We start from the raw sequence: 56213 nt of genomic DNA, 5'->3' as shown, positions 1-56213 counted from the left end.
CTGTTTCTGGCGTTGGCGATGGGCCTCGGCTCGTTGGGCACCTTCGGCATGGGTGCCGGCGCTTTGCTGCTGTTCGTCGTGCAATGGTGGTACATGGTGTTGTTCGAAGTACTCAATGAAGGCCGCACGCCAGGCAAGCACTGGCTGGGCCTGAAAGTGATTCACGATGACGGTACACCGATCGGCTGGGCGTCGTCGCTGACACGTAACCTGCTGCGTTTCGTCGACATGCTGCCATTCGGCTATTTTGTAGGGGCGATCTGCTGCCTTTGGCACCCTTCCTTCAAGCGTCTTGGTGATCTGGCCGCCGGTACGCTAGTGGTTTACCACGAGCGCGGTGTAGTCGTGGCGACGCTTCCGATTGTCGACGCCATTGCATCGCCCTTTCCGCTGGAATTGACTGAACAGCGCGCACTGATCGGCTTCGCCGAGCGACAGCCGAGCCTGTCGCCAGAGCGTCGACAGGAGCTGGCGGCAATCCTGGCAACGCCCCTGCAGGTTGCCCCTGAACAGGCCGAGGCACGCCTCAACGGCATCGCTCGCGGTCTGGTGGGGCCGGCATGAAGCAGAGCCAGTTCGAGCGTGTCCATCAAGCCGAATGGCAAGCGTTCAGAGAAACGCTTGATGCGCTGGAACGCCGCAAAAAAACTCCATCCGTTTCGGTCAGCGAATTTCCGGCAGCCTATCGATGCATCTGCCAGCAGCTCGCATTGGCTCAGGCGCGCGGCTACAGCACCCATGCGATCGATAATCTGCAAATATTGGTGCAGCGCGGGCACCAACAGCTCTACCGCCACCGCAGCCCTCTGGCAGGCCGCATGCTCGGCTTTATCCTTGGCGGGTTTGGCCGGCTGGTTCGCGAGCAATGGCGCTACGTGGCCGCCGCCAGCGTGGTGTTCTATGTCAGTCTGCTGGGCATGGCGGCACTGGTCATGGCGTTTCCCGAACTGGTCTACAGCCTGATCAGTCCGGAACAGGTCGAGCAAATGGAGGCGATGTATGACCCCGACGCCAGCCGCCTAGGTCGCTTCGGCGAGCGTGGATCCAGCGAAGATTGGGTGATGTTCGGCTATTACGTCATGCACAACATCGGCATCGCCTTCCAGACCTTTGCAGGAGGCCTTGCATTTGGACTGGGCAGTCTGTTCTACCTCCTGTTCAACGGCCTGACCATCGGCGCGATCGCGGGTCATCTGACTGGAATTGGCTATCACCAGCCGTTCTGGTCATTTGTCATCGGTCACGGTGCGTTCGAGCTGACCGCCATTACCCTGGCCGGAGCCGCCGGACTGAGACTCGGTGACGCGCTCATCGCTCCGGGGCATCTTACCCGCGGCGAAGCCTTGCGGTTGGCCGCCGCCCAGGCGGTGCGGCTGGTTGCCGGCGCCACCTTGCTGTTGCTGATCGCCGCCTTCATCGAAGCCTACTGGTCATCGATGACCTATCCGTCCGCGTCGGTCAAATATGCCGTAGGCGCGCTGCTATGGCTGTTGGTCGGCCTGTATCTCTTGCTGAGCGGCAGGTCCTCCCATGCGCCTGAGTGACGCAACCATGGAAATCCGCCCGCGCAACGCCTGGGAATCGCTGGATCTCGGCACCCTGTTGGCACGCCGACAAGCCCAACTATTGGGGCTCAGCTGGGCGCTGCTGACCCTGCCGGTGTTCGCGCTGCTCAGCCTGGTGTTCTGGCGGCACCCGACGCTGTCGCTGTTATTGTTCTGGTGGCTCAAGCCGCTCTATGAACGCCTACCGCTGTTCATCCTTTCGCGCTCGCTATTCGGCGATACCCCAACCCTGCGCCGCAGTTTCAGGGCGTTACCCGGACTGCTGCGTTCGCAGTGGTTTTCCAGCCTGACCTGGCGCCGGTTCAGCCTGACCCGCAGCTTCGATCTGCCAGTGCTGCAGCTCGAAGAGCTGTCAGGCTCGACCAGACGATACCGCCTGACCATCTTGAAGCGACGCGACACCGGCGCGGCACGCTGGTTGACCATCGTCGGCGTCCATCTGGAAAGCGGCTTGTGGATGGGCGCGCTTGCCTTGCTCTACATGTTGATCCCTACGCAGCTGCTCGCTGAATGGACCTGGCAGGACCTGCTGAAGATGGAGGGCGACTGGCTCTGGCTTGAGCACCTGTCCAACCTGTTGTACGTGCTGATCCTGATCATCTGGGAGCCGATTTACGTCGCCAGTGGCTTCAGCCTCTATCTCAATCGACGGACCATACTCGAGGCCTGGGATATCGAACTGAGCTTTCGCAGATTGCGGGCACGTCTGCAGCCGTTGCTGCCGGTCTTGCTGCTAGGCATCAGTCTGCTGCTGGTCTTGCCAGTCAAGAACGCTCACGCCGACACCCCGACGGTCCCGGCTATCGAACAACCTGCACCCGCCGAGCCGAGTCCAGAAAGCGCACGCCTGCTCAAGCAGCCACTGACCAGCCAGGCCGCCAGCGAACGGGTCACCGAGCTGCTGAACCAGCCGCCGTTCAGAAACCGCGAAACCGTGACTCGCTGGCGCTTTGGCGAACCCCAGGCGCATGCAGAACCGGGCTGGCTGGAGCAGCTGCTCAACCGTCTGCTGCGCGGCGGCGGCCTGCAACGCAGCTTTGAACACGTCGCCACGGGTGTTGAGATCATGCTCTGGGCAACGCTCTTCGGTCTCATCGCGCTTACCCTTTGGCGCTATCGGGAGTGGTTGAGGGTTCATGTCGGGCGGCTTCGCCCTGCCGCTGCAAGGCCGCGCCAGGACGCGCCAGCCGTGCTCTTCGGTCTCGATGTCCTGCCCGAAAACCTTCCGGCGGATGTCGCCGGTGAAGTCAGCCGACTCTGGGATGAGCAACCGCGCGAGGCGCTCGGGTTGCTCTACCGGGCATTTCTCAGCCGACTGCTGCATGAGCGCAAGCTGCCGTTGAAGTCCGCTCACACCGAAGGCGAAATCCTCGACCTGCTGCGCCAGGATGGTCGATCGGAACTGGTCCGCTACGCCGAGACGCTGACCGGCTACTGGCAGAATCTCGCCTACGGTCATCAGATCCCACCGAGCACCGCACGAAACGAGCTGTGCGATCGCTGGCGCGAATTGTTCGGCACCAGGACGTCCGTGTGAGTCGTCGTCGCACAATTGGCCTGACCGTCGCTGGCGCGCTGCTCGGTGCGCTGCTGCTGTTCGCCGCGAGCAAGGCAACACGCTACCAGCAAGTCATTGAGCGAGGTCCTGCGCCACAGGTGCGCGCCAATCCCTACCTGGCAGCTGAACGCTTTCTCATCGACCGAGGCACAGCGGTCACCCACACCGAAGGCCTTAGCGGACTGTTCGAGGTGCCACCGAAGGATCGGATCCTGCTTTTGCTGGGCGAGCGCGCAGAGATGACACCAGGTCAGAACGCGCGCCTACTCGAATGGGTCAATGAAGGCGGTCATCTGGTGTTCGTTGCCGAACGCCTATGGGACGAGCACACGGGTAAAAGTGGCGACTTGCTCCTCGATACCCTGCACCTGCAGCAATACGAAACCACCGACGACGAGACCAACGAGGCCACTAAGCAGATAGCCAGCGATGAAAAGCATTCCATGCTGACCCGGCTGTATCTGGAGAACGAAGACGCACCGGCCTATTTCGCCTTTGACACCGATTATCACCTCTACGATGCCGGCAAACGGGCTCATGCCTGGGCCAACAGCGACGGCGCCACGCATATGCTTCAGCTAAAGCATGGCAAAGGTCTGATCACCGCGCTCACTGATAGCTGGATCTGGCAGAACGACAACATCGGTCGCTATGACCATGCATGGCTGCTCTGGTACCTCACCCAGGATCGTGACGTGACACTCGCCTATCGCACCGAACACGACGGCCTGTCGCAACGGCTGCTGCGTTATTTCCCTGAAGCGCTGACCGCCTTGCTGCTGATGCTGCTGTTCGCCGTCTGGCATCGAGCCCAAAGGCAGGGTCCCATCGTCGAGACGGCCGACCGTGGCCGCCGGCAACTGCAGGAACACCTGCGCGCAAGTGCCGATTTCCTCCACCGCCATGCCGGTCAGCGCCATCTTCTAATCGGCCTGCAGCGCGACATACTTCGGCAGGCACGCCGGCGCCATTCGGGATTCGAAGCGCTGACCTATGCCGAACAATGTCGGGTGCTGGCGAAACTCAGCCGACTGCCCACCGATGCCATCGAGCAGGCCTTGCGCCAACCCGCTGAAAAGCCTGTCAGCACCGCCGAATTCACCAATCAGGTTGCCCGCCTGCAAAGCCTCAGGAATGCCCTATGAGCGAACCCTCAAGCGAACGGAACAATGCTCCCGCTGCTGGCGCAAGCAGTCAGCGCCAGCGCGCAAGCCAGCTGGCACAGGCGCTGCGTCAGGAGTTGCACAAGGCCGTCATCGGCCAGCAGGATGTCGTCGATGGCGTTCTCACCGCGTTGATTGCAGGCGGCCACGTGCTGGTCGAGGGCGTGCCCGGACTCGGCAAGACGTTGCTGGTCCGCGCGCTGGCGCGTTGCTTCGGTGGCGAGTTCTCGCGCATCCAGTTCACGCCCGACCTGATGCCCAGCGATATCACCGGCCACGCCGTCTACGATCTGGCCAGCGAACAATTCAAGCTGCGCAAGGGTCCGGTCTTCACCAACCTGCTGCTCGCCGATGAAATCAATCGCGCCCCGGCGAAAACCCAGGCGGCGCTGCTGGAGGTCATGCAAGAGCGCCAGGTCACACTCGAGGGTCGCGCGCTGGCAGCACCGCAACCCTTTCTGGTGATGGCCACGCAGAACCCCATCGAGCAAGAAGGCACCTATCCCCTGCCTGAAGCCGAGCTGGACCGCTTCATGTTGATGCTGCGCATGGATTACCCGCTGGCCGACGAGGAGCTGGAACTGGTCCGTCAGGTCACCCGCTCGGCGCGCACCGATATCCTCGACGTCAGCGGGCTGCGCGTGCTGTTGCAGGCAAAGGATGTCCAGGCCTTGCAGAAAATTGCCAGCGAAGTGCCACTGGACGAACAGGTACTCGACTACGCGGTGCGCCTGGCCCGCGCCACGCGCAACTGGCCGGGCCTGGCTTTGGGCGCGGGACCACGCGCCTCGATTGCGCTGGTTCGCTGCGCGCGGGCACGCGCGCTGTTACGCGGCGGTGAGTTCGTCACTCCGGACGATATCAAGGGCTGTGCAGTGGCGGTGCTGCGGCATCGTGTCAGGCTCTCGCCCGAACTGGATATCGAGGGGACCTCGGTGGATCAGTTGCTGCGACAATTGCTCGACCAGGTCGCGGCGCCGCGCCTGTGATCCAAGCCAGCTCATGGGTACTGCGATGAGCCCATCACGACGACAGATCTATCTGCTGGCAGTGCTGCTCGGCCTTGCCCTGCCGCTGAACGTACTGACTGCGCTAGACACTCCACTGCCCAGCGCCGTGAATATGGCCTGGTGGGGATTGCTGCTGTGCCTGGGTCTGCTTTCGGCGCTCGACGCGGTTTCCCTGCACCGGCAGCCTTCGCCCACGCTGCAACGCACCCTGCCCGGCCACCTGGCGCTGGGTCGCTGGCATGACGTACAGCTGCAACTTCACGCCTTGCTGACTCGGCCCTTGCGCCTGGACATCTTCGATCATCCGCCAGCCGGGATGACGTTTCAGCACCTGCCACAACATCTAACCCTCGTACCGGGGCAGCATTGCGGGTTCGCCTACCGGATCTGCCCGGAACGCCGTGGTCCCTTCCACTTCGATCAGTGCGAGATCCGCCTACATGGTCCATTGGGATTATGGCGCGAACGCCGCCTGCTGCCGCTGGCGTCACAGACACGCGTCTACCCCGACTTCACCCGACTGCACGGCGCACCGCTGATGGCCGTGGACAGCTGGCTGAGCCGCTTGGGTGTACGTCAGCAGCCGCGCCGCGGACTGGGTCTGGATTTCCATCAGCTACGCGAATTCCGCGAAGGCGATACCCTGCGGCAGATCGATTGGAAGGCGACTGCACGCAAGCGCATGCCCATCGCCCGCGAATACCAGGATGACCGCGATCAGCAGATCCTGCTGATGCTCGATTGCGGCCGGCGGATGCGTAGCCAGGATGACGCGCTCTCGCACTTCGACCATGCGCTCAATGCAAGCCTGCTTCTGGCCTACGTCGCCCTGCGCCAGGGCGACGCGCTGGGCCTCTACAGCTTCGCCACCGAGCAACGCCGCTTCCTCGCGCCGGCCAAGGGCCAGCTGCAGCTGAACGCCTTGCTCAACGGTGTTTACGATTTGATCAATACGAGACAACCAGCCGACTTCATGCGAGCCGCCGACGAAGTCCTGAGGCGGCAGAAACGGCGAGCGCTGGTGGTCATCCTGAGCAATCTGCGCGACGAAGACGACAAGGATCTACTCGGTGCGGTCCGCCAGCTCTCGCGCCGACACCGGGTTCTGGTAGTGAGCTTGCGTGAACCGGTGCTCGACGGGTTACGCCAGCAACCGGTGAGCAGCGTCCAGGATGCGCTGGATTATTGCGGCACGCTGAACTACCTGAACGCCCGAGATCGCCTGCATGAACGGTTGCTGGCTCATGGCGTCCCGGTGCTCGATGCGCGTCCGCATGAGCTGGGGCCGGCGTTGATCAGTCGCTATTTGGCGTGGAAGAAAGGCGGCGTGCTATAGCCGTCATCCGGCTTCGCAGGGAAACGTAAAACGCCAGCCGCCGACGAAATATTCAGACCCCGTGACAACGATCCTGATCGATGGCCCTGCTGGGTGGAGCATCGCTCAGAGGCAAACGAACAAGCGGAATGTTCAACATCGGACGGAAACTGAAATAGTGATGCAACGCGTCGATCATGTGCCGGATTTCGCTGGGTGGCGTGACCAGCACGAAACCAGAATCGAAGCTGCCCGGGGTGACATCCTCGCGGGACCAGCGGCAGATCGCGCTGAAATCGATGTAACGCAGCTGGCCGTGCTGGCCTGGTATCTTCAGGCGCATCTCGAAGCATGCGTCGGTCATCATCGGATACGGGCTGATGAGCATCAGCCCAGTCTCTGACAGATTGCCGATGAAGCCCAATGGCTTGTCGGTGAAACGATTGAACACGTTGAGGTAGTACGGCAACTGATGCCGCTGGATGCTGCGCTGATTAAGCATGTTCATTGGTTCCGGACCTGCCGCCAACTTGATCGCTGCGACCGTTCCGGCCGCTCAGCTGCAATTTCTAGTGATACGACTGGCCAACTGCCGCCGCGCCGCCCCTATTTCTTCATCACTGTAGTAGACCCGCCCGTCCTTTGCATCGGTGCGAAAGTAACGTCCGCCATGGGACAGACGCGACAGGTCCTGACGCAACTGACGGCACGCCTGCTCGCGCCGGGCATGCTCTTCATTGGCTGCCTGATCGGCGGCCTGTTGCTCTTGCCGACGGGCCTCGAAAAAGCGCTCGGTGCGCGCTTCTCGCTCGCGGGTCGCCTCGTCGCGCTGGATGATTTGCGGTCTGACCTCGACCGGCTTGGCACCGGGCCGCGGTTGTGCGTCGAAATGCACATTTCCCTGCGAATCGACCCAGCGGTAGATCTCGGCAGCCGTCAACGGCGAGGACAACAAGGCTACAAACAGTATCGGTGCGACGTGCATGGGATTCCTTCCCAGCCGGTCTTCGACTAACCGGCTTCGCTCAGGGTTTGACGACGTGGGTAACCACCCGCTCCTCCGGTTGATAGTGCCCTAACTGACGCAACGTCTCCAGTCTGGCGCGACCACGGAAGGCATATTCGCTGGCTGGGTAGCGGGTCTCGATGAAGCGGTAGGTTTGCGCCGCATCGACGAACAACCCCTGACGCTCCAGGCACTGCCCGCGCAGCAGCGAGATTTCCGGCTGAACGTTGTCGCGTGGACGGCTGCTGCGCTCGGCCTGCGATAGGGCAAGCATAACCTGCTCACAGTCACCTGCTTGATAGTGCTGATAAGCACTGTCGAGATGGCGATCGAGTGCACTTCGGCTGCTACAGCCTACGCTGAGAGTGATCAGAGAGAGTATGACAAGGGTGCGCATGGATGGATCCTCCGTTGCCGGCTTATCGACCAGGGAGAAAAAAACTACAGCCCGTTCGGCGCGCCAGAACATGTCGCGGCTGCTCGCATGCAGCCGCCAAAGAGTAGTGCAAGCCAACAATGACTACAGCCGCACGGCATAGTAGCCTCCCGGCCATTCTGAAGAAGGAGCATTGAATGATCTCGCGCCGTACCAAAATCGTCGCCACGCTGGGTCCTGCCAGCAGCTCACCGGACGTACTGGAAAAAATGATCCTGGCCGGCCTCGATGTTGCCCGCCTGAACTTTTCTCACGGTGCCCCGGATGAGCACCGAGCCCGGGCGCAGCTGGTACGGGACATCGCCGCCAAGCACGGTCGCTTCGTCGCCCTCCTGGGCGACCTGCAAGGGCCGAAGATCCGCATCGCCAAGTTCACCGACAAGCGCATCGAACTGGCCGAAGGCGACAGCTTCCGCTTCTCCGTCACCCATCCGCGTGATGCCGGTACTCAGGAGGTGGTGGGCATCGACTACCCGGACCTGGTCAAGGATTGTCGTGTGGGTGACGAATTGCTGCTCGACGACGGTCGCGTGGTCATGCGCGTCGACAGCGCCACCGCCGATGAGCTGCATTGCACCGTACTGATTGGTGGTCCGCTGTCGGATAACAAGGGCATCAACCGCCGGGGAGGCGGCCTGACCGCACCGGCGTTAACCGCCAAGGACAAGGCCGACATCAAACTGGCCGCCGACATGAATCTGGACTATCTGGCCGTGTCCTTCCCGCGCGATGCCGCTGACATGGAACTGGCCCGCCGCCTGCGCGACGAGGCCGGATCAAGCGCCTGGCTGATCGCCAAGATCGAGCGCGCCGAAGCGGTCGCCGATGATGAGGCGCTCGACGGCCTGATCCGCGCCAGCGACGGCGTAATGGTCGCGCGTGGCGACTTGGGCGTTGAAATTGGCGATGCCGAGCTGGTGGGCATCCAGAAGAAAATCATTCTTCACGCACGCCGCAACAACAAGGTGGTGATCACCGCGACCCAGATGATGGAGTCGATGATCCAGAACCCGATGCCGACCCGCGCAGAGGTTTCCGATGTAGCCAACGCCGTTCTGGACTACACCGACGCGGTGATGCTGTCCGCCGAAAGCGCTGCCGGTGAATACCCGATCGAGGCAATCAAGGCGATGGCACGCGTCTGCGTCGGCGCCGAGAAGCATCCGACCAGCATCAAGTCCGGTCACCGCCTGGGCCAGCGCTTCGAGCGCAGTGACGAGAGCACCGCGCTGGCAGCGATGTACACCGCCAACCATTTCCCCGGCGTGAAGGCGATCATCAGCCTGACCGAAAGCGGCTATACCCCGCTGATCATGTCGCGCATTCGCTCCTCGGTACCGATCTTCGCCTACTCGCCCCATCGCGAGACCCAGGCACGCGTCGCCATGTTCCGCGGCGTGCAAACCATTCCGTTCGATCCGGCCGCGCTGCCAGCGGACAAGGTCAGCCAGGCGGCAGTGGATGAGTTGCTCAAACGCAACATCGTCAACGTGGGCGACTGGGTGATCCTGACCAAGGGCGACACCTATCACGGTACCGGTGGCACCAACACCATGAAGATCCTGCGCGTTGGTGATTCATTGAGCTGATGGCTACGAGGCGCGCCAGGTATCGGCCATCGTGGGCTGATGCCTGACGCGCTTCGATCATGAACCCCTAGCCATCTATGCGGCACGATGCGCCGCACCTCTCAAGTTTCGACTTCGCGCAGGAGAAAGGTGTCGCTCAGCACCTGCCCCCGCGGCAATCCCGCAAGAAACATGCGCTTGGCGCAGTCATCGACAAATCCACTTCCCCCGCAAATCAGGGCGATTTCCTGGCGCGACGTAGCGCGTATGGATTGCAGACGATCAGGTGCCTGTTCGGAGTCGACCCACTCGATACTCAGATTTCTATGGCGGTCCGCGAGACGTTCCAACGAAGCTCGCAGGTAGGACACACCTCGACAAAAATGCAGCAGCCGTATCGGCCCGAGATGATCCTGGCGCAGCGCCTCGCGCAATAGGCCCCACAGGGGTGCAAGCCCGGTACCAGCCGCTAACAGCAATAGTGGTCGCGTCTGCCATTCGGGTTCGTAGCGCAGCGCGCCGGCATGCAGCTGACCGAGGCGCAGGCTGTCTCCCATGCTCAGCGCGCGCGCTGAATCGCAGAAAGCACCGCGATTGCGGCAATCGAGGTGAAACTCAAGCCAGGGATCTTCTCCGGGTACGCTCGCCAACGAATAAGGCCGGGCAACGCCACGGTCGCTCCACAACAGCACGTGCTCGCCGGCGCGGTATCGCAGCGGTCGTTCGGGCAATACGCGCAACCGCAGGACCTGCCCGTCGAGCCAATCGAGCCCTTCCACTCGCGCCGCCAGCCCCTCGCGTGCCGGATCGTACACGGCGATGCTGAGGTCTTCGGTCACGGCGCATTGGCAGGCAAGTCTCCAACCCTGCATGCGCTGGTCAGCAACGAGCGCATCCGGGCGGGCATCCTGCGGATCACCCTTCAGGCAGCGCACCAGGCAGGCATGACAGCTGCCCGCACGGCAGCTGTAGGGCACATTCAAGCCAGCACTATTGAGCGCATCGAGCAAGTTGCTGCCCCCGCTCACGGTCCAGGTCCTAGCGCCGCAGGTGATCTCAGGCATCGGCCGTCGCCCAGCTTGCCTCGCAGCGATTACGTCCGTTGGCCTTGGCCTGATAGAGCGCCGTGTCGGCGCGCTGCAGGGACTCGTCCAGATTGTCGCCGGCGTTGAGCAACGTTAGTCCGACCGACAGGCTGAGATGTCCCGCCTGCAACTGCACATCCAACGGCTGAGCATTGGCAAACGCCTCGCGCAGGCGCTCGCAACAGGCACTGAACTGCTCAGCATCGGTGTGCGGCAACAACAGGACGAACTCCTCTCCGCCATAACGGGCAAGAATATCGCCGTCGCGCAGGCACGAGCGCGCCACCGAGGCGAAGGTTTGCAGCACGCGATCGCCCGTGGCGTGCCCGTGCAGATCGTTTACCCGCTTGAAATGATCGAGATCGATCAATGCGAGGCCAGACTGATGCCCCGCCCGCAACCGGCCCAATTCCGCCTCGGCTCGTCGAATGAAATGACGGCGGTTGTACAACCCGGTCAGCTCGTCGGTGGAAGCCAGATCCTCCAGCTGCCGCATCATGCCGCGCAGCGTTTCCTGGTGCGCCTGCAAGGCGAAACGGCGCTGACGCATGCGCTGACGCAGCTTGTAGACGTAACCGACGAACAGGCACATCCAGATGAGCGTCACCAGCAATACGCCTGCTTCCAGCAGCGCTGCCTGCGGGTCGCCGAGACGATCCAGCTGCGCATCGCACAGCGACATACCGACGAAACTGAAAAGCGCCAGTACGGCGTAGCGGATGAATATTTTCGGTGGCAGAAACACGGCGAACATCAGCACCAGCACATAGAGCACCAGCAGAGAGCCGCGACTGTCGCCGAGATTGAACAGGAAGAAGGTCAGCCAGAGCAGCGCAACCAGCACCTGCGGCTCGGTCAGACTGGGGTCGCGAAAGCGCAGGTTGTAACCGCGGTAGAACACCAAGAAGAACCCTAGCTGACTGACCAGAATCATCACGGAGCCCGCTATAGCGGTGTCCAATGGCGCCTGGTAGAAGCCACCAGCGACGGTAATCCACGTCAGTAGCAAGGCGAGCCCGTAGGTTCCGGCTGCCATGCCGAAGCGCTTGGTGACCAGCTGCTGTAGCGCCTGCTGATCGCTTTCGTCACGAGTCACGCGCATGGAATCCTTCCCATAGTGGCAATTAGACATACTTTACGCTGACCTGTTGCAAAAGCCTACAAGCCCCGGGCCTTCTGCCGATGTCAGCAACCGATCGTCCCAACTGCGGCGGTTCTGCCACCTTCCGCGCGGTCATTCCAGGTGCCTTCTGCCCGAGCGACACAGGCGTATTGTTGTCAGTGCACGATTTACGCTCGGCATCGCCACGCCAGTGTCGTTGTGCATCCCTTCACCTTTAGTCCGTCTGTGTACCCTGCGGTGCAGCAGGTTATACTGCCGCGCATTTTTTAACCTGAGCGCGTCGGCCAAGTCTCCGCGCGCCTTGTCTCCGCCCCGCCAAGAGGACGCGCTGCATGACCGTGATCAAGCAAGACGACCTGATACAAAGCGTCGCTGACGCTTTGCAGTTCATTTCCTATTACCACCCCGTCGACTTCATCCAGGCGATGCACGAGGCCTACCTGCGCGAGGAATCGCCAGCAGCTCGCGATTCCATGGCACAGATTCTGATCAACTCGCGGATGTGCGCGACCGGTCATCGGCCGATCTGCCAGGATACCGGCATCGTTACCGTATTCGTGCGCGTGGGTATGGATGTGCGCTGGGACGGCGCCACCATGAGCCTGGACGACATGATCAACGAGGGCGTTCGCCGCGCCTATAATCTGCCGGAAAACGTTCTGCGGGCTTCGATCCTCGCCGACCCGGCAGGTTCCCGCAAGAACACCAAAGACAACACGCCGGCGGTCATTCACTACTCCATCGTTCCCGGTGACAAGGTGGAAGTGGACGTTGCGGCCAAAGGCGGCGGTTCGGAAAACAAGTCGAAGATGGCCATGCTCAACCCGTCCGACTCCATCGTCGACTGGGTATTGAAGACCGTGCCGACCATGGGCGCCGGCTGGTGTCCGCCGGGCATGCTCGGCATCGGCATCGGCGGCACCGCCGAAAAGGCCGCGGTGATGGCGAAGGAAGTCCTGATGGAATCCATCGACATCCATGAACTCAAGGCCCGCGGTCCGCAGAACCGCATTGAAGAGCTGCGTCTGGAGCTGTTCGAGAAGGTCAACCAGCTGGGCATCGGCGCCCAGGGCCTGGGCGGCCTGACCACCGTGCTCGACGTGAAGATCATGGACTACCCGACCCACGCCGCCTCGCTGCCGGTGTGCATGATCCCCAACTGCGCTGCCACCCGTCATGCACACTTCGTGTTGGACGGTTCCGGCCCTGCCGAGCTCACCCCACCGCCGCTGGACGCCTACCCGGAAATCGTCTGGGAAGCGGGCCCGAGCGCACGTCGCGTCAACCTCGATACCATCACCCCGGAAGAAGTGCAGAGCTGGAAGCCGGGCGAAACCGTCCTGCTCAACGGCAAGATGCTCACCGGCCGCGACGCCGCGCACAAGCGCATGGTCGACATGCTGAACAAGGGTGAAGAACTGCCGGTGGACCTCAAGGGTCGCTTCATCTATTACGTCGGTCCAGTCGATCCGGTCGGTGATGAAGTGGTGGGCCCGGCAGGCCCAACCACTGCGACGCGTATGGACAAGTTCACCCGTCAGATCCTCGAGAGCACCGGCCTGCTGGGCATGATTGGCAAGTCCGAGCGCGGCCCAATCGCCATCGAGGCGATCAAGGACAACAAGGCGGTGTATCTGATGGCGGTCGGCGGCGCGGCTTACCTAGTTGCCCAGGCGATAAAAAAGTCCAAGGTGCTGGCCTTCGCCGAACTGGGCATGGAAGCCATCTACGAGTTCGAAGTGAAGGACATGCCGGTCACCGTGGCCGTCGATGCCAATGGTGAGTCGGTACACATCACCGGGCCGGCGATCTGGCAGAAGAAGATTTCGGACAGCCTGGCCGTCGAAGTGCAGTAAGCAACACCCACAAAAAAGCCCGGCTCAATGCCGGGCTTTTTGTTTTCACGTGCTAACCGCTCGACCAAAGCGCGCACTCCCCGTGCCGCGTCTTCAAATGCGCGGCCGCGCTGCATGGTCTGGTCAGCCTTGGTCACGCTGCCGTCGGTGCTGACAGCAATGCTGGTGACCTGCCGCGCGATGTCTTCGGCCACGTGTTAGTCGCTGATGCGCCGGAAATTTCCGCTCGATGTTGCTTACCGGCCCGTTATTTCTCATCGCCCCGATTTCAATGATGGCAATTCGCTAACAAAACCGACTCGTCGGTCATAACGAATCAAACTGTTCCAAGGAATCGATCGGATGGGGCTAACTTGAGCCGGACTTCGATTAATAAAACGATTTGGGTGAATCACAGGACGCTGCATTACGAAAAATCAGTCGGGAGATCGACGGAGCTGAACGAACAATGCCTCGACCTTCGCCCTCGCCCAGGGCGTCTTGCGCAAGAAGGTCAGGCTCGATTTGATGCTGGGGTCGCTTTTGAAGCAGCGAATGTCCACCCGCGCGGCCAGCCCGCCCCACCCGAAATGTGCCTGAAGCTCCACCAGAATGGATTCCAGCGTTACGCCGTGGAGAGGATCTTTTGCCTGGGTCATGGTGTATCGAGCCTGAAAGAACGCTTCAACGAAAAAGGCCCGCCGAGGCGGACCTTGTAGACAGCACGCCATATTACAGGCTGATGCGTGTGCCGAGCACCTCAAGGAAAGCGGCTAGCCACTCGGGATGCGCCGGCCATGCCGGTGCGGTAACCAGGTTGCCGTCGGTGTGCGCCTTGTCGACACCAATATCGACGAACTCGCCCCCAGCCAGCTTCACTTCCGGTGCACAGGCTGGATAGGCACTGCAGGCACGGCCTTCGAGAATCCCAGCAGCAGCCAGCAGCTGAGGACCATGGCACACCGCAGCGATCGGCTTTTGCGCCTCGCTGAACGCCCTGACCAGGCTTAGCACCTGATCGTTGAGCCGCAAATACTCCGGCGAACGCCCACCTGGCACCACCAGTGCATCGTAATCTTCGGCACGCACCGCGTCGAAATCGAAGTTCAGCGCAAAATTATGGCCCGGCTTTTCGCTATAGGTCTGATCGCCTTCGAAGTCGTGGATCGCTGTACGCACCGTGTCGCCGGCCTTTTTGTCCGGACAGACGGCGTGCACCGTATGACCGACCATCTGGAGCGCCTGAAACGGCACCATGGTTTCGTAGTCTTCGACGTAGTCGCCGACCAGCATCAGAATTTTCTTGGCAGCCATCGGAACACTCTCCAGTCAGATGAAACGTTGCGGCGGTCCGGACCGCCGTCAGCCACTTCGGTTGAATATATTGATCGTGAGCCTATCGAGCAGGCCCCACATGCGCTGATAGATGCGCTGGCTCAGCGGACGCGAGTGCCACTGCTGCAGATCGATTTCCAGGCTGTGGGAAAAATCGTGCTCGAAGCTCTCCGCAACCGAGGCACTGAATTGCGTGTCGACCGCCTCGAGATTTGCTTCCAGGTTCCAGCGCAGATTCCAATGATCGAAATTGCATGAGCCGACGCTTACCCAGTCATCGACCAGCACCATTTTCAGATGAACGAAGTGTGGCTGATATTCATGAATACGCACGCCAGCGCGCAGCAATCTCGGGTAATAGCGCTGCCCCGCGTAACGAATCGATGGGTGGTCGGTATTTCGGCTGGTCAGCAACAGTTGTACGTCGACACCGCGTCTCGCGGCACGCATCAACTCACGACGAACACGGCCGGTAGGTAGGAAATAAGGCGTTGCCAGCCAGATCCGGCGCTCCGCACGCCGCAGATTGCGCAGCAGGCTGTGAAGAATGTCACGATGCTGTCGCGCCGCTGAATAGGCAACCCGACCCATGCCATCATCGAACGTGGGATTGGCCGGGACCTTGGGCAATCGTTGCGGTAATGGCAGCTGCCAGATCCGCCTTTCCAGACACAACGCCCACTGGACATCGAACAGGCGCCGCCAGTCCTCCAGTAACGGACCGGAAATTTCAACCATTGCTTCGTGCCAGTGCTCTTCGGGATTTGCAGGGTTCCAGAACTCGTCAGTGGCCCCGGCACCGCCAACGAAACAGCACGCGTCATCGATCAGAATCAGTTTGCGATGATCTCGGTGCAGGTTGCGAAACTTCAACCGAAGTTTCAGCGGGTTGTATTGGCGCAGATCGACTCCCGCATCGGTCAGCCGTTGCCGGGCCTTCTGGCCCAGCTTGAGGCAGCCGAAACCATCGAACAGACAGCGCACTCGCACACCACGCTCGGCGGCCGCGACCAGGCTATCGATCAGCCGATCCGCGCACTGCCCGTCCTCGACGAGATACAGCTCGATATCCACCCGGCGATCGGCGGCATCGATACTCGCCAGCATGCGCGGGAAGAATGCCGGCCCGTCGATCAACAGCTGGAAGCGATTGCCTTCTCGCCAGGGGAAGACCTCCCCGGCCAGTATCATGACACGGCGCTCCACAAAGAGGCCGCGCGCTGAGCAAGGGTGGCAATACAGCTGAAAGACATTGAATTCCTTGTCTGGGTGAACACCGGACGCCAATCGCGAGCGCCGCTGAACCTGTGAAGATTGACTCGTGCTGTCACAGCACGCCTGTTATAGGTTCGCGCCGCAACGAGGAGTTCCCGAGGTGTCGCCATTACCTGTTTTACCCCTGATCGCCTTCAGGGGTCAGCCCAAACCCCTTCGCAGCCTGTGCGAGCCGCTTGGCCTGCGCACCACGCGCCAGTTGCAGCACGCCGCGGTCGCGCTGCCAAAGATCCAGCCACTGCCTTGGGCCTAGCGCCAGCGCGGCCTCCACCTCATCGGCAAGCCCTGCAAATTGTAGATTCAGCGAAGCCAGTAACAGGTGCGTTGCGGATTCTGCAGGCGAAAGTCGCGAAACCTCAGCCGCGCCCGCCAATAGCCCCAAGAGCTGCAATTGCAACCGTTGCGGCCAGCCACATTCCAAGCTGAGGCCGTAAAGCCAACTGACCAGAGCCGCCAGCACATGCAGATCTTCCAGCGTGCGGAACGGTTTGACGTAGTCGTCCCAGCCATCACCGGCCAACCGGCGACATGCCGCACCTTCCAGCCGCAGGCGACCATGCGGAATATCCACCAGCAAAGGTAACGGCGGCCTCGCCTCGACGATCACACCGCGCTCACCGCAACCGACCACGCACAGACTCAGCCGCGGAGGCTCGCCGGGCGCCTCATCGCGCGCAGGCACCAATAGCCAGGTCGCGGCAGAGCCCGCTGTGACGAAATCCTTGCATCCCGTCAGCAGCAGCTCGTCCAGACGAGTCAGCATGTCGGCTGGACGCAGCGAACGGTTCTCGGTGGCGCACAACGCACCGAGACCCTCTGGCGCGGCCGGCCAAAGTCGTCGCAACGCAGCTTGGTAGCCCGCTAGAAAGGCCAGCCCCGGCGTGGCCGCCAGTCTCCCGCCCAGCACCGCCAGCTCGAAAGGCCCGTTCGCACCTCGCGACTGTAGATCGGCGAACCAATCGTCCAGTGCAGCAGGCGGCGGCAGGCGTTGCAGCGGGACGAGCAGCTCATGCCAAAACATCGACTCTCTCCACGGTTTCAGCGAGGTAATAGCCAATGGCGATTACCGTCATCCAAGCATCATCGATCCGTAACAGTCGTGACACTGCCTCTGCCTAGCCTGAGTCGGCATCACTGATTGACGGAACGCCAACCATAACAATCAAGCGCTCCGAATGCATTGCCACGCCAAGGCTGACCAGGAGACAGGGTATGACCACCATCGCTTTTCCTCGCACTACGCGGCGCCTGCAAGCAGAGCGCCTATGCGGACAAGCCGCGCTGCTCGAAGCCCAGGCCTTGCGCTATCGGGTGTTCAGCAGCGAGTTCGGTGCACAGCTGCAAGGCGCCGAAGCCGGACTGGACCGCGACGACTTCGACATGCACTGCAGCCACATCGGCGTCCGCGATCTCGACAGCGGCGAACTGGTCGCTACCACACGCTTGCTCGATAACCTGACGGCACGCCGGCTTGGGCGCTTCTATAGCGAAGAGGAGTTCAGCCTGCAAGGCCTGGCGGAACTGGACGCACCGATCCTAGAGATCGGCCGCACCTGTGTGCACCCGGCCTATCGAAACGGGGCGACCATCGCCGTGCTCTGGGGCGAGCTGGCGGAAGCCCTGAACCAGGGCGGTTATCGCTACCTGATGGGCTGCGCCAGCATTCCGATGCGCGACGGCGGCGTCCAGGCTCAAGCGATCATGCAGCGCCTGCGCGAGCGGTATCTGTGCACCGAGCTGCTGCACGCCAACCCGAAGAATCCATTGCCCGCGCTGGAGCTGCCGGACAATGTGATCGCAGAAACCCCGCCGCTGCTCAAGGCCTATCTGCGACTCGGGGCGAAAATCTGCGGCGAGCCGTGCTGGGACCCGGACTTCCAGGTCGCCGACGTCTTCATCCTGCTCAAACGCGACGAGCTGTGCCCGCGCTACGCACGCCACTTCAAGGCGGCCATCTGAATGAGCAGGCTGCGGTTGTACGTGCGGCTGGTGCGCTTGTGTGGGGTGATTGCGATCGGCCTGTCGATCGCCAGCGTGCTGAAGCTCCACGCTTTAGTCGGAATCAGGACATCTCAGGCAACGCGTCATCAGGCGTGCCGCTGGTTTCTCGCCCGGCTGGCCGCAGCGCTGCCGTACGAGGTTCGAGTGACCGGCACCCTCCCCGCTCAGCCGATGCTATGGCTTGCCAATCACTTGTCCTGGACGGACATTCCGCTGCTTGGAATGCTGCAGCCGATGACCTTTCTGGCCAAATCCGAAGTACGTCAATGGCCATTGCTCGGCTGGCTTGCTGCCGAGGCGGGCACGCAGTTCATTCGGCGTGGAGGCGGCGACAGCAGCACGCTGAATCAGCTATTGAGCGCCGAGCTGAAGCAGGGTCGCACTCTGCTGATCTTTCCCGAAGGCACGACCACGGACGGTAGGACTTTGCACACCTTTCATTCACGACTGCTGGCGTGTGCGATCGAAACCGGTACACCGATCCAGCCGGTGGCCATCCGCTATTTGCGCGACGGCGAAGCCGATCCCATCGCGCCATTCATCGGTGATGACGACCTGCTTGCGCATTTATTCCGGCTTCTGGCTGCCGAGGTCGCAGTAGTCGAGATTAAGTTACTGCAACCCATCGACAGCCGCGGCATGGAGCGCAATCGACTTGCCCGTACCTGTCACACCGCCATTGCCGGCGCACTGTATGGCACAGCCACCCCGACATCCGTAGCAGCCTGACCCAAGCCGAGCGCAAGGAAGCACTGCTAGACTGTCCGCATGAACTATCTCGCACATCTGCATCTCGGCGGCTCGCAGCCCGGCGAACTGCTCGGCAGTCTCTACGGCGACTTCGTCAAGGGACCCCTGCAAGGCCGCTGGCCCGCCGATATCGAAGCCGGAATTCGCCTGCACCGGCAAATCGATGCCTATACCGACAGCCATCCCCTGGTGCTGCAAGCCAAGCAGCGCTTTCCCAGCGAACGGCGACGCTACGCAGGGATATTGATCGACCTGTTTTTCGACCACTGCCTGGCCGCGCACTGGCATGAATACGCCGATGAACCCCTGCAGCTATTCACCGCGCGGGTCTATCAGGTGTTGCATGAGGAGCCCGAGCTGCCCGGCAAGCTGGCCTATATAGCGCCACGCATGGCGGCTCAGGACTGGCTCGGCAGTTACCGCGAGTTCGCGGTAATGGAGCAAGTGGTGGCTGGCATGAGTCGCCGGCTCTCGCGCCCGGAAGGGTTGGCGGGCGGGGTCGCTGAGCTGGAGCGGCTATACGTCCCGCTCCAACAAGACTTTCGCGAGTTCTATCCGCAACTGCAGGCATTCGCGCGACTCAACGGCTCCGATTCAAGCGCTGTCGATCAGCTGACGTAATCGGCGCTCGCCTCGAAATGCGCTCAGCCCCGCAGGGCTGCAGCGAAGCGTTCCAGCCAGGGCTCCGCGTCGCTTTCGGGTGTCACCGTTTCGCTGGCATCAAGACGCAGCATGTCCTGCACCTCGCGCACGCCCAGCTCGGCGTACAACTCTCGGACCAGCTCACCGCCACCGCAAAAGGTATCGCCATAGCTGGCGTCGCCCAGCGCGATGACGCCGCCCGGCAAGCCCTGCCATGCCGGAAACTGATCGCGAATGGCTGAGTACAGCGGGATGAAGTTGTCGGGCAATTCGCCCATACCGGTAGTGGCCGTCACGACCAGTAGCGCTTGCGGCGCGAAGTCGACGATCTGCGCAAGCTGCGCACGCGGGTCGTGCCAGGTATCGAAACCCGTCGCCTTCAGAAATGATGCAGCATGGCGGGCGACGTCTTCGGCGGTGCCATAGACCGTACCGGAGAGGATGGCGACTTTCATGGTGGGCTCCGTTGCGAATTGAAGCGAAGCATTATGCCGCATTCGGCCTTTGCCTTCGTCTGCCCGGATCTACACTTGCGGTAAGGCGCGCTGCTCAGGGAACCAATCGGCAAAAACCTTGTCGCAAGGCGGTCCTGGCAAAGGATCTCGCGGACGCCGAGGGCACCGGAGCGTCGAAGGTATGGGTAGCCCTGTCCTGCTGCTCTTGAGAGGGAAATCGGGATGGCGAAGAAAACGGTTCTCACCAGCGCCGAGCTGGCGTACATCAACGAGCTCGTGAACGGCTCGCCAGTCGAGTCGGGAGAATTGCGGTCTGGCTTTCGCGTGGATGGGGGTGAGAAGGCCAATGGCCTGCTGCTGCAATTGGCTGCGAAAGCCAATCTGACGCTCGAGGCCGAACTCGAAGACTATTGCATGTCGTTCCCCCTGCAGCTGAACCAGGACGAATTCCAGGCGATCCAGCTACAACTTGCACCGCCGACAATCTACGAGCGCGGGCCGGTTCTTCGCGCCTGGCGCCTGCATCTGGATGAGCCCTTGCCGCTGCTTTCCAACGACGGTAGCGAGACCGCGTTGAGCGTCCATGAGTTGTCTCCCAACGGCCTGCTGGTGGATACAGGACCAAAAAGGAAGGCACCCAAGCATCTTCACCTGCGTCTGGCGCTCCCGGGCGAGGCCTCGCTCGAAATCGACGCGCACCGGATTCGCGACGCCGCTGGCGGCATGACCGCCTACGAAGTCGAGTATCCACAGGACAGGGACGCCGAACGCATTCGCTCGTATCTGTACGAACAGCACCAGCGCCTGCATCCGGAGCTGCAGCCGGAGCTTCCGACGGAAACGCTCGCCGATACACCCGAGCACTCCTAGCGGCATCGCATGGCCGTGGATTCGCGAGCGAGCCGGTAGTGAGGTACGGTATCGCCCCCTGAGGTAAGCTTGGCGCCATGCATGCCCCATGCCCCGACAGCCGACTTCCAGCGAAGACCATGAATCAGCCAAAGGCCCCAATTCTGATTACCGGTGCCAGTCAGCGCATCGGCTTGCATTGCGCTGAGCGCCTGCTCGATGACGGCCAGCCGGTGATCGTCAGCTATCGCACGCCCCGCCCCAGCCTCGAGCGGTTACGCGAGCGAGGCGCGGTAACGCTGCAGGCGGATTTTTCCGGTGCGGCAGGCATCCATGTCTTCATCGCGGCGCTGAAGCAGCAGACCGACACCCTGCGCGCAGTCGTTCACAACGCCTCGGACTGGCACCCTGAGACGCCGGGGGAGGAAGCCGAGGTGTTCCAGCGCATGTTCGAGGTCCACATGCTCGCGCCCTACTTGATCAATCTCCATTGCGCCGAGCTGCTGCGACACGGCGGCGCGGCGGACATCATCCACATTGGCGACGACGTCACCCGCACAGGCAGCAAGAAGCACATCGCCTACGCAGCCAGCAAAGCCGGACTGGACAACCTCACCCTTTCGTTTGCGGCCAGCCTGGCGCCGAACATCAAGGTCAACGGCATCGCGCCTGCCCTGATACAGTTCAACGAAGGCGATGACGAGGCGTATCGACGCAAGGCGCTGGCCAAATCCGCGCTAGGTATCGAACCCGGCGCCGAAGTGATCTACCGGAGCCTGCGCTATCTGCTCGATAATCCCTATGTCACCGGCACCACACTGACCGTCAACGGTGGCCGTCACCTGATCTGATTGCGAAGGAATCCCATGCCCAGACTGGAACCCGCCATGGCGCGCATCCGCGTCAAAGACCTGCGACTACGCACCTTCATCGGCATCAAGGAAGAGGAAATCCTCAACAAACAGGATGTTCTGATCAACCTGACGATGCTTTATCCAGCGGCCGATGCCGTGCGCGACAACGATATCGAGTATGCGTTGAACTACCGCACCATTACCAAAGCCATCATCCAACACGTCGAGGACAACCGCTTCGCCCTCCTCGAGCGGCTCACGCAGGAAATCCTTGATCTGGTCATGGCACATCCGCAAGTGCGTTACGCCGAGGTCGAAGTCGACAAGCCACACGCATTGCGCTTCGCCGAATCGGTGTCAATCACGCTGGCCGCCCATCGCGACTGAGCCCCGCATCAGTCACTGCCGTAGGCGACAGTGGTCATTAGCGCGCGGTCACCACTGCGGGCGTCCAGCCGGGTATGCTGAACGACCACAGGCACGTTCGAGACGAATACGCTGGCGTAATCGATCTCGCGCGGCACTGCCTCGGGGTCCTGCAAATCATCGAAACGCAGGTGTAGCGTGCGCCTCCCAGGGACCCGGATATCGTATGGGCCGACCGGCTCTCGATCGGCGAAGTACAGGGTCAACTCGATCACCGCCTCCAGCGGGCCCGCGTTGAGAATGCAGGCCGTTTCGTGGCTCCTCAGCGCCGGCTCGTCGGGCTTGGGCCCTAAAGCTGGCAGGTAACCTTCGGCAATTACCCAGTGTCTCTTTCCAATCACGTGCGAACTCCTCTGCGGAATGGCTGGCCAGCTTATTCAGCGGAGGTGAACCTGCGCGCTAAAGTTCCCTGCCGGTATCTGGCTCAGGGCATCCGTCGAGGTTATGATCCAGCCCACGTCTGCAACGCCGAGACCCAGAAAAAATGAACGATCAAGAACGCACCGAACTCGAAGCCGCCGCCTTCCGCCGCCTGGTCCAGCATCTGCGCAGCCGACCGGACGCCCAGAACATCGACCTGATGAACCTGGCTGGTTTCTGCCGCAACTGCCTGTCGAAGTGGTACAAGGCCGCCGCCGAAGACCTGGACATCGAAGTCAGCATCGATGAGGCACGCGAAGAGGTCTATGGCATGCCATACGCCGAATGGAAGAAGCGCTACCAGACGGACGCGACGCCCGAGCAGCAGGCTGCCTTCGACAAGGGCCAGAAACCATGACCAGTCTCAGAGACTTTCGCGACAGCTTGCGCAATCGCAACCATCCGTTCAGCGAGACACTGGCCTTTATCGCCAATGCCTATGACTACCAGCCAAGCCGCTTTTTCAACGGCAACGTAGAGAATGCGGCCGGTGAGAACGAAGGCTCGTGCAAGACGCTTGGATTAGCAGTGCTGGAAGGCCTCACCACTGAAGAAACGCTGCTGGCCTTCGGCGAGCATTATCAATCGGTACTGGAAAACCCCAGCGGAACCGATCACCGCAACATTCGCGCCCTGATGGAAACCGGGCTGTCGGGCGTGCGTTTCGATCATCAGCCGCTGACGCGCAAGCCGATCAGTTTCGACCCGAAATAAAAGCAAAAAAAAAGGGCCGGCCAGCAGTTGGGGAAGGCTTGATAGCGGACGGCCCTGAAACCAAGGAGGAGTGTTCGGGGCTAAGTCTGACCAACAGACGCAACACTGACCATTGCACATTCTCGATTGCACGGATAGGCGATCCCTATAGGTTCGCCGCAGGCCAACCTGAGACTTTTCCCACCCAGCCAAAGCCGGTAAGGTCCGGACCGGTCCCATCTGGAGTGTCCTCTATGCCCATCGCCGCCCTTTCCGGCCCGCAGTACCTGCGTGAAGGCCTGAAGTTGATCCTGAGCCCGGGGCTACGTCTGTTCGTCATCCTGCCACTGACGGTCAATCTGCTGCTGTTCTGTGGGCTCATCTATCTCGCTCTGCGCCAGTTCAGCGGCTGGGTCGATGCCTTCATGCCGAGCCTGCCGGAGTGGCTGATGTTTCTGGAATACATCCTCTGGCCGTTGTTCGTGGTTCTGGTACTGCTGATGGTGTTCTTCACCTTCACCCTACTCGCCAACATCATCGCCGCTCCGTTCAACGGTTTTCTCGCTGAAAAGGTCGAAACGGTCGCGCGTGGCGAGGACAGCTCGCCACCGTTCAGCTGGGCCGAGCTGCTGGCGATGCTGCCACGTACCATCGGGCGCGAAGCGCGCAAGCTGGCCTACTTCGCACCTCGCGCGATTGCACTGCTGATTCTGTCATTCATTCCGGTGGTCAACCTCTTTGCGGCCCCTCTGTGGCTGCTGTTCGGCGTCTGGATGATGGCAGTGCAGTACATCGACTATCCGGCAGACAACAACAAGATGAGCTGGGCGGAAATGATGCTGTGGCTGCGCCAACGACGCTGGAAGAGCCTGAGCTTCGGCGCGGTGACCTATGCCGCATTGCTCATACCTGTGCTCAACCTGCTCATCATGCCGGCGGCGGTGGCTGGCGCCACGCTGTTCTGGGTTCGCGAAGGCGGAAAGAAGCACTTGGTACCTGCTGCACCTGAGTGAACGATGAATCGCAGGGCTGTCTAGATCAGAACACCCTCGGATCAGGAGACTCGCAAATGGCACTTCGCGCACTGGCGATAAATTGCACGCTCAAGCGATCCCCCAACGACTCGTCCTGCAGCCTGCTGCTAAGCCAGGCCGAGCGCGAACTGGAACAGCTCGGTGTGGCCTGTGAGCAAATACGCGCGGTGGATTTCAACATCGAACCGGGCGTGACATCCAACGAAGGGCCGAACGACGACTGGCCGGCGATCCGCGAAAAGATTCTTGCTGCCGATATCCTTCTTCTGGGTACACCGATCTGGCTGGGCCATCCGTCCAGCGTCTGCCAACGAGTGCTCGAGCGGCTCGATGCCTTTCTCGGCGAGGTGGATGAGCAGCAGCGCATGATGTCTTACGGTCGAGTCGCCTGCGTAGCCGTGGTGGGTAACGAGGACGGCGCCCACCACGTGGTGGCCGAGTTGTTTCAAGGCCTGAACGATGTGGGCTTCAGCATCCCCGCCAATGGCTGTACCTACTGGGTCGGGCAGGCGATGGGCTCAATCGACTACAAGGACCTCGATAATCCTGGTGAAAAGATCACCAAGACCAACGCAATGCTTGCACGCAACGCTGTTCATCTGGCCAAGCTGCTCAAGCAAGCTGGCTATCCAGGCGCGTCGGGCTAGCACGATTGCACCGACGCCATCCTTGGGGCCGGTGCAACGCGATCCTGCGAAGCGGCACGATCACCGCTTCAATGATTGCGAAAGTCAGGCCAGGGTCTTCAACGCCTCACGGCTGAACGGCAGAATGTCCTGCATGCGACCTTCCCGAACTTTCAGTGCCCAGTCCGGATCGCAGATCAACGCACGTCCCACCGCAACCAGATCAAACTCCTGCTTGTTCAGACGCTCCAGCAGGCCTTCGATATTCGCCGGCTGCGCCACCTTGTCAGTCTTGACCATGAACTGCAGGAATTCACCGTCGAGCCCCACGCTGCCTACCGTAATGGTCGGCTTGCTGGTCAACTGGCGGGTCCAACCGGCCAGGTTCAGGTCCGACCCCTCGAACTCCGCTTCCCAGAAGCGCCGTGTCGAACAATGGAAAATGTCTACGCCCGCCGTCGACAATGGCGCCAGGAACTCGCCGAGCGCCTCTGGCGTGGTCACCAGGCGTGCGGTGTAGTCCTGCTGTTTCCACTGCGAGAAGCGGAAGATAATCGGGAAATCTGCACCCACTGCGGCCCGAACGGCTTCGATCAACTCGACGGCGAAACGGGAGCGATTGGCCAGACTGCCGCCGTACTCATCGGAGCGCTGATTGCTGCCTTCCCAGAAAAACTGATCGATCAGGTAGCCATGCGCACCGTGAATCTCAACTCCATCCATCCCAATCGCCTTGGCATCCGCAGCAGCCTGCGCGAACGCCGCGATAACGTCCTGGATGTCCTGTTTGCTCATGCCATGCACCACGACCTGGCCTTCCTTGAGCTTCTCCATCGGACCGAAGCCCGGCACTTCCGCCTCCGGTTCGGTGCCTTTGCGACGGACGTTGCCGACATGCCAGAGCTGCGGAACGATCTTGCCACCGGCCGCGTGTACAGCCTCAACCACCGCCTTCCAGCCTTTCAGCGCGTCCTCGCCATAGAAGCGCGGCACGTGCGGATAGCCGTTGGCTGCCTTGTGCCCAACCGTGGTGCCCTCGGTGATGATCAGCCCAACGCCCGATGCAGCACGGCGACGGTAGTACTCGACGACATCGGCGGTCGGCACGCCGTTCGGCGAGAAGGACCGGGTCATCGGCGCCATCACCACGCGGGTCGGCAGTTGCAGGTCGCCGAGCTGGAAGGGCTGAAACAGGGCGTTCACGGCAGCAGTCATTTTTATCTCCTCGTTAATTCATCGCATAAGCAAAAAAGCGACCGGTCGTCTTGCCGCTCGCCAAAAAAAATCAGCGCAACCTCAGCAGACGCTCCAGTTGCATCATAAAAGTCTCCAGCGGCGCGGCACGCGCCCCTACTTTCATGCGCAACAGCGCTCCTTCCCACGCATTGCCGACGAACTCGGCTAATGCCTGGCAATCGGTATGCGCTTCGATTTCACCGACCTGTCGAGCCTCCTCGAGACAGTCCGTCAGGATCGCAGCCGAACGCGACAGAACCGCTTCGACCTTTTGCCCTATGGGCTGGGAAAGCTCGGCCATCTCGAAGCTCAGGCTGCCGATGAAACAGTGATACTGCGGGCGTTCCTGGCGGACGAAATGCGCGACCAGCTCGGCGTAATAGCCAAGGATTCGCTCACGCGGGCTCAGCGCTGAGTTAGCGAGCGCGGCCTGATAGCGCTCCAGGCGCGGCTGGTAGAGGTGCTCCAGCGCCTGCAGGGCAAAATCTTCCTTGCTGGCGAAGTAGTGATAGAAGGAGCCTTTGGGAATGCCGGCCGCCTGGACGATTTCCAGCACACCGGTGCCGTGGTAGCCACGTAAGGTCATCACCTGGGCACCCTTGGCGAGGATCAGTTCACGCTTGTCGATTCGGGCTTGGTTGCTCATGCCCCCGAGCATATGACCGGTCGTCTCGCGAAAACAGCATCATCCATGGCGCTTATTGCGGCGCAATGATTACAGCGATGGCGACGCGAAAGGCGGCGACACCGGAGCGATGGGAACGAGATAAATAAGCGCAGCGGCCGATGCACTGCGCAAGAGGCACATCGCGTCAGACGAGTGCGCTTTCGATCGCCTGAATCAAGGCCGGATCGTCTGGAGCTGTCCGCGGCGAGAAACGCGCCAGTACGCGGCCGTTCTTATCGACAAGAAATTTCTCGAAGTTCCAACTGATGTCCCCAGGGAAATCAGCGCCCTCGCCGGCCAGGAGGCGGTACAGAGGGTGCCGCTGTGGGCCGTTGACCTCGAGCTTGCTGCTCAACGGAAAGCTGATGCCATAGGTTTCGCTGCAGAACTGCAGGATCTGCGCATCGCTGCCCGGTTCTTGAGCTGCGAACTGATTGCAGGGAATACCCAGTACGCCGAAACCACGATCCTGATAACGCTCATGCAGCGCCTGCAAGCCGGCGTACTGTGGAGTCAACCCGCACTCGGATGCCACGTTGACCACCAGCGTCACCTGATGTTTCAGCGGCGCTAGGGGCAACTCCTGCCCAGCGAGGCCAGGTAGGACCAACTCGTGGAACGCGCTCATTCTCTCTTCTCCAGAGGGTAAAAAAGCGCTCCGGCATACCGAAGCGCTTCCATCGGTCGATCGCCTGGATCGAACCTTGCCGCTGCTCACTCGCCTGACGGCGAGCCGTCAGTGCTGGTGACCACCTTCGCCATGGACGTGACCATGGGCAATTTCTTCTTCGGTGGCGTCGCGTACATCGACGATCTTGACTTCGAAGTTCAGACGCTGCCCGGCCAGCGGATGATTACCGTCGACGATTACGTCGTCACCTTCGACATCACGAATAGTGACGATCTGCATGCCGCCGTCCGGACCGGATGCATGAAACTGCATACCGACTTCCAGTTCGTCGACACCTTCGAACATGGCGCGGTTGAGAGTGGCGACCAGCTCCGGGCTGTACTCGCCGTAAGCATCTTGCGGCTCGATGGCGACGTTTACTTCATCACCGCCCTGCTTACCTTCAAGCGCTTTTTCCAGACCGGAAATGATGTTACCTGCGCCGTGCAGGTAGACCAGCGGCGCGCCGCCAGCAGAGCTGTCGATCACCTCACCGGCGTCGTTGGTGAGCGTGTAGTCGATTGACACAGCCTTTTTAGCGGCAATCTGCATGAGGCGAAACCTTTGCTGGGGAATGTGATGCCAAAGTTTAACCGCCAGCAGCGTCGATTGCGAACCGAGCCCGGATAAACGGAAGCAGCAGCAGGCTTGACGAATATCCGTAGCCGTTGCCGCCGACCCCAGGCCACATACCACCTTTGGAGAACATCGGTTCGCCAACGCCTATGCCAGAATCCGCGCCGCACGCTAATTGATGTATTTCAATAATTAATACGCATCCGAGGAGCACCGATGTCGGCTCGAAACATCCTGGTGATTAACTGCGGCAGCTCGTCGATCAAGTTTGCACTGGTCAACGAAAGGCACGCGACCTTTCCCTTGCACGGCCTGGCCGAACGCCTCGGCAGCCCGGAAGCGGTGCTTCACTGGCAGCTGGGAGACGCCAAGCATAGCCGGGATATTCCCGGAGCCGATCATCGTGCGGCGTTGGAACAGCTGCTGCCTCTGGCTCAAGAAGCGGCAGGCGGCAAACTCGACGGCATCGGCCATCGGGTGGTGCATGGCGGAGAACATTTCACCGGTTCCAGCCTGATCGACGAAGACGTGCTCAGGGCGATCCGCGAGAGCGCTCAGTTGGCACCGCTGCACAATCCAGCCAATCTGGTCGGCATCGACGCTGCAATCGCACTTTTCCCAGGGCTGCCACAGGTGAGCGTATTCGATACGGCCTTCCACCAGAGCATGCCCGAGCACGCTTTCCGCTATGCCGTGCCGGAGTTTCTCTACAAGGAGCACAGTGTTCGCCGCTACGGCTTCCATGGCACCAGCCACAACTATGTCAGCAAGCGCGCTGCAGAACTGACCGGCCTGCCGGTGGACGACAGCTGCTGGTTGACCGCGCACTTGGGCAATGGCTGTTCGACCTGCGCCATCGTCAACGGCGAAAGCCGCGACACCAGCATGGGCCTGACGCCGCTGGAAGGGTTGGTAATGGGCACGCGCAGTGGTGATGTCGACCCCAATCTGCACAGCTACCTGAACCGGACCCTGGGCTGGAGCCTCGAGCAGATCGATCGCGTACTCAACCATGACAGTGGTCTGAAGGGCCTCTCCGGCCTGTCCAACGACATGCGCACCCTCTACGAAGCCCGCGTTGCCGGCCATCCGGGCGCCACACTGGCCTTCGAAGTCTTCTGCTATCGCCTGGCCAAGTCGTTGGCGAGCATGGCCTGCGCCCTGCCCAAACTCGACGGCCTGATCTTCACCGGCGGCATCGGCGAGAACTCGGCAGCCGCACGCAGCCGCACCCTGGAACACCTCAAGCTGTTCAACTTCAAGCTGGACGAAGACGCCAACGCACGCTGTACCCGTGGCGTCGGTGGCGAAATCCAGGCGCTGGGCAGCCCGCGGGTTCTGGTGGTGCCCACCAACGAGGAACGTCAGATCGCGCTGGATACCCTAGCGCTGCTTGACGCCTGACAACGCGCCGACACGGATTGCATTGCAAAATCCGGCGACCGTAAGGGGCGTCGGTTTTAGTCGATTCGACAGCGCCATCGCCCTTCGCTCGACAGGAGATCACCATGCATACGCTCTTCCTCGCCCCCTGTGGTTTTGGTGGCGGCCTCAATTCCGTCAGCCTTGGTCTGATCCGGGCACTCGAACGTGCCGGGTTGACGGTGGGCTTCTTCAAGCCCATCGCCCAGCCCTTTCCGCTCGACCAGGGCCGCGAGCGTTCCTGCGTACTGGTGGCAAACACCCTGAATATCGCTTCGCCTGAGCCACTGCCGTTGGAACAGGTGGAGCGTCAACTGGCCGATGGCGAGCTCGACCTCTTGCTCGAAGACGTGGTCAGCCGCTATCAGGAAGTAGCCGCTGGCAAGGACGTGGTGATCGTCGAGGGCATGGTGCCGACGCGGGAGTTCAACCACACCTCGCGGATCAACACCCACCTGGCCAAAAGCCTGGACGCGGAGGTTATTCTGATCGCCGCGCAAGGTAACGACACGCTCAAACGCATGGCCGAGCGCATCGAAATCCAGGCGCAGCTATTCGGTGGCGCCAGGGACCCAAAGGTGCTCGGCCTGGTGCTCAACAAGATCAAGAGCGACGACGGTGTGCCGGCATTCATCGATCGCCTGAAGGAGCAGCTACCACTGCTCGGCAGCCCGGACTTCCAGCTGCTCGGCGCCGTTCCCTACGCCGAACACCTGAACGCCATGCGTACTCTAGACATCGCCCGGCTGCTGGATGCCAAGGTGCTCCATGCCGGCGAAGCCGAACGGCGCCGCATCAGCAAGATCGTCCTCTGCGCCCGTGCCGTTCCCAACACCGTGCAGTTGCTCCAGCCGGGTGTACTGGTGGTCACACCCGGCGATCGCGACGACATCATCCTGGCCGCTAGCCTGGCGTCGCTCAATGGCGTCGAACTGGCGGGCCTGTTGCTGTGCAGCGATTTCGCCCCGGATCCGCGCATCCTCGATCTGTGCAAGGCTGCGCTCGATGGCGGTTTACCCGTGATGACCGTGCAGACTGGCTCCTACGACACGGCCACCAACCTGTTCGCGCTGAACAAGGAAACGCCGGCGGACGATATCGAGCGCGCCACCTTGGTGACCGATTTCATCGCCCAGCATCTGCAGCCCGAACTGCTGCATACGCGCCTCAGCGTACCGCGTAGCGAGTTGCGGCTGTCGCCCCCGGCGTTCCGCTATCAACTGGTCAAACGCGCCCAACAGGCGAACAAGCGCATCGTGCTGCCGGAAGGCAACGAGCCGCGCACCATCCGTGCCGCGGCGATCTGTCAGGAGCGCGGAATCGCCCGTTGCGTGCTCCTGGCAAAGCCCGAAGACGTTCAGGCGGTTGCCCGCGAGCAGGGCATCATGCTGCCGTCCGGCCTTGAAATTCTCGATCCCGAGCTGATCATCAACCAGTACGTCGAGCCCATGTGCGAGATGCGCAAGGCGAAGGGGCTGACAGCCGAGGACGCGCGTGGGCAGCTCCAGGACACCGTGGTGCTGGGTACCATGATGCTGGCGCTCGATGAAGTGGACGGCCTGGTTTCCGGTGCTGTGCATACCACCGCTAATACCATTCGCCCGGCGCTGCAGTTGATCAAAACCGCGCCGGGCTACAGTCTGGTGTCGTCGGTGTTCTTCATGCTGCTGCCGGACCAGGTGCTGGTCTATGGCGACTGCGCAGTGAACCCCAACCCGAGCGCTACCGAGCTCGCGGAAATCGCGCTGCAAAGCGCTGAATCCGCCGTCGCATTGGGCGTCAATCCGCGCGTGGCAATGATCAGTTATTCCACCGGCACCTCCGGCAGCGGCGCCGAGGTGGAGAAAGTCGCCGAAGCCACGCGCATCGCCCAAGAACGCGCACCCAACATGCCGATCGACGGCCCACTGCAGTACGACGCCGCTTCGGTTGCCAGTGTCGGCAAGCAGAAAGCGCCGAACAGCCTGGTTGCCGGCCAAGCGACAGTGTTCATCTTTCCCGACCTGAACACCGGTAACACCACCTACAAGGCGGTTCAGCGTAGCGCCAACGTAATCAGCGTCGGGCCCATGCTGCAAGGCCTGCGCAAACCGGTAAATGATCTGTCCCGCGGCGCACTGGTGGATGACATCGTATTCACCATCGCGCTCACCGCGCTGCAGGCCGACAGCCAGAAAGCCTGATTCGCTGACCCGACCTGCCCGGCTCGTCGCAGCTGGACAGGTCGTAACTCAACTTCACTGGGCGCATTCGCCTTGCAGTTCAGCGCGCAATCGGTACTCTTGCCGCCTCAATTGACGGGTATACGAGCCAATCGATGCTGAGTGTCCTTCCTGCTCCATTCCGGGGCGTCCTTGCTGGCCTGACGCTGGCGCTGAACACGCTGTTCTGGTGCTGGCCGCTTTTCGCCCTTTCGCTGCTCAAACTGGCGCTGCCGATCCCTCGCATCCAACGCGCGCTGCGCTTCGGAATGCACTGGATCGCCGAATCCTGGATGGCGGTCAATGGCTTCTGGATGGATCAGGTGCGGCGCACGCAATGGGACGTGCAAGGGCTGGAAAAGGTCGACATGCAGCACTCATATCTGGTCACCAGCAACCACCAGAGCTGGGCCGATATCCTGATGCTTCAGTACCAGTTGAACCGGCGCATGCCGATTCTGAAATTTTTCCTCAAGCAGGAGCTGATCTGGGTACCGGTCATTGGCCTGTGCTGGTGGGCGCTTGAGTTCCCCTTCATGAAGCGCTTTACCAAGGAGTACCTGACCAAGTATCCGGAAAAACGTGGCGAGGATCTGGCCACGACCCGCAAGGCTTGCGAGCGCTACCGGACCAATCCGGTTTCGGTATTCAACTTTCTCGAAGGCACACGCTTTACCCAGGACAAACACGACGAGCAGGCCTCGCCCTATCGCCATTTGCTCAAACCCAGGGCCGGCGGCGTCGCCTTCGTAATCGACGCCATGGGCGAGCAGCTGACTGCACTGGTCAACATCACCATCCACTATCCGGACGGTAATCCCAGCTTCTGGGATCTGCTCTGTGGCCGGATCGGACGGGTGGTGATGCGCATCGACTCTCAGCCCATTCCGCCCGAGTTCCTGCATCGCAGCTATGACCAGGACGAGCGCTATCGATTGAGCTTCCAGGAGTGGATCAACGAGCTGTGGAGTGACAAGGACGCCCTGCTCGAAACGCTGCACCGGCAATATCCGCCGAGTCGCTGACGGGCTAGCCCTGCACCTGATGATCCAGTTTCGCCCAGTCGACTATCCGGGGGAACTCCAATGCCTGCTCAACGGCCAATCCCGGCGCCACCAGAAACCCCTGCATCACCTGGCAACCGTTGGCGATGAGCCAATCGCGCTGGGCCAGGGTCTCGACCCCCTCGGCAATGACTTCAAGGCCCAAGTTACGCCCCAGGTCGATGATGGTGCTGACCACCGCGGCATCGCGGGGCGAGTCGAGCATATTTGCGATGAACAAGCGGTCGATCTTCAGCGTATCCAAATCGAAATGCCGCAAATAGGCCAGTGATGAATACCCCGTTCCGAAGTCGTCGACCGCCACCCTTACGCCCAATTCCCGCAGTTGCCGGAGCTTGTCGCAGCTCTGCTCCAGGTCCTGCATTAGCGCACCTTCAGTGACCTCCAGCTCCAGCTGGCGAGGATCGAGCTGAGACTCGTCGAGCAGACGACGCAATTCATCGATCAATCCAACCCGGCCGAACTGAACGGGGCTGACGTTGAAACTCAAGATCATCTGTTCGCCGAACCGTTCACGCCAGTCACGGCACTGCGCCAGACCCTCACGCAGCGCCCACTTGCCGACCCGATCGATCAGCCGGGTTTCTTCGAGCAGGGGAATGAACACGTTGGGTTCGACTTCACCACGGCCACTGTAATCCCAGCGCAGCAAGGCCTCGAACCCGCGCAGCTCGCCAGTTTCGAGCAGGATCTGGGGCTGATAGGCCAAAGCGAAGCCATTATGTTCGATGGTGCTGCGCAGGTTCTCTTCCATCATCAGGCGCGCATGGGCACGACCGTTCATTTCGCTGGAGAAGAAGCGATATTGCTGCCGCCCGTTGCGTTTGGCTTCATACATCGCCATATCTGCCGAGCGCAGCAACTCTTCGACGCTCTGGCCGCTATCCGGAAAATGCGCGATACCGATACTGGCACCGAGCGTCACGTCGGTTCCGCCGATGGTATGTCGAACCGAAATCAGTTCGATAAGCTTCTCCGCCACCTTGGCGGCGTCTTCCGGATGATCGAGAGAATCCAGCAATGCGGTGAACTCGTCGCCCCCCATGCGCGCGATGATGTCGTAGGGGCGCATGCAGGCTTCCAGTACCCGTGCCACGCGACAGAGGATCTCGTCGCCCGCATCGTGACCCAGCGAATCGTTGATGCGCTTGAAGCCGTCCAGGTCGATGTAGAGAATGGCCATGCGCTTGCCGTTCCGGTCAACCCTTGCCAAGGCCGAATCCAGCGCCTGGTGAAAGCCGCGGCGATTCAGCAGTCCGGTCAGCGAGTCGGTCACCGCCTGGGTTTCCAATTGCACGTGCAGATTGCGCACTACCGACATGTCCAGTGCGATTACCACCATCGACCGTTGCTGGCGGGGCAGCGGCGATGAAGACAAGGCCACCGGCAGCTTGCCGCCATTGGCGGTGTACAGCTGTGCTTCGTGCAGACGGAAGGTGTGGCCGCTACGCCACTGCTTGTAGAAGTCCGTGTCACGCCAGGCTTCGGGCATTTTCGGCGCGGCGAGATGATCGACCAATGCCGTACCCTGAAGGTCCTCGACGCTGCTATGCAGCATCTGCGCGATCGCCGGGTTGGCGAAGCTGATATAGCCATCTTCGCCAACCACCAGAATACCTTCAGCGGCATTATTCAGCACCGAGGCGTTGAAAGCCCGCGCGCTGTCGAGCTGTTGGGTCAGCAGTTGCAGGTCGCGCCGATTGTGCTCGTGGCTGAGCAGGGTATTGATCTTGTGTTTGAGCACCTGTGGATCGAAGGGTTTCAGGATGAAATCAACCGCTCCCGTCGCATAACCGCGCAACACCGACTCCCGAGTATGGGCGATGGCCGAGACGAAAATGATCGGCGTATAGCGCGTGTACGGGCTGCCTCGCATCAGTCGTGCGACTTCGAAGCCGTCCATGCCCGGCATCTGTACATCCAGCAGTACCAGTTCCACATCCAGGTCGAGCAGCGCCTGCAGCGCGGCCTCGCCGGAATTGACCGTATGTACCTGCCAGTCGCCATCGCCCAGCAATGCTTCCATCGCAACCAGATTCGCCTCGCGATCATCGACGACCAGCAGCGTCCGGGTACGAGGTTGAGATTTGGCTTGTACCCGCCCCATTACCTGGATCTCCTGCCCGCTGCATAGTTGACTCCGACCACGATGGCGTCGGCAACGACGCCATTCCGGGATGAACGATGCATCACATATTTCTCCTTCATGGGCTCTCGTCAGGGCGATCAGCCTGCTCTAGGCAACGCCGCAGCAGTTCGACCAACCCGGCGCTTTCGACCGGTTTGAACAGCACATCGTCCGCACCTGCGGCGACGCTCCGATCCTTGACGGTCGGATCGTCGCCAACCGCCAGTGCCACGATCGGCACCTGACAACCATAGTCGTTTCTGAGCTGTCGGATCAGTGCAGCCCCCCCATTGTCGGGCATACCCATGTCCACCAGCGCCAAGTCGAACGCGTCTTCATCGAATCGTTCAAGTGCCTCGGAGCGGCTCGTGGCCGGCACCACTTGCAGCCCCTGCTCATCGAGCATTGCGCTGATGGCGTAGATTGCTCGCACATCCGAATCCACCAGCAGCACTCGCTGACCCAGCAGAGGATGATCCACTTCATCCATGCCCGGCGCCGCCGACTCGACTGCGGCGGGCTTCAATGCATCTTCCATATGCTCCAGTTCCTCTGTTTTTGACAACGCAACCGATGAATAGCGCCGAAGCCGCTGCAGATTCTTTTCCGAAAGTGGCTCACGGCTGTTCAATATCACACGCACATCTTTCAGCGAGCGCAGGCGATCAAGCGCTTCGAGCAGATCCAAGCCATCTTCACCAGGCAGATCGAAATCGATGATCAGCACCGTGAATACGTGCTCCGCATAGGCCAGCCTGGCTTCCTCGCTGCGCCGGCACTCGGTGACCCGGTAGCCAAGGCGCTCGAAATGTTCGCGCAGCTGCGAGCGCCGTTCCGAGTCGGTTTCAACCAGAAGCAACCGCATCGACTTGGTTTCCTGGCGCGCCAGATCGATGAACAGACGTTCCAGTTCCGACTGTGCCACGGGCTTGAGCAGGTAGTGCGAACCGTCATCCGACCAGCCTTGCGGCTGCGGCACGCAAGAAATGATGTACACCGGCGTGTCTTGATGTCGGGGGTCGTCGCGCAGCATCCGATGAACCTGCCAACCGCAGATATCCGGCAGCAGGATGTCAAGAATGACTGCAGCGAAACGGTCCTGCTGGAGGGCTTCCAACCCCTCTTGCCCGGTACCGCAAACGACGCTGGGGAAACCGTGAGATTGACCAACCTCGGCCACCACCGACGCGAAATCGGCGTCGTCCTCGACAATTAACAGGCCGCCGCCCTGGACGCCCTGGCCGCCGCTCTGGCCGCGGTGCTGCGACGGCCGTAGCGTCCGAATCTCTGTGGTCGCGGCCAGCTTCAACGGCAGTTCGACCGTAAAACTGGAGCCCTGGCCCGGCGCACTCCTGAGACGGATCCCGCCGCCGAGCACTTCAGCCAGCTGCCGCGCGATGGCCAGGCCAAGCCCTGTACCGCCGTACTGCCGGCTGATCGACCCATCGATTTGCTGGAAGGCTTGAAAGATCCGTTCATGCTGATCTTCGGCAATACCAATACCGGTGTCGGTCACGCAGATCTGCAGCAGGTCTTCGCCGGCGGGAGTCTCGGCAGGTTTTTGCACGACGTGGATGTCCACGGAGCCCTGCTCGGTGAACTTCAATGCATTAGTAATGAGGTTGCGCAGGATCTGATGCAGGCGGGCGCGGTCGCTGATGATCGAGACCGGGACATCCGGATCGATTCGAGAGGTGAGAGACAACCCATTCTGCTCGGCCATCGGCTCAAGTCCAGCCACCGACTCAGCCAACAACTCGGCCAGGTTGAGCGGCTCCGGCTTGATCTGCATGTGGCCGGCCTCGATCTTGGCCAGGTCAAGTACATCATTGATCAGTTGCAGCAGATCATGTCCGGCACGATTAATGATATCGGCATGCCGCACCTGCTTCTCGGTCAGGTTGCTCGCGGCGTTCTGCCTCAGCTGATCACTGAGGATAAGGATGCTATTGAGCGGCGTGCGCAGCTCGTGGGACATGTTGGCGAGGAATTCGGACTTATAGCGGTTGGCGACAATCAACTCGTTGGCCTGATCACGCAGGCGCCGCTCGGCTGCCTTGCGGTGGCCGATATCGATCACCACAGCCTGCACCAGCTGTTCCTCGCCGCTGCGCAGCGGAGACAGGCCAATCTCTACAGGCAGCAGGTGGCCATCCCGATGCCGGCCGAACAATTCACGGTTTTCACCCAGACGGCGTGACTCGCCTTCCTGCTCGAAACGGTAGCGCACCTCATGGTAGATCTTGCGCATCGACTCGGGAATCAGCAGCTCGACCGGTTGGCCCATCAGCTCTTGCCGGCTGTAGCCGAACAGCAGTTCGGTCTGCCGGTTGACCATTACGATCCGACCCTCGTGATCGAACAGCAGAAAGGCGTTCGGCGACGCTTCGACTACATTGCGAAACCGCTCTTCGTCACGCTTGCGCTGCTGGAGATCAACCAGGTTGAGCAGATGGTAAATGGCCTCATCCCGCCTGAAGCTGGTCAGGCTAAGTGAAACAGGTATGGGCGCGCCGTCCTCGCGTATCGCCTGGCTCTCCTGATGACTGGCTTCCAGCTGCGACCCGCCTGCAGAATCAACCAGCGCGCCGGGAACGTAACGGTTGAGGCGCTCGCCCGCGAGCAGGCCGGCGCTGCTCCCCAGCAGCGCCGCGGCGCTTTGGTTGGCCAATTCTATTCGACCCTGGTCGTTGCACAGCAAGGTTGCCACCGGCAACTGCTCGATCAGCTGACGAAACCACGCCTCGCGCTCCTGAAGCTGCGCACCTAACGCCTGACTGCTGCGCAGCGCGCGTTCGCGCAGATACAGGTAGCCGCCGATCAGCAGAGAAAACAGCACCGCCGCGGTCATGGCCGCCGCCAGGTTGAAGGCTCCGCTGCTTCTGTTCAGGATGGCTTCGTATTCCGGCGTGCTGCCGACCTCTAGCTGCCAACTGCGCCCGTACATATAGATATTGCGGGTACGATGGAAGCGTGCATCGCTACTCACCGGCGCTCGTCCCACCAACAGCGGTTGGTTTGGCACGGCGGCATCGAACAGCTGCAGCTGGAACAGCTTGCTGCGCGAGCCCAGCACACCTTCCATCAGATCGGTCAGCCGAAAAGCCCCGTGCAACGTGCCAGCAAAGGCGGCCTGGCGTTCTTCCAATGTCGTGACGGAAGCACCGACCCGGTACAGCGGAAGGTAAAGCAGGATGCCCACCTGCGCGTTCTGTTCGGTTTCCTGCTTGAGTCGCAGCGGACCTGTGAGCATCGGCGTGCCGATGTTGCGTGCAGCCGTGATGGCCTCTCGACGGGTCTCTTCACTTAACATGTCGAAGCCCAGTACTCGACGATTACGCCAATCGATCGGATGTATGAAATCCGTGATCAGGTACTCGTCACGCTCTCCGGCTGGGTACATGCGAAAATTGCTACGGCCCTCTTCGCGCATTTGCGTGAGCAGCGCGTCCAGGTTTTCGGCACGTACGTATCGCGCCAGGGCGATCGCCTGGATGCCGGGGTAGAAATCCTGGAGCTGAAGCTGATCAGACGCCCGGTTCCAGTCGTCCAGACTGACGGTATCGCTACCGACGAAAAGACCGGCCAGGCCACGCATGACCATCTCATACGCGCGCATGCGCTCACGCAGATTGCTCTCGACGTCATTGACCGCCAGGTTGAATCGCTGCGCCTGCTCCGCGCGGATTCGTGCTTCCTGTACTTGCCACTGCCAGACGACCCATCCTCCAAGCCCGGCCATCAAGGCCAGCGTCACGACCAATGGCAGCCAAGGCTTACGAGAATGGAGAGCAGAACGATCATCCATTCGACCTCCTCATTGCCACCACATGGCTCGTTTGTCACCAGCTTCAGAGTCGTGGGTTACCGAGAGGTTCAATAGGAGATAAAGAAAAGTGGTAAAACTGACGTCACTTAAATGGCGAGCCGTTGCGACTCGCCTATTGAAATGGCCTACAGCGGACGCAAATTGATTTCCACACGCCGATTCTGCGCGCGACCGGAGGCAGTATCGTTGCTGGCGATCGGTTGGCTCGGGCCGGCCCCAAAGGATGAGATTCGCGAAGCAGCTACGCCGTTACCTTCCAGATAGGCCGCAACGCTACGTGCACGTCGGTTGGACAGGTCCTGATTGAGCTGTTGCGAGCCCGTGCTGTCGGTATGACCGACGATGTCGATGCCGTTCTTGTTGAATTCCTTGAACACCTGAACTAACGAATTCAGGGTCGGATAGAAGCTGCTGGAAATATCCGCCGAGTTGCTGGGAAAAGTGATGTTGCCCGGCATGATCAGTGTCAGGTTGTCGCCCTCGCGTTGGACCTGAACGCCGGTGCCCTGCAGCGTCTGACGCAGCTTGGCTTCCTGGGTGTCGACATAATAGCCATAGCCGCCGCCTGCGGCTCCACCGACCGCCGCACCGATCAGTGCGCCTTTGGCTCGGTCCTTCTTGCTGGAGGTAGCGGCGCCGATCACTGCGCCGCTGACCGCGCCGATGCCACCGTAGATGCCCGCCTTGCCCGCTTCTCGTTCGCCGGTGTAGGGGTTGTTGGTACAGCCGGCCAGCAGTGCGATGGTGGCGGCGAATGCGGTCAGGTTGCTGAGTTTTTTCATGGTGACTTCCTTCATCTGCGGAACGCCAACCTGTCGGAGATATCCACCCACAGGCTGAAATGCGCCGCTAGGTTAACACTCAGCCAGTGGCAGAACCGGAACGTGCCGACGAACCTCGTGACAACTCACGCACGGACAAAAGGGTTCTCTCGCATTTCATCCCCCAACCGTGTTAGCGGTCCGTGACCTGTGATGACGGTCGCGTCCTCATCAAGCCGGTACAGCCGCTGTCTGATCGATCGTTCGATGGTGGCATAATCGCCACCCCAGAGATCGGTACGGCCGATTCCGCGGCGAAACAGGGTATCTCCGGCGACCAGCAACTTCGCCTCGGGAAACCAGAAGCACATCGAGCCCGGCGTATGACCTGGCGTGTGAAGTGCGACGCCACAGCCGCAGGCCAGCGCCTGATCGTCGACCAACCAGACATCCGGGGCCGGCACGGGCGTATAGGGCACGCCGAACAGGCGACATTGCAGCTCAAGACTGTCCCAGAGGAACTGATCGTCCTTGTGCAGGTGCAAGGTGGCGCCGGTCCGCTCCTTGATCTGCCCGGACGCCAGGAAATGATCCAGATGCGCATGGGTGTGAATGACATTGACAACCTTCAGTCCCAGAGCATCGATCCGCGCGACGATCACATCCGGATCGCCGCCCGGGTCCACCACGATGGCCCGACCCGTCAGCGAATCGCCAATGATCGTGCAATTACATTGCAGCGGACCGACCGGAAACGTTTCACTGATCAACGTATGGCCTGCGTCTAACACCTTGACTCCTCAGGTAGACCGAATTTTTTTCGCAAAACAGCCACTACTAACCTATACGGCACGCGCAGACGTGTCATCCAGACGGAGAGCCGAGCCATCGACATAGCGGATCTGCAGCGCATCTTCGATGCCCTGCCTGGAATCGTCCTCGTGGTTGCCAACGATGCCGACTACACCATGGTCGCCGCCAGCCAGGAGCGCTTGCGAGCCACCATGACGCGCCGTGAAGAGATCATTGGCCGCCCCCTGTTCGAGGTCTATCACGATGGTGACACCTCGGTGCCGATGTCCGCCGGTATCAATCTGCTGCGCACATCACTGGCCGAGGTCGCACGCACGGGGCGCGTTCAGCATCTGAAAACGGTCGGCTATCCACTGCGGCGCCCACATGCCGAGGGCGGTGGTGACGAAAATCGCTACTGGGATGTGGTCAATGTGCCGGTGCTGGACGAGCAAGGCCAAGTCAGCTACATCATCCACCAGGCAGAAGACGTGACCGAAAGCCTGCTCGAGCAGGAGTCTGCGGCGCTACGCCTGCGCGAGAGCGACGAGCGCTTGAACGCTGCGCTACTGGCTTCTGGCACCGGCACCTTCTATTGGGACCTGCGCAACAACCGCCTGGACATGGATCTGCCCATGCAGCGGTTGTTCGGCCTGGAGGGGTTGACCTCGGGCTGGCTCGACGACCTTCTCGACATGATCCATCCGGACGATCGGAACAGCATTGCCCAGCAGTGCGAGCGCTGTGCGCGCTATGGCGACGACTTCGAGATGCAATTCAGAGTCAGGCTGCCAGAGGGCAACGAACGCTGGATATTCGACAAGGGCCAGACGTTTACCGATGCCAACGGCAGGCCATCGTACATGGTGGGTGCCTGTCTCGACATTACCCAGCACAAGCGTACCGAACAGGCGCTGCATCGCCTCAACGAAACCCTCGAGCAGCGCGTCAATGCCGAAGTCGCGGCTCGCGCCAGGACCGAGGCGGCGCTGCGTCAGTCGCAGAAGATGGAGGCGGTCGGCCAGCTGACTGGCGGCCTGGCGCATGATTTCAACAACCTCCTGGCGGGCGTGATCGGCTCGCTGGAGCTGTTATCGATTCGCCTGGACCAGGGTCGCACCGATGATCTGCTGCGTTACATCCGCAGCGCACTGACCTCCGCCACTCGGGCGACTGCCCTCACCCATCGCCTGTTGGCCTTTTCACGCCGGCAAACGCTCGACCCCAGCCCCACCGATCTCAACACGCTGATAGAAGGCATGATGGAGCTGCTGCAGCGCACCATCGGGCCGATGGTGAGCTACTCGACGCATTTGTCGGACGGACTCTGGCTGACCCTCTGCGACACCAACCAGCTGGAAAACGCACTGCTGAACCTGACCATCAACGCTCGCGATGCGATGCCTGATGGCGGGCAGCTGACGTTGGTCAGCGAGAACCTGCGCCTGGACGAGCCGCTCGCCCAGGAAATCGGCCTGCAATCCGGGGAGTATGTCGCGCTCGGCGTCCGTGATACCGGCGTCGGTATTCCGCCGGAGAAGCTCGGCTACGTCTTCGATCCGTTCTACACCACCAAACCCCTGGGAGAGGGTACGGGGCTCGGCTTATCCATGGTCTACGGCTTCGCCAAGCAATCGGGCGGCGGCGTGCGTATCGAGAGCACGGTGGGCGAAGGGACCAGCGTCTGGATCTACTTGCCCCGCCACCACGGCCAGTCTGCCAGCCTGCATGCTCCGTCCACTACGGACTTGGCACCCGCTTCGGTCGAGGGGCGCACTGTTCTGGTGGTGGATGACGAGCCCAACGTCCGTATGCTGGTGACAGAGGTGCTGCAGGAAATGGGGCTGAACACCCTGGAGGCCGCCGAAGGCCCCAGCGGCCTGCGCATTCTCGACAGCGACGCACACCTGGACCTGTTGATATCGGATATTGGATTGCCCGGCGGCATGAACGGACGACAACTCGCCGATGCCGCTCGGGAAAAGCGGCCTTCCTTGCGCGTGCTGTTCATTACCGGATACGCCGAGAGCTCGGTGCTACAGCGAAGCAACGCCACGTACGATTACGAGGTCCTGACCAAGCCGTTCAGCATCTCGAATCTCGAAGACAAAGTTCGCAGCATGCTGGAGCCCGGTCAGGAGCCAGACGACGCCTAACTCCGTTCCCGTCTCGTTGCTAGATCGAGGAGATGGCGTGACTGCCTTCTTCCAGCCAGCGCGCGATGTCGACCCGGATACGCTTCTTGTCCAGCTTGCCGACACTGGTCTTGGGAATGTCACCGACCACCGCAATCTGCTGCGGAATTGCCCACTTGTTGATCTGCCCCTGCTCCACTGCCGGCTCGAGAAAGCTCTGTAGCGTCCGCGCATCGAGCTGTTTGTCCTCGCACAGCACAACCAGCGCGAATGGACGTTCGCCCCAGCGCTCGTCAGGCACACCCACCACCGCCACGTCACGCACCGCCTCGTGACGGCTGATCAAACCTTCAATCGCCAGCGAGGAAACCCACTCGCCTCCGGTCTTGATGACATCCTTGATGCGATCGCGAATGTCGATGTTGCCCATCTCGTCGACGGTCGCGACGTCGCCGGTATGCAGCCATCCGCCAGCCCATAGTTCTTCGCTCTTTTCCGGATTGCCGGCATAGCCTTGGGTCAGCCAGGGCGCGCGAAGCACCAACTCGCCCTGGGATACGCCGTCGGCTGGTAGGAAACTGCCGTCCGGCGCCTGAATTGCGGCATCGACCAGCACCACCGGCACCCCAGCTTTGAGTCGATAGCTGCTCTGCTCGTCCTCGCTGGCCTCGCGCAGCTCATCATTGATATGGGCACCGGAAATCAGCGGACAGGTTTCCGACATGCCATAGGCGGCCACCAATTGCATGCCGCAGGTCCGGGCCGATTCGTAGAGGCCGCGGGTCAGCGCGCTACCGCCGATGGTGATCTTCCAGCCGTTGAAATCCGTGCCCTTCGCCGCCTTGGCGTTGAGCAGCATCTGGACGATAGTCGGCACGCAATGCGAGAAGGTCACCTTCTCCTTGCGCCACAGTTCGATCAACAATTCCGGGTCGTAGCGCCCCGGATAAACCTGCTTGAGGCCCATCATCGTCGCCACGTACGGCAACCCCCAGGCATGCACATGAAACATCGGCGTGATTGGCATGTAGACGTCATCCGCCGCCATCAGCTGGGGATTCTCGCGACAACCGACCGTTATCGCTCCGGCAAGGGTATGAAGGACCAGCTGCCGATGGGTGAAATAAACGCCCTTGGGATCTCCGGTGGTGCCGGTGGTGTAGAACGTCGTCGCCACCGAGTTTTCATCGAAGTCTGGGAAATCGTAGTGCGGCTGCGCCGCGGCGAGCAGGCTTTCATACTCACCCACGCAGTTGGGCAGGTCACAGTTCTTGTCATCGGCGTCGGTAATCAGCAGCGTTTTATCGACCGTGGCGAGCTGCCCGGCAATCGCCTGATACAGGGGGGCGAATTCGCTGTTGACCAGAACGAAGCGATCCTCGGCATGATTCATGGTGTAGAGAATCTGCTCGGGAGACAGCCGCACGTTGATGGTATGAACCACCGCGCCAATCATCGGGATCGCGAACATGCATTCGAGGTAGCGATGACTGTCCCAATCCATGACCGCCACGGTGTCACCCGCCTTGACCCCAGCGGCGGTCAGTACGTTGGCGAGCCGGGCAATGCGTTGATTGAGAATGCGATAGTCAAAACGCACCTGATCACGGTAGACAATCTCACGCGTGCGCTCATAACGCTGGCCCGACAACAGCAGGCGCTTGATCAACAGGGGATACTGGTAGGCATTCGCGGCGGGTTTGATCACTCGGGTCTGCAACATAGGGCTTCCTGTTATTGATGTTATGAGAGGCACGCTGGACACGGCGTCGGATGTTCGGTGCGCAAGCCTCGCGCAACGTTCCAAGTCGGCAGTCAACCCGGCTGTCGTTCAATGCGTCGAGACCCGCTGTGTAACAGCCGATTGCATGGCCCGGCGATCAGGTGATCTCGCTTGCCGCCAAACGCACACCGAGGCCGATCAGCACCGCGCCAGTGACCCGGTCGAACCAATGCCCCATGCGCGCGAAGCCTGCCCGCACTCGCTCGCGGCTGAACAACCAGGCCACCAGGCAGAACCACAGGCCGGTAGCGAACGCCAGATATAACCCATAGCCCGCCTGAACGGCGAGTGGGGTATGGGGGTCGATAACAACTGTGAATAGCGACAGAAAAAATAACGTAGCCTTGGGATTCAGGCCGTTGGTGACGAAACCCACCGTAAAGGCATGTCTGCGAGATTGCGCCTCGCCAGCGCCGGAGGGTGGCAGATCGCCAGCCGCAACGGGCTTGGCGCGCAGAGCCTGGATACCGAGATAGAACAGATAACCGGCTGCCAGCCACTTGAATAGGTTGAACAGCACGATCGACTGCGAGACGATCAGGCCGATACCAAGCAACGAATAACCCACGTGTAGCAAAATACCGCTGCCCACCCCGATAGCCGTCCAGCTGCCGCTGTGCTGACCGCGGGACACGCTTTCACGTACGACCACTGCAAAGTCCGGCCCGGGACTGGCCACTGCAAGCAGATGAACCAGCGCCACAGTGAGAAACTCCATCCAATACATCTAGCGACTCCGCTATTTCCGGGGCGGGATATCCGCCCGTTGATTCATACGAGTAAAGTCCATGAGCAATCGCCGCGCTGTATTCCTCGATCTATCCCCACTCGACCAGGGCGACCTGGACCTGGCTGCGCTGCGGTCAGCCTTCGATGAACTGAACTGCCATGCGCAGACCAGCGACGCGCAGATCATCGAACGGCTGCAGGGCGCCCAAGTTGCCATCGTAAACAAGGTGGCGCTAAACGAAGCAGTGCTCGCCGCCTGCCCGGACCTCAAGCTGATCCTCGTTGCCGCGACCGGCGTCAACAACATTGATCTGGCCGCCGCCAAACAGCGTGGCATCGCAGTCTGCAACTGCCAAGCCTACGGCACCGCCACCGTGGCCCAGCACACGTTGATGCTGCTGCTCGCGCTGGCCACGCGGCTACCCGATTACCAAGGCGCCGTAGCCCGTGGCCGCTGGCAGGAAAGCGGTCAATTCTGTCTGCTGGACTTCCCCATTGTCGAATTGGCCGGCAAGACCCTCGGCGTGCTCGGTCACGGCGAGCTGGGTAGCGCCGTGGCCAGATTGGCCGAGGCGCTGGGCATGCGCGTGCTGACCGGCAACCTGCCCGGTCGCCCGGCGCGCGCCGACCGCCTGGAGCTCGACGAACTACTGCCGCAGATCGACGCCCTGACGCTGCACTGCCCGCTGACCGAGCAGACACGCAACCTCATCGGAGCACGCGAATTGCAATTGATGAAGCCCACGGCATTCATCATCAACACCGCCCGTGGCGGCCTGATTGATGAGCAGGCGCTGGCCGACACACTGCGCAGCGGGCACCTGGGCGGCGCCGCCACCGATGTGCTTACCAGCGAGCCACCCAGCAACGACAACCCGCTGCTGGCTGCGGACGTGCCGCGCCTGATCGTGACGCCACACAGCGCCTGGGGCAGCCGCGAGGCACGGCAGCGCATCGTTGATCAGATGTGTGAAAACGCCGAGGCGTTTTTCGCCGGCGCGCCAAAGCGCCAGGTCGGCTGACGCTTCTGCTGCCAGGGACAAGGCTGCTAAGCTCGCCAGCTTTTGTCCGGAGGCATCATGGACCCCCGAAGCGAAGTACTGCTGCGTCAGGCCGAACTCTTCAGCGGCGAGCTGTTGCTTGCCGGGCTACCGGCCGACGACCTGCTCGGCCAGCTACCCGGAGCCATCGGCTGGAGCTGGCACGCAGGTGAACAGCTGCTGCTGCAGACTCGCTTCGCCGGGCGCTGCACATTCGGTGTCGAGCCGCCATCGGCCGCGTTCGACGCTGCCGTGCTGTTTCTGCCCAAGTCACGCGAGCTGACCGATTACTTGCTGAACGCGTTGGCGGCGCGGTTACCGGGACGTTTGCTGTATCTGGTCGGAGAAAAGCGCGCAGGCGTCGAGCGCGCCGCCAGACAGCTGGCGCCGTTCGGCGAGGCGCGCAAGCTCGACAGCGCTCGACATTGTCAGCTGTGGCAGGTCAGGGTGACGAACAGTCCGGCAGCGCCCGAGCTGAAAGCCCTCGCGCAGCGCTTCGAACTCGACCTGGCTGACGGCCCGCTGCAGGTCGTCAGCCTGCCCGGCGTGTTCAGCCATGGCCGGCTTGATCGCGGCACCGCGCTCCTGCTGGAGCGGCTCGACGATCTGCCGATCGGCCGGCTGCTGGATTTCGGCTGCGGTGCCGGGATCATCGGTGCGTCACTGAAAAGACGGTATCCGCAAAGCGAAGTGGTACTACTGGACGTCGACGCTTTTGCGGTCCAGAGCAGCCGGATGACGCTGGAAGCCAATCAGTTACAGGCGCACGTGATTGCCGGCGATGGGATTGACGCGGCACCGGACGACTGCGCTGCGATCATCAGCAACCCGCCGTTCCATCAGGGTGTGCATACCCACTACGCCGCCAGCGAAACACTGCTGCAACGTGCCGCCAGTCATCTGCGACCCAACGGCGAGTTGCGCCTGGTAGCCAATGCCTTCCTCAAGTATCCGCCATTGATCGAGGCCCATCTGGGCCGTTGCGAAACGCTGATCAATGCGGACGGCTTTCGCATCTACCGCGCACAGCGCGCCTGATCGACTTGCACTACACGCCGCGCTTGGGCAAACTCGCGCCCGTCCTGGGGGAGTAGTCTCCGGCGAGCGCCCTGCTCGCCTGGCATGCGTCAACATACTTGGTCCACAGACCATGGCGCATGCGACCCGCGCGGCCTGCTTACGCAGCCTCGCCTGGTTTGACAAGACCCATGACACGCACACCTGACCCGGGGCGGGCAGGCGGTGCGTGTCATGGTGATTTCGTCGACCCGCCCTCGCAAGGAAGTTCGCTTGGAATCCTTCTACATCCCCACCCTGATCGTTGCCCTGGCCGAGATCGGCGACAAGACGCAGCTGCTCGCCCTGCTGCTTGCGGCCCGCTATCGGCGTCCGCTGCCGATAATCTGGGGCATCGTCATCGCCACGCTGGCCAACCATACCGCAGCCGGGGCCGTGGGCAGCTGGGTTTCATCGCTGGTCTCACCCACCATCCTCAGCTGGGTTCTGGCAGCATCCTTTGCCGCCGTGGCACTGTGGACGCTGGTACCGGACAAACTCGAGGAAGACGAAGCCTCGCGCGGTCGGCGCTTCGGCCCATTCGTCGCAACCCTGATCGCCTTCTTCCTCGCCGAGATGGGTGACAAGACCCAGGTCGCGACGGTCGTGCTGGCCGCGCAGTACCCTAATTTCATCTTGGTAATTATTGGCACCACGCTCGGCATGCTGATCGCCAACGTGCCGGTAGTACTGGCTGGAAATTTCGCGGCCGATCGCATGCCGCTCACCCTGATCCGCCGTGTTGCCGCCGTCGGCTTCGCCGCGTTGGCGTTGTATGCCGTCTATCAGGCCCTAACCTTGAGCGGCACGCTTCCAGTCTGATACGCAGCGCAAATTGCCATGTGGCCGGTGCTGTTAGAGTGCGCCTTCACCGCATTCTGGCGGCACTTGAGGGGAGCAGGCGGCATGTCACCGGAGGAACGAAAACGGCGGGTGCAGCAGCATATCGACCTGAGCTGGACCAAGGGTCGTCTGGCACTGGCCGAACAGCTGCAGAGTCGTTACTTCAGCTACAGGAGTTCGTTCATCGCACAACCGGTCAACAGTGCCGGTTTCGGCCTGATCGTGCGGGAAATCCGTCAGGCGTTCCCGGACCTGGAGGTGGTAGTGGATGAATGCCTCAGCGAAGGCAACCGCGTGGTCACCTCCAGCACCCTTTTCGGTACGTTGGAGAAACCCGTGTTCGGCATCGCGCCGAGCGGCAAGATTCTCACCGTCGCCGCCATGTCGATCTGGACTCTCAACCCTGGAGGCGACATTGAGGAAATCAACACGCTGTTCGATCTTGAAAGCGCCCGCAAACAGCTGGGCATGGACAGCCCGATCCCGGTAACGCTGCCACCGACCTGACCCGTGCGATGGCAGCTGCAGGCCTTAGCGTCGCTGCTGGTACAGCGGCATCACCTTCGGAATATTCTGCTGCAGCGCCTGAGTACGACTGCTCGAAGACGGGTGCGTGCTGAGGAATTCCGGCGGTGCCGAACCGCCTTCGGCCGCCATCTTCTGCCATAGACTGACCGCCGCGTTCGGGTTGTAACCAGCGCGCGCCGCCAATTCCAACCCGATCAGATCGGCCTCGTTTTCGTTGCTGCGACTATTGGGCAACGTCATCAGGTATTCGACGCCCATGTTGGCGAGCTGCAGACTGCCATCGCCAACCCCAAAGGCCGAACCGATCTGTGTCGCCATTTGCACGCCGTAGGCTTTGGACATCGCCTCGCGGCCGTGCTCACGCAGCGCGTGGGCAATTTCATGGCCCATCACCGCAGCAATTTCGTCGTCGGTCAGCTTCAGTTTTTCGATCAGCCCGGTATAGAAGATGATCTTGCCGCCCGGGCCGCAGTTGGCGTTCAGTTCCGGGCTGTCGATCACATTGACCTCCCAGTCCCATTGCGCCGCATCCGCGCGGAACGCAGGCACTTCGGCGATCAGCCGCTGGGCAATGGCATTGACGCGCTTGCTGACTGCGCTGCTTTTTTCGAGCATGCCTTTCTGGGAGGCTTCACTCAGGGTCTGTTGATAAGACTGGGCATACATCTGGTTGACCTGTTCGGTCGATAACATGCTGAACATGTACTGTTTACGATCGACCCCGACCGCACCGCCACTGGTTGTATTGACGGCCTGACAACCGGCGAGCACGGAGGCCGCCAGAAAAAGAGCTAATGGATGCCGCTTGAGCATGTCGCGTCTCCCATGGATTCTGCGCCGTATGCTAGAGCGAGCCCGGCGACCGAGCAACCGACTGCTGACGCTGCCACCCAGGCCACGCCCTCGGCGGCAGCGCCCAACGCCGCTCCCACTCAATGTACCTGGCCCGTGGCTAGTTCACTGGTGTCAGGCACTCCGGAGCATCCAGCTTAGGGTCATTGACCAAAGTCGCCAGGGGCCGCTCGCGTAACGCCGGCTGCGGTGCAGCCAGCAGTAACCGCAGTGCTTCAGGCGTGGTCTGGGGATCGAGCCAGGCGGTCATCGCAGCCTGATCCAGCATCAATGGGCGCCGCTGATTCGCTGCGGGCAGCGTCACCACAGCCGCACTGAGATAGGTATGACCCTGCACCGGATAGGCTTCCCAGATCGCCGCGAAATAGATCAGCGAATCTTCTCCGGTCATCCAGTAGGGCCGCTTGCGCGCGGTGCCGCGCCATTCGTAAAAGCCGTTGGCTGGCAGCACGCCCCGGCGCAAGCGATAGGCGTCGCGAAACATCGGCTGCTCGGCTAACGTTTCTGCCCGCGCCTGTGCCGGCGTCCGGGTGAAATCGGTCAGCCAGGCGGGGGTCAGTCCCCACCGTACGCTGTCGAGCTGCAGTTCGTCGTCGATCTGCCGCAGCAGCAAAACCGACGCACCGGGCGCCAGGCTCCAGTGCGGTTGTTGGTCGGCGGGGAAACCGGGCAGCGCGGCAAAGGCCGGACTCCAGCGAAACAGGGCGTAGCGGCCACACATGGAAACAGGACTCGTTGGAGGACAAAGGACGCCGGCTTATCGGCGCGGACTGCGGCCATTCATTCGGCCTGAGTCAACAGATGAGCTCGCCGGGATAGCTTTCCGGCTCGTCACCCGGCAGCAGCTCGGCGCCATTGTACTCAGCGATCAGCTGACGTGCGCGCTCGGCCTGCTCATCGTCAACCATCAATCCGAGCAGACCGGCCGCCGGCAATTCGCCCACAGCACCGATCAGGTGCCGCCCGCTCAAAAACACCTCAACACCTTCGGCGGTCAACATGCCGCGCAGCATTTCCGCTTCGAGCAGATCACGAGGTTCGTAAACGCGCTGCACCTACTCATCCTCCCGCAGCACATCAAGCTGCCAGTCGGTCCCGTCGGTCCGCAGGTCGAAAGTGATCGGCCGGCAACAGACCGGACAATCCTCGATGTAACGCTGATCCCCGCCACTCAGATCAAGCAGTGCGTCCACTGCTTCGCCGCAATAGGGGCATTGGTAATCCTGTGATTCCAGCATCAGCGTCTCCTGCCTGACTTGCCGCTATAATCGCCGTTCAGTCTGATGAGAATGCGTCCGGCGTGTTGCCTCCCGAAGGCGGACCTGCTTGAAGCATAGTGGTATGACTCGCCGCATGTTGCGAATGCCCCAACCGGACGACTCGCGCCCTGTCCAGCGCTTGCGCCGAGACCGCGTCGAAACCTCAACAGACCCTAATTTCGACTCCGATATGAGTGGGGTCATTCAGTTGTTTCCTTTACAGAGAGCATGATGGACGAATTCGAAGCCATCCGACCCTATGCCGACGCAGAAGTCCCTGCCGTGATGGCGCGACTGTTCGCCGACCGGGAGTTCCTCGATATTCTGGCGCACTTCCGTTTTCCGCGCCTGGCCGGCCCGATGGGCTGGATGTTGAAACCCCTTATAGCGCAGCGCCTGCGGCGCGAGTTCGCCAGCATCCATTCGGTCGACACGCTGCAGGCGCGGATCGAGATGTACCTCGACCGCACTATCGAGCGCGCCACAGATGGCATCACTTATTCCGGACTGGAAAAAATCCAGCCGGGCTGCGCCTATCTGTTTCTGGCCAACCACCGTGACATTGTGATGGATCCGGCTTTCGTCAACTACGCGGTGTTTCAGGCCAAGATGCGCACACCGCGCATCGCCATTGGCGACAACCTACTGCAACGCCCCTTCGTCAGCGACCTGATGCGGCTGAACAAGAGCTTCATCGTACGCCGCTCGGTGACCGGCCGACGTGAGAAGCTCGCGGCCTACCAAGTGCTTTCCGCCTACATCAATCATTCGATTCGCAATGACGGCGAGTCGATCTGGATTGCTCAGGCCGAAGGGCGAGCCAAAGACGGCGACGACCGCACCGACTCGGCCATCCTCAAGATGCTGCACATGAGCCGCAAGGACGAACCTTTTGACGACGTCATGGCGGCCCTGCGCCCCACTCCGGTCTCGATCAGCTATGAGTACGATCCCTGCGATCAGGCCAAGGCCCGCGAGCTCTATATCCGCGCCACCACCGGTACCTACACCAAGGCACCGGGTGAGGATGACACCAGCATTGCACTGGGTATCACCGGCTACAAAGGCCGCGTGCACGTCAGCTTCGGCACGCCGATCACCGATGTCCCGAGCGATGCCAAGCAACTGGCGATCGCCATCGACCAGCAGATTCTCTGCGACTACCGCCTGTTTCCGGTGAATTATCTGGCGTATCGGATTTGGGACGGATGCGATTCGGCGCTGTCGATACCCGAGCTCGGCGAACTGTTCAGCCGCGAAGAAATCGCTCGCGCCGAGGCCGAATGGAGCAAGCGCCTGGCGGCATGCCCAAGCGTCCAACAGCCTTACCTGATCCAGCAATACGCCACACCGGTACGCAATCAGTACAGGCTGAAGGCAGGCTTGAGCCTCTAAACGCCAGGTGACACCCGTCTGGCTTTACGCCAGTCGGGTAAGTGCAGAAAGCAGCCAGGCCAGCGCCAGGCTGCTGAAAGCGAAACCATAGAAGAACCGGTCGATGCGTTGGGTTCCCGCCGCGCTGAGCTGCCTATCAGACGATGGGCTGATACCGGCAAGAGACGCCGCATTAGCCGCGAGCTGACGACGCCAGCGTGTCGCCACCAGCAACCAGCCGCCACTGAGGGCGATTAGCAACGCCATCGAATTAAGCAGAGTGGCGAGACCGGATAGCCCCGAAAAGTCGATATTCAGTAACAACCGAACCTCCACGAACACCAAGAAATGCTGGCCCGGTATCGAGCGTCATTGCGGCTGCGGAGTCTACCGAAGCGCAACCGCTGGTTCAGCCATTTCCGACAAAGCGAAACGTAACCGAGCGATGGCAATTTGCCGGGTATTTGCGCCATTTATGCAGATAGGCCCCGCCTCGATTGTTGACTTATAGTCCTCCCCAGCTACACCCTCATCTCGTCTCGGACAACCGGAATAGAGCGTGCGCCTGAATTGAGCAACCAGGCGGGACTGCCACGGAGTCGAGCGAATGGCAACTTGTAAGTCGCTGCGTCCCTGACGCCACTTACCGGGCCTTCAAGGGTCCGCCGCTTCTTTCGTGGAGGTCGCCACCTGCGAACGCCGCGCTTACGGCATCCCTCGCAGGAAATCAGTTACCCAGAATCAACAGGACTAACAATGAATAAGAACACGTTAAAGACGGGGGCCCTCACACTCTCTTTGCTGGCAAGCGCCCTGCTGGCAAGCGGAGCCATGGCGGCGGTATCCGAATCGGAGGCCGCCAAGCTGGGTGACACCCTGACGCCGATCGGTGCAGAAAAAGCCGGCAACGCCGCCGGCACTATTCCAGCCTGGACAGGAGGCCTGTCACAGGATGCCGCAGCCGTCAGCGCCGATGGCTTCGTTGGTGACCCGTATCCGAACGACAAGCCGAAGTTCACCATCACGGCGCAAAACGTCGAGCAATACAAAGACAACCTGAGCCCTGGCCAGATCGCCATGCTCAAGCGCTACCCCGACACCTATCGCCTGCCGGTTTTCGAAACCCACCGTAGCGCTGCAGTACCGCAACGGATCTACGACGCGGCAAAGAAGAACGCGACCCAGACCAAGCTGGTCCGCGGCGGAAACGGCCTGGAAGGCTTCGATACCGCAATCGCCTTCCCGATTCCTCAAAATGGCCTGGAAGTGGCTTGGAACCATATCACCCGCTACCGGGGCGGCTCGGCCCGTCGCGTCGTAGCGCAGGCTACGCCTCAGGTGAATGGCAGCTACAACCTGGTCAAATTCGTCGACGAAGTGGTCTATACCGACACCTTGCGCGACTACAACCCGGAGAAGCACGGCAACATCCTCTTCTACTTCAAACAACAAGTCACCGAACCGTCGCGACTGGCCGGTAACGTCCTGCTGGTGCACGAAACCCTGGATCAGGTGAAAGAACCCCGCATGGCATGGATCTATAACGCCGGCCAGCGCCGTGTGCGTCGTGCCCCGCAAGTTGCTTATGACGGCCCCGGCACCGCGGCCGACGGTCTGCGTACCGCCGACAACCTGGACATGTTCAACGGCGCACCGGACCGCTACGACTGGAAGCTGGTGGGCAAGAAGGAGATGTACATACCCTACAACTCCTACCGCCTGGATTCGCCGAAACTTAAATATGACGACATCATCCAGGCTGGCCACATCAATCAGGACCTGACCCGCTACGAGCTGCACCGCGTGTGGGAAGTCGAAGCAACCTTGAAGAGCGGCGAGCGCCACATCTACGCCAAGCGCCATTTCTTCATCGACGAGGACACCTGGCAGGCTGCGGTGATCGACCACTACGACGGCCGCAATACCCTGTGGCGCGTCGCCGAGGCTCACTCACAGTACTTCTTCAATGTGCAGGTACCGCTGTATTCGATGGAAACCCTGTACGACCTGGTTTCCGGTCGCTACCTGGTGATGGGCATGAAGAACGAGGAGAAGAACCCGTACGTTTATAACTACGAAGCCAACTCCAATCAGTACACTCCCGCTGCACTGCGCAATTCCGGCGTGCGCTGATCCGAGCACTTGCGGTCCTGCCGCTCATGAAAACGCCCCGAGCAGTGCGCTGCCGGGGCGTTTTTTTTGCGCTCGATCTTTTACTCGCTTTGGCAACTAAGCATCCGTGACGGCAACGCTTGGCTCCTGCGCATTGCATCTTCGAAGCCTGTCACGGAGGGCGTCGAAACAAAAAACCCGCATCGAGATGCGGGTTTTTTTGTGGGGCAGGATCGACCGGCCAAGCGCTTATTACTGGGACAGTACCTGCCCAATGTTCTGGTCGCGGAATGCGCGGCTCAACGCATCGCTCAATACTTCGCTGACCAACTTGGTGTTGGTCTGCTCGTTCGGTGCCATACCGAAACGCTGATCCAGTGAGGCGCCATAGCGGCCGGTGTAACGGCGGCCACCGTTCTGTACCTCGACGCGGAAGGTTGCGCCGATGGTCGCCTCGGTCACATAGAGCCCTTCCTTCGGCGACTGGTATTTCAGCTCGGCCAACGTCAGGGTCAACTGAGGAGCGTTATAGGCATTGGGCGACGGTGTGAAGCCAAGCAGGCGTACCGCCGCTTCGGCCTCTGCCTGAAGCTTGGGAATAACCTTTTCCTTTGGCACGATCACGGCGCTGGTTTCTGGATACAGACCACCGCGGGTACCCAGCGTCGAAGAGGGGCGACCATCCACGACTCGCACCGATACCGGCTGCCCTTGCCCAACGGGGTTGATGGTGCCGGTGATCTTAGGGGTCGGGTCGAGCTGTTGCGGGCTGTGTGCGCAACCAGCCAGAGCCAGCGCCGAGGCGGCGGCAAGACTGAACAACAGGCGTTTCAGCATGCTGTCTTTCTCCAGATAAGGGATGAATGCCGCGGAGTATAACCAGCCTTGCAACGGCCTGACAGCGGATGCGTAAAAGACCCGCTTTGCCACGACAAGGCTGCGTTCATCGAACGGTAACGCCAGAGTGCGATAAAGCGCCGAAGCCCTCAGGAAGCCACTTCATGACCCTGCTGACCGCCCTGTTCAGGCGTCCGACACGACGCCATTACGCCTTAATCGATGACCAGCAGCGCTGCCGTATGCTGTTGACGTCCACCCAACGCCCGCACGGCGAACTTTGGTTCGAAGTAATGGAAATACGCCTTGGATGGATCGGTCAGTCGTTGCCGCAGGCGGCGCTAAAACCCGGCGTTTCGCTCGCCCCATGAACGAAAAAGCCGCGCTGCCAGTGAAAGCAGCGCGGCATCGGGCAACGTCGAACGCAGTGCTCAGTCAGCCAGGCCCAGACGCTTATCGACCATGGCAGCAACTTCACGGTATGCCACCGCGTCTGTTTCCAGAACTTTTTCGCGGGCCGGGAAGATTTCGCCAAGTTTGCGACTCCAGGCTTCGCTTTTCGCCTGTTCCGGGAAGCATCGATCGATCAGGTCGAGCATGATCGATACGGTGACCGAAGCGCCCGGAGAGGCCCCTAGCAGGGCAGCGATGGAGCCGTCCCGCGCCGCTACCAGCTCGGTGCCGAACTGCAGGATGCCGCCTTTTTTGGGATCCTTCTTAATGATCTGCACGCGCTGACCCGCCACCTCCAGACGCCAATCTTCGGCCTTGGCTTCCGGGTAGAAACCACGCAGCGTGTCCAGGCGGTCCTCCATGGATTGCCGGACCTCCTTGATCAGGTAGCGAGTCAGGTCCATGTTGTCGCGCGCGACGGCCAGCATCGGCTTGATATTGCTCGGGCGGATCGACAACGGCAGGTCGAGCGGCGACCCATACTTGAGGAATTTGGTGGTGAAGCCGGCATAGGGTCCGAACAGCAGCGATTTGTTGCCGTCCACGACGCGCGTATCCAGATGCGGAACGGACATCGGTGGCGCACCCACGGCCGCCAGGCTGTAGACCTTTGCCTGATGTTGCTTGACGATTTCCGGATTGTCGCAGCGCAGCCATTGGCCGCTGACCGGAAATCCGCCGTAGCCTTTGCCTTCTTCGATATCGGACATCTGCAGCAGCGGCAGCGCTCCGCCACCCGCGCCGAGAAAGACGAAGCCGGTATCCAGCTCACGGCTGCTACCGTCACGCGTGTTCTTGATTTCCACGCGCCAGCCCTTGCCGTTGCGCTCGAGGCCGGTGAC

At 61.2% G+C, this 56213-nt stretch carries 57 protein-coding genes and 1 riboswitch (2 of these 58 cut by a window edge); of the genes, 29 read left to right on the top strand and 28 right to left on the bottom strand.

Annotated features, from left to right (window positions below; translation table 11 throughout):
* The 6 genes in view from CH92_RS05015 to CH92_RS04990 are tightly spaced (at most 25 nt apart) and all read left to right on the top strand, a layout consistent with a single transcriptional unit that may run on beyond the window.
* Nucleotides 1-564, top strand: partial view of an RDD family protein gene (locus CH92_RS05015; RefSeq protein WP_080689968.1) — the 3' portion only. Its footprint begins 189 nt before the window's first position; 564 of the gene's 753 nt are visible here — the last part of the coding sequence; its start codon lies off the left edge, out of view; it ends in the stop codon at nt 562-564.
* Nucleotides 561-1544, top strand: coding sequence for a stage II sporulation protein M (locus tag CH92_RS05010; protein ID WP_025240683.1), 984 nt, complete (start codon nt 561-563; stop codon nt 1542-1544). The genes CH92_RS05015 and CH92_RS05010 overlap by 4 nt, the downstream gene beginning before the upstream one ends.
* The gene (locus CH92_RS05005) at nt 1531-3102 is read left to right on the top strand and encodes a DUF4129 domain-containing protein (protein ID WP_025240682.1); all 1572 of its coding nucleotides are present in this window, start codon (nt 1531-1533) and stop codon (nt 3100-3102) included. The genes CH92_RS05010 and CH92_RS05005 overlap by 14 nt, the downstream gene beginning before the upstream one ends.
* Nucleotides 3099-4268 carry a DUF4350 domain-containing protein gene (locus tag CH92_RS05000; protein WP_025240681.1) on the top strand — a complete coding sequence of 390 codons (1170 nt, stop codon included), beginning with the start codon at nt 3099-3101 and terminating at the stop codon, nt 4266-4268. Before CH92_RS05005 ends, CH92_RS05000 begins: the two co-directional genes overlap by 4 nt.
* Entirely contained in the window at nt 4265-5275 is a 1011-nt protein-coding gene (locus CH92_RS04995) for an AAA family ATPase (protein ID WP_025240680.1), read from the top strand. The genes CH92_RS05000 and CH92_RS04995 overlap by 4 nt, the downstream gene beginning before the upstream one ends.
* A gap of 25 nt (nt 5276-5300) precedes the next feature.
* Nucleotides 5301-6632 carry a DUF58 domain-containing protein gene (locus CH92_RS04990; protein WP_025240679.1) on the top strand — a complete coding sequence of 444 codons (1332 nt, stop codon included), beginning with the start codon at nt 5301-5303 and terminating at the stop codon, nt 6630-6632.
* A gap of 52 nt (nt 6633-6684) precedes the next feature.
* On the opposite strand, the gene CH92_RS04985 is transcribed toward CH92_RS04990, so the two are convergent.
* The 3 genes from CH92_RS04985 to CH92_RS04975 are packed head-to-tail and all read right to left on the bottom strand — an operon-like array spanning nt 6685 to nt 8014.
* Nucleotides 6685-7119 carry a PilZ domain-containing protein gene (locus CH92_RS04985; RefSeq protein ID WP_025240678.1) on the bottom strand — a complete coding sequence of 145 codons (435 nt, stop codon included), beginning with the start codon at nt 7117-7119 and terminating at the stop codon, nt 6685-6687.
* 48 nt (nt 7120-7167) lie between these two features.
* On the bottom strand, nt 7168-7596 hold the full coding sequence (locus tag CH92_RS04980) for a DUF4124 domain-containing protein (protein ID WP_025240677.1): 429 nt from the start codon (nt 7594-7596) through the stop codon (nt 7168-7170).
* A 40-nt stretch (nt 7597-7636) separates the two neighbouring features.
* Complete coding sequence (locus tag CH92_RS04975; protein ID WP_025240676.1) at nt 7637-8014, bottom strand: tetratricopeptide repeat protein; 378 nt, start codon at nt 8012-8014, stop codon at nt 7637-7639.
* A 176-nt stretch (nt 8015-8190) separates the two neighbouring features.
* Between CH92_RS04975 and pyk the strand changes: the two genes are divergently transcribed.
* Nucleotides 8191-9642 carry a pyruvate kinase gene (pyk, locus tag CH92_RS04970; RefSeq protein WP_025240675.1) on the top strand — a complete coding sequence of 484 codons (1452 nt, stop codon included), beginning with the start codon at nt 8191-8193 and terminating at the stop codon, nt 9640-9642.
* Between the two features lie 101 nt (nt 9643-9743).
* On the opposite strand, the gene CH92_RS04965 is transcribed toward pyk, so the two are convergent.
* Both CH92_RS04965 and CH92_RS04960 read right to left on the bottom strand, forming a co-directional pair.
* The gene (locus tag CH92_RS04965; protein ID WP_025240674.1) at nt 9744-10685 is read right to left on the bottom strand and encodes an iron-sulfur-binding ferredoxin reductase; all 942 of its coding nucleotides are present in this window, start codon (nt 10683-10685) and stop codon (nt 9744-9746) included.
* Complete coding sequence (locus tag CH92_RS04960; protein ID WP_025240673.1) at nt 10678-11808, bottom strand: GGDEF domain-containing protein; 1131 nt, start codon at nt 11806-11808, stop codon at nt 10678-10680. Before CH92_RS04960 ends, CH92_RS04965 begins: the two co-directional genes overlap by 8 nt.
* Before the next feature lie 353 nt (nt 11809-12161).
* Between CH92_RS04960 and CH92_RS04955 the strand changes: the two genes are divergently transcribed.
* Nucleotides 12162-13685, top strand: a complete 1524-nt coding sequence (locus CH92_RS04955; protein WP_025240672.1) for a fumarate hydratase — start codon at nt 12162-12164, stop codon at nt 13683-13685.
* 416 nt (nt 13686-14101) lie between these two features.
* Here the strand turns inward: CH92_RS04955 and CH92_RS04950 are convergent, their stop codons facing one another.
* The 4 genes from CH92_RS04950 to CH92_RS04935 form a co-directional block, all read right to left on the bottom strand.
* A complete protein-coding gene (locus tag CH92_RS04950) occupies nt 14102-14323 on the bottom strand; it encodes a VF530 family DNA-binding protein (protein WP_025240671.1) in 222 nt (73 codons plus the stop codon).
* Between the two features lie 73 nt (nt 14324-14396).
* A complete protein-coding gene (locus CH92_RS04945; protein WP_025240670.1) occupies nt 14397-14978 on the bottom strand; it encodes a DJ-1/PfpI family protein in 582 nt (193 codons plus the stop codon).
* Nucleotides 14979-15026: 48 nt separating this feature from the next.
* Nucleotides 15027-16190 (bottom strand): phospholipase D-like domain-containing protein, encoded by a 1164-nt coding sequence (locus CH92_RS04940; protein WP_038622841.1) that lies wholly within the window; start codon nt 16188-16190, stop codon nt 15027-15029.
* Between the two features lie 202 nt (nt 16191-16392).
* Complete coding sequence (locus CH92_RS04935) at nt 16393-17295, bottom strand: acyl-CoA dehydrogenase (protein WP_025240668.1); 903 nt, start codon at nt 17293-17295, stop codon at nt 16393-16395.
* Between the two features lie 191 nt (nt 17296-17486).
* Between CH92_RS04935 and olsB the strand changes: the two genes are divergently transcribed.
* Genes olsB through CH92_RS04920 form a run of 3 tightly spaced genes read left to right on the top strand, consistent with a single transcriptional unit; the run spans nt 17487 to nt 19646 of the window.
* Nucleotides 17487-18233, top strand: coding sequence for an L-ornithine N(alpha)-acyltransferase (gene olsB / locus CH92_RS04930; protein ID WP_025240667.1), 747 nt, complete (start codon nt 17487-17489; stop codon nt 18231-18233).
* A complete protein-coding gene (locus CH92_RS04925; protein WP_025240666.1) occupies nt 18234-19004 on the top strand; it encodes a lysophospholipid acyltransferase family protein in 771 nt (256 codons plus the stop codon).
* Between the two features lie 39 nt (nt 19005-19043).
* Nucleotides 19044-19646, top strand: a complete 603-nt coding sequence (locus tag CH92_RS04920) for an ACP phosphodiesterase (protein ID WP_025240665.1) — start codon at nt 19044-19046, stop codon at nt 19644-19646.
* Between the two features lie 23 nt (nt 19647-19669).
* Here the strand turns inward: CH92_RS04920 and CH92_RS04915 are convergent, their stop codons facing one another.
* Nucleotides 19670-20122 carry a flavodoxin gene (locus CH92_RS04915; protein WP_025240664.1) on the bottom strand — a complete coding sequence of 151 codons (453 nt, stop codon included), beginning with the start codon at nt 20120-20122 and terminating at the stop codon, nt 19670-19672.
* 222 nt (nt 20123-20344) lie between these two features.
* Between CH92_RS04915 and CH92_RS04910 the strand changes: the two genes are divergently transcribed.
* The 3 genes from CH92_RS04910 (at nt 20345) to folX (ending at nt 22212) form a co-directional block, all read left to right on the top strand.
* Nucleotides 20345-20992, top strand: a complete 648-nt coding sequence (locus CH92_RS04910; RefSeq protein WP_025240663.1) for a hypothetical protein — start codon at nt 20345-20347, stop codon at nt 20990-20992.
* Nucleotides 20993-21111: 119 nt separating this feature from the next.
* Nucleotides 21112-21822, top strand: a complete 711-nt coding sequence (gene folM, locus CH92_RS04905; RefSeq protein ID WP_025240662.1) for a dihydromonapterin reductase — start codon at nt 21112-21114, stop codon at nt 21820-21822.
* A gap of 15 nt (nt 21823-21837) precedes the next feature.
* Nucleotides 21838-22212 carry a dihydroneopterin triphosphate 2'-epimerase gene (gene folX / locus CH92_RS04900; RefSeq protein ID WP_025240661.1) on the top strand — a complete coding sequence of 125 codons (375 nt, stop codon included), beginning with the start codon at nt 21838-21840 and terminating at the stop codon, nt 22210-22212.
* Between the two features lie 8 nt (nt 22213-22220).
* On the opposite strand, the gene CH92_RS04895 is transcribed toward folX, so the two are convergent.
* Nucleotides 22221-22592, bottom strand: a complete 372-nt coding sequence (locus CH92_RS04895; RefSeq protein WP_025240660.1) for a sensory rhodopsin transducer — start codon at nt 22590-22592, stop codon at nt 22221-22223.
* Between the two features lie 143 nt (nt 22593-22735).
* On the opposite strand from CH92_RS04895, the gene CH92_RS04890 reads away from it, so the two are divergent.
* From CH92_RS04890 to CH92_RS04875, 4 genes are all read left to right on the top strand, one after another.
* Complete coding sequence (locus tag CH92_RS04890; RefSeq protein WP_025240659.1) at nt 22736-23029, top strand: DUF1244 domain-containing protein; 294 nt, start codon at nt 22736-22738, stop codon at nt 23027-23029.
* Nucleotides 23026-23385 carry a HopJ type III effector protein gene (locus CH92_RS04885; RefSeq protein ID WP_025240658.1) on the top strand — a complete coding sequence of 120 codons (360 nt, stop codon included), beginning with the start codon at nt 23026-23028 and terminating at the stop codon, nt 23383-23385. Before CH92_RS04890 ends, CH92_RS04885 begins: the two co-directional genes overlap by 4 nt.
* Before the next feature lie 233 nt (nt 23386-23618).
* A complete protein-coding gene (gene cysZ / locus CH92_RS04880) occupies nt 23619-24377 on the top strand; it encodes a sulfate transporter CysZ (protein ID WP_025240657.1) in 759 nt (252 codons plus the stop codon).
* Between the two features lie 56 nt (nt 24378-24433).
* Complete coding sequence (locus tag CH92_RS04875; RefSeq protein ID WP_025240656.1) at nt 24434-25045, top strand: flavodoxin family protein; 612 nt, start codon at nt 24434-24436, stop codon at nt 25043-25045.
* An 84-nt stretch (nt 25046-25129) separates the two neighbouring features.
* Here CH92_RS04875 and CH92_RS04870 read toward each other — a convergent pair whose 3' ends face one another.
* The 4 genes from CH92_RS04870 to CH92_RS04855 form a co-directional block, all read right to left on the bottom strand.
* Nucleotides 25130-26239 carry an NADH:flavin oxidoreductase gene (locus CH92_RS04870; protein WP_025240655.1) on the bottom strand — a complete coding sequence of 370 codons (1110 nt, stop codon included), beginning with the start codon at nt 26237-26239 and terminating at the stop codon, nt 25130-25132.
* Between the two features lie 70 nt (nt 26240-26309).
* The gene (locus CH92_RS04865; RefSeq protein WP_025240654.1) at nt 26310-26906 is read right to left on the bottom strand and encodes a TetR/AcrR family transcriptional regulator; all 597 of its coding nucleotides are present in this window, start codon (nt 26904-26906) and stop codon (nt 26310-26312) included.
* Between the two features lie 166 nt (nt 26907-27072).
* The gene (locus tag CH92_RS04860; RefSeq protein ID WP_025240653.1) at nt 27073-27555 is read right to left on the bottom strand and encodes a glutathione peroxidase; all 483 of its coding nucleotides are present in this window, start codon (nt 27553-27555) and stop codon (nt 27073-27075) included.
* Between the two features lie 108 nt (nt 27556-27663).
* The gene (locus tag CH92_RS04855) at nt 27664-28149 is read right to left on the bottom strand and encodes an FKBP-type peptidyl-prolyl cis-trans isomerase (protein WP_025240652.1); all 486 of its coding nucleotides are present in this window, start codon (nt 28147-28149) and stop codon (nt 27664-27666) included.
* A 240-nt stretch (nt 28150-28389) separates the two neighbouring features.
* Here CH92_RS04855 and CH92_RS04850 point away from each other — a divergent pair, with 240 nt between their 5' ends.
* The 3 genes from CH92_RS04850 to CH92_RS04840 all read left to right on the top strand — a co-directional run bounded on the left by CH92_RS04850 (nt 28390) and on the right by CH92_RS04840 (nt 32821).
* Nucleotides 28390-29577: an acetate kinase gene (locus CH92_RS04850; protein WP_025240651.1), complete on the top strand. Its 1188-nt coding sequence runs from the start codon at nt 28390-28392 to the stop codon at nt 29575-29577.
* Nucleotides 29578-29681: 104 nt separating this feature from the next.
* A complete protein-coding gene (gene pta / locus CH92_RS04845) occupies nt 29682-31778 on the top strand; it encodes a phosphate acetyltransferase (RefSeq protein WP_025240650.1) in 2097 nt (698 codons plus the stop codon).
* A 134-nt stretch (nt 31779-31912) separates the two neighbouring features.
* Nucleotides 31913-32821 carry an acyltransferase gene (locus tag CH92_RS04840; protein WP_025240649.1) on the top strand — a complete coding sequence of 303 codons (909 nt, stop codon included), beginning with the start codon at nt 31913-31915 and terminating at the stop codon, nt 32819-32821.
* 4 nt (nt 32822-32825) lie between these two features.
* Here the strand turns inward: CH92_RS04840 and CH92_RS04835 are convergent, their stop codons facing one another.
* The 4 genes from CH92_RS04835 to CH92_RS04820 all read right to left on the bottom strand — a co-directional run bounded on the left by CH92_RS04835 (nt 32826) and on the right by CH92_RS04820 (nt 40369).
* Entirely contained in the window at nt 32826-34967 is a 2142-nt protein-coding gene (locus CH92_RS04835) for a putative bifunctional diguanylate cyclase/phosphodiesterase (RefSeq protein ID WP_025240648.1), read from the bottom strand.
* A 97-nt stretch (nt 34968-35064) separates the two neighbouring features.
* A complete protein-coding gene (locus tag CH92_RS04830) occupies nt 35065-38796 on the bottom strand; it encodes a CHASE domain-containing protein (protein ID WP_025240647.1) in 3732 nt (1243 codons plus the stop codon).
* 146 nt (nt 38797-38942) lie between these two features.
* A complete protein-coding gene (locus tag CH92_RS04825; RefSeq protein WP_025240646.1) occupies nt 38943-39599 on the bottom strand; it encodes an OmpA family protein in 657 nt (218 codons plus the stop codon).
* Between the two features lie 125 nt (nt 39600-39724).
* Entirely contained in the window at nt 39725-40369 is a 645-nt protein-coding gene (locus tag CH92_RS04820) for an MBL fold metallo-hydrolase (RefSeq protein ID WP_025240645.1), read from the bottom strand.
* Between the two features lie 150 nt (nt 40370-40519).
* On the opposite strand from CH92_RS04820, the gene CH92_RS04815 reads away from it, so the two are divergent.
* The gene (locus CH92_RS04815) at nt 40520-42526 is read left to right on the top strand and encodes an ATP-binding protein (protein ID WP_336434111.1); all 2007 of its coding nucleotides are present in this window, start codon (nt 40520-40522) and stop codon (nt 42524-42526) included.
* 19 nt (nt 42527-42545) lie between these two features.
* On the opposite strand, the gene CH92_RS04810 is transcribed toward CH92_RS04815, so the two are convergent.
* Both CH92_RS04810 and CH92_RS04805 read right to left on the bottom strand, forming a co-directional pair.
* Complete coding sequence (locus CH92_RS04810; protein ID WP_025240643.1) at nt 42546-44228, bottom strand: fatty acid--CoA ligase; 1683 nt, start codon at nt 44226-44228, stop codon at nt 42546-42548.
* 157 nt (nt 44229-44385) lie between these two features.
* Nucleotides 44386-45015 (bottom strand): LysE family transporter, encoded by a 630-nt coding sequence (locus tag CH92_RS04805; RefSeq protein ID WP_025240642.1) that lies wholly within the window; start codon nt 45013-45015, stop codon nt 44386-44388.
* Between the two features lie 61 nt (nt 45016-45076).
* Here CH92_RS04805 and CH92_RS04800 point away from each other — a divergent pair, with 61 nt between their 5' ends.
* The 4 genes from CH92_RS04800 (at nt 45077) to CH92_RS04785 (ending at nt 48463) form a co-directional block, all read left to right on the top strand.
* Entirely contained in the window at nt 45077-46039 is a 963-nt protein-coding gene (locus tag CH92_RS04800; RefSeq protein ID WP_025240641.1) for a 2-hydroxyacid dehydrogenase, read from the top strand.
* Between the two features lie 57 nt (nt 46040-46096).
* The gene (locus tag CH92_RS04795) at nt 46097-47095 is read left to right on the top strand and encodes a class I SAM-dependent methyltransferase (RefSeq protein ID WP_025240640.1); all 999 of its coding nucleotides are present in this window, start codon (nt 46097-46099) and stop codon (nt 47093-47095) included.
* 28 nt (nt 47096-47123) lie between these two features.
* Nucleotides 47124-47329, top strand: a riboswitch (yybP-ykoY riboswitch).
* An 18-nt stretch (nt 47330-47347) separates the two neighbouring features.
* Nucleotides 47348-47935 carry a TMEM165/GDT1 family protein gene (locus CH92_RS04790; protein ID WP_025240639.1) on the top strand — a complete coding sequence of 196 codons (588 nt, stop codon included), beginning with the start codon at nt 47348-47350 and terminating at the stop codon, nt 47933-47935.
* An 84-nt stretch (nt 47936-48019) separates the two neighbouring features.
* Nucleotides 48020-48463, top strand: a complete 444-nt coding sequence (locus CH92_RS04785; protein WP_025240638.1) for an ester cyclase — start codon at nt 48020-48022, stop codon at nt 48461-48463.
* A 24-nt stretch (nt 48464-48487) separates the two neighbouring features.
* Here the strand turns inward: CH92_RS04785 and CH92_RS04780 are convergent, their stop codons facing one another.
* The 4 genes from CH92_RS04780 to CH92_RS04765 all read right to left on the bottom strand — a co-directional run bounded on the left by CH92_RS04780 (nt 48488) and on the right by CH92_RS04765 (nt 50574).
* Complete coding sequence (locus CH92_RS04780) at nt 48488-49297, bottom strand: M48 family metallopeptidase (RefSeq protein WP_025240637.1); 810 nt, start codon at nt 49295-49297, stop codon at nt 48488-48490.
* A gap of 139 nt (nt 49298-49436) precedes the next feature.
* Nucleotides 49437-50057, bottom strand: a complete 621-nt coding sequence (locus CH92_RS04775) for an SOS response-associated peptidase (RefSeq protein WP_025240636.1) — start codon at nt 50055-50057, stop codon at nt 49437-49439.
* 73 nt (nt 50058-50130) lie between these two features.
* Entirely contained in the window at nt 50131-50391 is a 261-nt protein-coding gene (locus CH92_RS04770; RefSeq protein ID WP_025240635.1) for a DUF2007 domain-containing protein, read from the bottom strand.
* The gene (locus tag CH92_RS04765) at nt 50392-50574 is read right to left on the bottom strand and encodes a CPXCG motif-containing cysteine-rich protein (RefSeq protein ID WP_025240634.1); all 183 of its coding nucleotides are present in this window, start codon (nt 50572-50574) and stop codon (nt 50392-50394) included.
* Nucleotides 50575-50826: 252 nt separating this feature from the next.
* Between CH92_RS04765 and CH92_RS04760 the strand changes: the two genes are divergently transcribed.
* The gene (locus CH92_RS04760) at nt 50827-51990 is read left to right on the top strand and encodes a 1-acyl-sn-glycerol-3-phosphate acyltransferase (protein WP_025240633.1); all 1164 of its coding nucleotides are present in this window, start codon (nt 50827-50829) and stop codon (nt 51988-51990) included.
* 24 nt (nt 51991-52014) lie between these two features.
* Here the strand turns inward: CH92_RS04760 and CH92_RS04755 are convergent, their stop codons facing one another.
* Nucleotides 52015-52311 carry a hypothetical protein gene (locus tag CH92_RS04755; protein WP_235206195.1) on the bottom strand — a complete coding sequence of 99 codons (297 nt, stop codon included), beginning with the start codon at nt 52309-52311 and terminating at the stop codon, nt 52015-52017.
* A gap of 414 nt (nt 52312-52725) precedes the next feature.
* On the opposite strand from CH92_RS04755, the gene CH92_RS04750 reads away from it, so the two are divergent.
* Nucleotides 52726-54102, top strand: a complete 1377-nt coding sequence (locus CH92_RS04750; protein ID WP_025240631.1) for a DUF1329 domain-containing protein — start codon at nt 52726-52728, stop codon at nt 54100-54102.
* A gap of 231 nt (nt 54103-54333) precedes the next feature.
* Here the strand turns inward: CH92_RS04750 and CH92_RS04745 are convergent, their stop codons facing one another.
* The gene (locus CH92_RS04745) at nt 54334-54918 is read right to left on the bottom strand and encodes a YajG family lipoprotein (RefSeq protein ID WP_025240630.1); all 585 of its coding nucleotides are present in this window, start codon (nt 54916-54918) and stop codon (nt 54334-54336) included.
* A 164-nt stretch (nt 54919-55082) separates the two neighbouring features.
* Here CH92_RS04745 and CH92_RS04740 point away from each other — a divergent pair, with 164 nt between their 5' ends.
* Entirely contained in the window at nt 55083-55289 is a 207-nt protein-coding gene (locus tag CH92_RS04740) for a hypothetical protein (RefSeq protein ID WP_025240629.1), read from the top strand.
* 60 nt (nt 55290-55349) lie between these two features.
* Here CH92_RS04740 and mqo read toward each other — a convergent pair whose 3' ends face one another.
* A protein-coding gene (mqo, locus tag CH92_RS04735) for a malate dehydrogenase (quinone) (protein ID WP_025240628.1) crosses the window boundary here: on the bottom strand, nt 55350-56213 show its 3' portion. Its footprint extends 627 nt past the window's final position; 864 of the gene's 1491 nt are visible here — the last part of the coding sequence; its start codon lies off the right edge, out of view — the gene reads right to left on this strand; its stop codon occupies nt 55350-55352.

The sequence above is a fragment of the Stutzerimonas stutzeri genome (assembly GCF_000590475.1).
In the GTDB taxonomy this organism is placed as follows: domain Bacteria; phylum Pseudomonadota; class Gammaproteobacteria; order Pseudomonadales; family Pseudomonadaceae; genus Stutzerimonas; species Stutzerimonas stutzeri_D.
This window is presented reverse-complemented; position numbering and strand designations above follow the sequence as displayed.

Coding starts and splice junctions, on each gene's coding strand:
- CH92_RS04750 (WP_025240631.1), top strand. CDS start 52,726: ATGAATAAGAACACGTTAAAGACGGGGGCCCTCACACTCTCTTTGCTG.
- folM (WP_025240662.1), top strand. CDS start 21,112: ATGAATCAGCCAAAGGCCCCAATTCTGATTACCGGTGCCAGTCAGCGC.
- CH92_RS04850 (WP_025240651.1), top strand. CDS start 28,390: ATGTCGGCTCGAAACATCCTGGTGATTAACTGCGGCAGCTCGTCGATC.
- CH92_RS04805 (WP_025240642.1), bottom strand. CDS start 45,015: ATGTATTGGATGGAGTTTCTCACTGTGGCGCTGGTTCATCTGCTTGCA.
- CH92_RS04860 (WP_025240653.1), bottom strand. CDS start 27,555: ATGAGCGCGTTCCACGAGTTGGTCCTACCTGGCCTCGCTGGGCAGGAG.
- CH92_RS04795 (WP_025240640.1), top strand. CDS start 46,097: ATGGACCCCCGAAGCGAAGTACTGCTGCGTCAGGCCGAACTCTTCAGC.
- CH92_RS04990 (WP_025240679.1), top strand. CDS start 5,301: ATGAGCCCATCACGACGACAGATCTATCTGCTGGCAGTGCTGCTCGGC.
- CH92_RS04775 (WP_025240636.1), bottom strand. CDS start 50,057: ATGTGTGGCCGCTACGCCCTGTTTCGCTGGAGTCCGGCCTTTGCCGCG.
- CH92_RS04995 (WP_025240680.1), top strand. CDS start 4,265: ATGAGCGAACCCTCAAGCGAACGGAACAATGCTCCCGCTGCTGGCGCA.
- CH92_RS04870 (WP_025240655.1), bottom strand. CDS start 26,239: ATGACTGCTGCCGTGAACGCCCTGTTTCAGCCCTTCCAGCTCGGCGAC.
- CH92_RS04920 (WP_025240665.1), top strand. CDS start 19,044: ATGAACTATCTCGCACATCTGCATCTCGGCGGCTCGCAGCCCGGCGAA.
- CH92_RS04950 (WP_025240671.1), bottom strand. CDS start 14,323: ATGACCCAGGCAAAAGATCCTCTCCACGGCGTAACGCTGGAATCCATT.
- CH92_RS04890 (WP_025240659.1), top strand. CDS start 22,736: ATGAACGATCAAGAACGCACCGAACTCGAAGCCGCCGCCTTCCGCCGC.
- CH92_RS04765 (WP_025240634.1), bottom strand. CDS start 50,574: ATGCTGGAATCACAGGATTACCAATGCCCCTATTGCGGCGAAGCAGTG.
- CH92_RS04810 (WP_025240643.1), bottom strand. CDS start 44,228: ATGTTGCAGACCCGAGTGATCAAACCCGCCGCGAATGCCTACCAGTAT.
- CH92_RS04985 (WP_025240678.1), bottom strand. CDS start 7,119: ATGAACATGCTTAATCAGCGCAGCATCCAGCGGCATCAGTTGCCGTAC.
- CH92_RS04945 (WP_025240670.1), bottom strand. CDS start 14,978: ATGGCTGCCAAGAAAATTCTGATGCTGGTCGGCGACTACGTCGAAGAC.
- CH92_RS04785 (WP_025240638.1), top strand. CDS start 48,020: ATGTCACCGGAGGAACGAAAACGGCGGGTGCAGCAGCATATCGACCTG.
- CH92_RS04980 (WP_025240677.1), bottom strand. CDS start 7,596: ATGCACGTCGCACCGATACTGTTTGTAGCCTTGTTGTCCTCGCCGTTG.
- CH92_RS04975 (WP_025240676.1), bottom strand. CDS start 8,014: ATGCGCACCCTTGTCATACTCTCTCTGATCACTCTCAGCGTAGGCTGT.
- CH92_RS04830 (WP_025240647.1), bottom strand. CDS start 38,796: ATGGATGATCGTTCTGCTCTCCATTCTCGTAAGCCTTGGCTGCCATTG.
- CH92_RS04780 (WP_025240637.1), bottom strand. CDS start 49,297: ATGCTCAAGCGGCATCCATTAGCTCTTTTTCTGGCGGCCTCCGTGCTC.
- CH92_RS04840 (WP_025240649.1), top strand. CDS start 31,913: ATGCTGAGTGTCCTTCCTGCTCCATTCCGGGGCGTCCTTGCTGGCCTG.
- folX (WP_025240661.1), top strand. CDS start 21,838: ATGCCCAGACTGGAACCCGCCATGGCGCGCATCCGCGTCAAAGACCTG.
- CH92_RS04965 (WP_025240674.1), bottom strand. CDS start 10,685: ATGCCTGAGATCACCTGCGGCGCTAGGACCTGGACCGTGAGCGGGGGC.
- CH92_RS04935 (WP_025240668.1), bottom strand. CDS start 17,295: ATGTTTTGGCATGAGCTGCTCGTCCCGCTGCAACGCCTGCCGCCGCCT.
- CH92_RS04940 (WP_038622841.1), bottom strand. CDS start 16,190: ATGATACTGGCCGGGGAGGTCTTCCCCTGGCGAGAAGGCAATCGCTTC.
- CH92_RS05010 (WP_025240683.1), top strand. CDS start 561: ATGAAGCAGAGCCAGTTCGAGCGTGTCCATCAAGCCGAATGGCAAGCG.
- CH92_RS04955 (WP_025240672.1), top strand. CDS start 12,162: ATGACCGTGATCAAGCAAGACGACCTGATACAAAGCGTCGCTGACGCT.
- CH92_RS04835 (WP_025240648.1), bottom strand. CDS start 34,967: ATGGGGCGGGTACAAGCCAAATCTCAACCTCGTACCCGGACGCTGCTG.
- CH92_RS04960 (WP_025240673.1), bottom strand. CDS start 11,808: ATGCGCGTGACTCGTGACGAAAGCGATCAGCAGGCGCTACAGCAGCTG.
- CH92_RS04915 (WP_025240664.1), bottom strand. CDS start 20,122: ATGAAAGTCGCCATCCTCTCCGGTACGGTCTATGGCACCGCCGAAGAC.
- CH92_RS04855 (WP_025240652.1), bottom strand. CDS start 28,149: ATGCAGATTGCCGCTAAAAAGGCTGTGTCAATCGACTACACGCTCACC.
- pyk (WP_025240675.1), top strand. CDS start 8,191: ATGATCTCGCGCCGTACCAAAATCGTCGCCACGCTGGGTCCTGCCAGC.
- CH92_RS04910 (WP_025240663.1), top strand. CDS start 20,345: ATGGCGAAGAAAACGGTTCTCACCAGCGCCGAGCTGGCGTACATCAAC.
- CH92_RS04865 (WP_025240654.1), bottom strand. CDS start 26,906: ATGAGCAACCAAGCCCGAATCGACAAGCGTGAACTGATCCTCGCCAAG.
- CH92_RS04825 (WP_025240646.1), bottom strand. CDS start 39,599: ATGAAAAAACTCAGCAACCTGACCGCATTCGCCGCCACCATCGCACTG.
- CH92_RS04800 (WP_025240641.1), top strand. CDS start 45,077: ATGAGCAATCGCCGCGCTGTATTCCTCGATCTATCCCCACTCGACCAG.
- CH92_RS04875 (WP_025240656.1), top strand. CDS start 24,434: ATGGCACTTCGCGCACTGGCGATAAATTGCACGCTCAAGCGATCCCCC.
- olsB (WP_025240667.1), top strand. CDS start 17,487: ATGACCACCATCGCTTTTCCTCGCACTACGCGGCGCCTGCAAGCAGAG.
- cysZ (WP_025240657.1), top strand. CDS start 23,619: ATGCCCATCGCCGCCCTTTCCGGCCCGCAGTACCTGCGTGAAGGCCTG.
- CH92_RS04760 (WP_025240633.1), top strand. CDS start 50,827: ATGGACGAATTCGAAGCCATCCGACCCTATGCCGACGCAGAAGTCCCT.
- CH92_RS05005 (WP_025240682.1), top strand. CDS start 1,531: ATGCGCCTGAGTGACGCAACCATGGAAATCCGCCCGCGCAACGCCTGG.
- CH92_RS04745 (WP_025240630.1), bottom strand. CDS start 54,918: ATGCTGAAACGCCTGTTGTTCAGTCTTGCCGCCGCCTCGGCGCTGGCT.
- pta (WP_025240650.1), top strand. CDS start 29,682: ATGCATACGCTCTTCCTCGCCCCCTGTGGTTTTGGTGGCGGCCTCAAT.
- CH92_RS04925 (WP_025240666.1), top strand. CDS start 18,234: ATGAGCAGGCTGCGGTTGTACGTGCGGCTGGTGCGCTTGTGTGGGGTG.
- CH92_RS04885 (WP_025240658.1), top strand. CDS start 23,026: ATGACCAGTCTCAGAGACTTTCGCGACAGCTTGCGCAATCGCAACCAT.
- CH92_RS04740 (WP_025240629.1), top strand. CDS start 55,083: ATGACCCTGCTGACCGCCCTGTTCAGGCGTCCGACACGACGCCATTAC.